Raw genomic sequence first — 57,671 nt, 5'->3', positions numbered from 1 at the left:
ATAGACAGGTGTACGGCGATTAAAACAGTTGATAGAAGGACGAGACTGGTGAACGATGTCATGCGGGGTGCCGCATTGCCTCCCGAGTACTCCCAGCTTTTGGCGGACTTTCCTCGGTTTTCCGCAGATGTCATTCCTCACGACGGTGCTGCGGATTGGCACCTTTCAACCGAAGCTGTAGCTGCCGGAATTGAGGCCGGGAGAAAGCTGTTTCCCATGCCTGAGGTTGCGGGCGATACCCGTTTCCAAGCGCAGTTGTGGTGGTGGTCCATGTGCGGAGCATTGGTGGGGCCATCGCTGGCATGCGTGTTGGTTTCCGATCGAGTTCCAGTGTGGCAGTGGTCTTCTTGGTTCACATTTCTCCGAGATGACTATTGGGTTGGGTTCCAAGCTCAACAGTTTGAAAGCATTTCTGCTGAGGATGCGGATGAGCTGAAGGATTCCGGCGAAGCACTGGCCCATTTCTTGGAGCCGTTGGCTCAGGTTGTTGGAGAAGTCGGGGAAATCAAGCCTGCTCCTCTTTGGGCCGTGGCTGCCGATGCCGTAGCTAATGCCGCAATATCCGCCGGTAATGAGCTGATGGAGCCCTGGCGCGGAGCGCTTATTGGCAAACATGTCGTTGAGGGAATACAGCGAGTACATCGGGTTCCTCTTCCTCGTTTCATGGATTCCTGTGGAGGCGAGGTGCGCCCCTGGGACGAAGCCGCCGCGGAATCGGGAGAAGAACCGGACTTCGATGTAGTTACTCACCTGGAGAGAGCTACTTGCTGCATGATTTATCACAGCCCAGACGCCGATCTGTGTGTCTCGTGTCCGAAACGTTCGCGTGAGGAACGCCATCAACTCTGGGCACGCTACTGAGCGCTCTGTTTTCGAGAATCGACAGCTGGCGGCCTGTCCCTCAACCGGCCGCGTTGGCGGCTTTGATGTAGCACGCGCACTGCCGGCGTGATCTTTCGCAGCAATTGCCGGGGGCGTGAGCCACCCCATGATTGCGCGTTTGTCGCTACGATTGGCTGCGGGTAGAGGCCAATTATCTTTCAAGGGAGGATTCCACCCATGAGCTTTTTCGAGCAGATTGCTGCGGCACTGGACCGCGAGGGCATTGAAAGTCGTGTCAACGATGACACCCTCTTCGTTCCCATTACCTCTGACCTGGAGGTTCAGTTCGTCACCATTGATGAGGACATCCCGGCTGCCGAAGTTTACGTAGCCGCTGCCGATGTGGATGATGAGGACGACGAGTTCGAAGCTGTTCTGGTCTCCGCTGTATTCTCCGTCGAAGACGCCGTCGCAGCAGTCGCTCACCATGTAGCTACTGACCAGGTTGTTGGCCTGCTTCGCACTCTGCTCGATGGCGACGATGACCGCATTGCTGACCTGGAGTTTGAACAGGACCCCGAAGAGGCAACTCTGGTTACCTCCGAAGTTGGTACCTCCTCGTTGGTACAGGTTTTGGTAACTGCCCACAACAACGAGCCCAGCGCACACGTCCGCTTCATCTCCCAGGACGCAAACTTGGACGACATCGTCGATCAGGCCATCGCGGAGTTCTGGGACTCGGACACCGAAACGGTTCTCACCGATGATGACCGTCGCAAGATGTTTGCTGACCTCTACTCTGACATCCAGACCTTGCGCAATGAGGTTCTGACACTGGGCACCTTCAAGGACTTTGACAAGCTGATGGATGTCCTTGCGCTCGTGGTAGACCGCGCAGAGGAATGGGAAGATCAGCTGGCACCCGTCGATGACGGGTATGCAGAGTACATCTACTCTGATCACGTTGCCTCCTTGGACGAGGATGATGACGACGACGAGGACGATGATGACCTCTACGACGATGGCGACTATGACGACGAGGACGACGAGGACGACGAAGAAGGCGACGACAGCGAGTAGCTATACTGCGGCAGCGCTGTGACTAGTGCTAAGCCGCTGATGGGCGAGAAGAAAAGAGCTCGCTAGGACACGGCAGTGGCCGCGCGTCCCTGGTGCCAATCCAACTATAACGGCGCCCGGGGAGTGCGAGGTCAGTGCCGTTTTCGTGTATCTTGCTGCAGTCCTGCGCACGATGGAGAGCCTCGGCTACAGCCCGAGTGCGTCGGCGGTTTTCTTCCCGTGTCCGATTCGAACCGCCAATTCCGCGGAGGACTACCTCCGATGAGGATTCCACCTTGACGGAAACGGAGTACATGAACATGGGCTCATCCTTCAGGATGAAGTATTCCGCGTGCACGTCGGCAAGCTGAGAGACCAGTGCGCGAGGAAGCGCTATCCGTGACGCTCGGACGGTGACCACAGGCCCGTCGGGAAGCGAGAAGGTGTGATCCAGCGCGCCGGGCGAATGCCTACGGCCGATGGTGGGGTGGCAGAGGATTGTGCGGATGAGGGCGAGGTCTTCGAAACATTCTGCACGGTAGGTAGCGGATAGCGGGGGAAGGGCTAGGCGACGGTGAATGGGAAACTCGTTTGTTGTACTCATGGCTCACAAATTATCGAACACCCCGGACTCATTTTTTCGAACGCCTAGAACTCGTGTTCGAAATAAGATTAGTATCAGTGGGCTACCTAAGTGGGGGTAGTCAATTGGCTAGGTGTCTGGTGTTATTGCAGGGACGCGTGGGGTTGTGGAAACGATTCGATAACGACTTTTGTAAAAGCCCAAAAGTCTGAGAAAACACTATTTCCGGGGGTGGGGTGGTGGATTAGTGTGAGTAGTGGCCCTAAAGAAAAACTAAAAATCTGAAAGATTCGTCTCAATGAAGCACGCAAGAAGTCGACTGGCGGTAGCGGCTTTCGCAGCACTTTTGTCCTTGGTGGCCCCGGTCGCTGCACATGCTGTCGTGGTTGGTCCGGGTGACCCGATTCGAACTCCCATGGAGGGAAGTCCGTGGGATGGGTATCGAAATATCAACTCGCCGATGTGTTCGGCGGGTGTTCCGGGGACGGTGACGGACCGCAACGGCGAGAAGCATCGGGTCATGTTGACCGCAGGGCACTGCCTGAATGATGCTCCGGATGTGGGTCTGCCAATCGTCACTGGTGAGGTGTATGTGCCAACCACTGAAGGTGATAAGCGCATTGGTACCGCAGGTGCCCATCGTTGGGAATTGCCGCAGGAAGATGCCGGACTGGAGTCGTTGCCGGCAGGCTTTAATGGCGCGGACTACGGAATAATCAACCTGGATCCGGACGTAGAGACTACCGGCGCAAGTTACTCCATTGATGAAAATGGTCAGAGCTACGGGGAGTCGGTAGTGATGACTGGCATTCAGGACAATGAAGACCTGCCGCGTGGCGAAGTCTCCTTCGATAATCTTGGCAAGCCTATCTGCAAGGACGGTATGCGCACCGGACGGGCCTGTGGATACCAGGTATTCCGAGCTCGAAACGGCATCTGGACGGTTGGTATTGGCGTTAATCACGGTGACTCTGGCGGAAATGCCTACGACCCGACCACAAATGAAGTTATTGGCGTGAATTCGATGACCTTCGGTCCGGTCTCGCGTGTGATGCCCGCAGATATTGCCATTCAGGAGGCCTACGGTATTCCCGACGGTCAAGTAAACGACCACTTCGAGGTATCGGATCCCACGGCTCAGCGCGACTCCACCTATCGCACCCTCAACGAGGATATGGCGGCGGATCAGGAGTATGCCCGGGCGCAGGATTCACAGGATTCACAGGAAGGTTCTGTACCGCAGCTAGTCGATCTCGTGGACCAGCTGCCGCAGTTGCCGAAACTCCCTGAGCTGCCACAATCGCCCCAATTGCCACAATCGTCACACCTGTCTGGGGCGCCTCAGTTGGCAGAAATTCAGCTTCCAAGCTTTGAGAGCTAGCACCAGTCTGAGAATCTGACAAAAATCACCCCCGAACCGTTAAGAGAGCCAGAATCATCCAAGGCGGATGGTTCTGGCTCTTGCATTGCTGTTGAGCAAACTTTTTGATGTCTAATGAGTCTGAAATGAAGACGAATGAACGGTTCCTCGACTGAGAATTTCACCCTAGGTTTCATTTTTGGAGAGCTTTGTAAAGGTGTCCCTAATACACTGAGTGGGACAAGTTTTCTGTACAGAAATGGAGTAGCGCACACTATGGCCAGTTCGAAGAAGGTCGCCACGCTCACGGCTGCACTGTCGGTAGCTGCAGGTGGCTTTGTGCCCGGAATCGCGGTAGCTGAGGCTGCACCGGCAAACTCGGATGTTGTCATCGGCCCGGGTTCGCCGTTGCGGATGCCGTTCCCGAGCAGCAAGAACATCGACGGACGTCATGTTCAGTCTCCGATGTGCTCTCTGGGAGTTCCTGGCACCGTTGTGGATCAGAATGGTGTTTCGCATCGCGTCATCATGACTGCCGGCCACTGTGTTGTGGCGAAGGATACTGAAACCGGCGAAGAGGTCACCGGCCAGTTCTTCATCCCAACCAAGGACGGCGACAAGCTGGTCAACAAGGACTACATGGGCACCGATGTCATGCCGGAAGAGAGCGACTTCGACGAAAACACCACTATGCCGGAGTTCTTCAACGAGCTCTTCAATAGCGGTGACTACGGCATCATTGAGGTTCAGGACGACATTAAGACCACCTCCATGTCCCACTCTGTGGATGAGTTCGGCAACGTCCACGGCGAGCCGGTCCAGATCGTCGGTATCGAGGACAAGCGCACTCTCGACCCGATGGAGATTTCCGTCGACAACTTCGGTGAGCCCGTGTGCACTGACGGTTCCCGTACTGGCCGCGGTTGCGGCTTCCAGGTCTTCCGTGTCCGCAACGGTGTCTGGGCCATCGCTCCGATTGACCACGGCGATTCGGGCGGAAACGCCTACAACCCAGAGACTCGCGAGGCCATCGGCGTTAACTCCATGGGTATTGGCCCGCTGAGCCGCTTCCAGCCGATTGACGTTGCTCTTGAAGAGCAGTACGACATCCCAGACGGCCAGGTTAACGAGCGCTTCAAGGTAGAGACCTCCACTGAACCGCAGTCTGAGTTCCGCACGATTGACGAGGACGTTCAGTACACCAACCAGCACGTCCCGCAGGAAGAGCCGGATTTGGGTCCGATTGGCGAGCTGCTTCCAGAGGGCGTCGAGGTCCCGCCGGAGATTGCCGACATCATCTCGGAGAGCCCAGCTCTCCCGGAGCTGCCCATTCCGGAGCTGTCGGGGTCGACCGCTCAGGCAACACAGGCTGTCAGCAACCTCTCCTCGCAGGCAGGTCTTCCGAGCCTGTTCTAATCAGGTCACTGCAGTCTCGTAGATAGAGCGTTCGCTTTACGACGCTCCGTTTAACCCCCTATTCCGCCATGGTGGCGGAGTAGGGGGTTTAGCTTTTGTTAGTCAATCGGCTTTGCGTGAAGGTACTCGAAGAATGTGTCGGGAACGGGATGTTCAAGGTGAAGCTTCATTGTGACAACATCTAATTCTTTGTCTTTTAGCCCCTTCATTGTCGTTTGTTGTGGATCGCTGGGAGTCACTTCGCCAAGGTAGGTGAATCCTTCATCTGGTAAATCATCCCTACGCACAAACAAATGGATTGGGAACTTGTGTTGGATGATGCTCTGGACCTCTTGGCTCTTGAGGGTCCTATTTGAACGTGTAAACCAGCGCATCGTCGAACGGTCAATGAATTCATCTTCGTAGGCAATGCTCGGAGCAAGCCCCTTGTGTTTACGGTAGTTCACGAAGATAGGGATCGTCTGCGAGTGGGAATCAATCTTGTAGCCATTTAGCGTGCCTGTTTGATCCGACCGAAGCCTCAAAAGACGAGAAACATCCTTTCTGGAATAGCGTTGATTGCGGCGAAGCACACCCGCGAAATAATCATTTTCGCGGGACAGGAAAAGACCAGTTTGAATGATGTCATCCACATGCTCTCGAAAGCTATTTGGATATGTCGAATCCCACTTGTTGTACAAAGTCAAAAATTCCTCAGTCAGACTGTAACGTGAGGTTTCGTCATCGTACCGGACCAATCTAATTTCTTCGTAGGCCCGCTTCGGGTAAAACTCGAGGTTGAGCACTCGTTCGACAACAGAGAGATCCAGCTCGCTGTGAGAAACAGCCCTTGTGTCGAGAAAGTCAGAAAATTCTTCACGTGTGATGGAACCATGCTTAATAAGCTGGTCAAGTAGAAGTAACTCTTGGGGTTGCTTTCCGGAAAGTAGCTCGCGGGACAAAAACTTCAAGTATTCACTCTGCTTATCCGTTGGTCCTGTTGCTGCTTTGTCTACTCGGTGGAGGAGTTCCCAATAATTCTTGGTACGCCTGGTCGAGATCACTGCAGGGTCAACGAGGTTGAACCGAGCAAAATCCATTAGTCGTGGTACACGATTCAGTCGGTACTGGAGAAGTTGAATATCCTTTTTAAATTCAGCAATCGTGTCTACCGAGGCTGTATCGATGGCTTTAAGGATCTTCTCCTTGGCAATTTCATCAAAGCTTACAGTGGAGCCCGATGGGATATTGGAGGGATCAACGACTTTGCTCTTGAGCTTCGACTTATTTCTAGATGAATCGCCGAAAAGAGCCATCGGGATCATGTAATTGTTCTTGTAGTTTCCAATAAAATCAATTACTCGGAGGTGGTCTTTTCCTGGGGCTTTGCGAAGACCACGGCCCAGCTGCTGGGTAAAAATGATGTTTGACTCGGTGCCGCGTAGCATCACTACTTGATTTACTGCCGGAATGTCGATGCCCTCGTTGAAAATATCAACGGTGATGATGTAGTCGAGTTCGCCTGCAGATAACTCCGCAACGACAGCATTTCGTGTCGAGATTGAGTCTTCACCTAGAAGCACCTTCGTCCGTAGCTGCCGGCCAAAGAGCTGCTTTTGGTTGAGCTGCTCCGACAGCGCTTTCGCTTCGTCTTTCCGACTGCAAAACATGAGCCCCTTAACTCTCTCAGGAAACCCGTAGACACGGAGCTTCTCCAGGAGATAGTCGATACGATCTTCAGCGACGAGAGCATCGATGGATGCAGTCTTATCACCGATCGCTCGAACTCCATCATCAAAATCGGTGACACCGAAATAATGGAATGGTGCGAGCATATCGGCTTCAAGAGCGGCTTGCAGTCGGATTTCGTAAGGAACGTTGAAATCAAAGAGGCGAAAGATGTCCCCTGAATCTGGACGCTCGGGAGTTGCGGTCAAGCCGAGGACAAACTCGCTGTTGAAGTATTCAAAAACTGGCTTGTAGGAATTAGCAGCGCCACGATGAACCTCATCGATAATGATGAAGTCAAAGGCATCTGGAGAAAAGGTTTTGTAAGTCGATTGGGAATACAAGGATTGAACTGAGGCAAAAAGGTATCGTGCATCAGTTTCTTTTTTCCCACCAACCAAGAGTCCAAAGTCGGCGTCCGTAAGCTCAGAACCGGAATAAGCAAGTACCTTTCGGAATTCACTCTTAGTCTTTTCCAGAATCTGTTCCCGGTGGGCGACGAACAAGACGCGCTCGGCCTCTGCTTCTTTAACTGCTAGTGCAGCAAGGATCGTCTTCCCCGTGCCGGTAGCGGAAATTATGAGGCCTTTCCGCTCGCCTGACTGCCTCAAGTCAGCGATATTCGACAGCGCTACCTGCTGCATTTGATTGGCGATAACTGGGCCCTCGGGCAGCAACTTTGTGTGCGTGTTTTTCGAAACTGGAGGTACGCGGTTCTGTTCGTACTGATCGACCCATTGATGAGTTAGTGGGATGCAACGGTTACGTTGCATATCAATGGCCGTCTCAATTTGGAACGTGATATCACCATTCTGGTGGCTGGAAAAGTGCAGATTCCACTCTTCGTTTTCCTGGAGCGCCTTTTGCGTCAAATTTGCGCTGCCGACGATGGCTGAAAGCTCAACCTCTTTGTAAAAGAGGTATCCCTTTGGATGAAAACCCCGGTGATGATCCTCGGGGTAGATGTAGACGTTCAGTCCCTCAATTTCGAGTAGTTCTCTGAACATCGATGGTGAATTGAAATCAAGGTAGTTCGACGTGATGATCGTCATTGGGCCAGAAAACTGAAGGAGATCCTCCTTCAGCATGGCAAGAGCGGCCGGAGAAATAAATGCTACTGAAAATATGAAACTCGTAGCGGTGCGTAGCTCCTCGCGGAGCGCATTGTACATAGTGGCCGACTCATCGTTGCGAATGAGTCGGGGATTGTATTTTTTGTCGGCAACGATGTTTTTATCGATGAAGCCGTATCGCAGGTCTCCGACCAGGGAATTCATCATTGTTTTAGCATACTAAATGCACGCTGCGTCGCTTGTATTGATTATTGTTCGTTTACAAGAATGTCGACTGTAGGGATGTCCGCTGGCGCCCAATCAACGGAATAAAGTTCGGCCGGTTCTAACCAACGATATTCAGTGTGCTCCGTTAGCTTGATTTCGGGAGAAGAAACGGAACAAAAGTATGTCGCCAGTGAGATAACGGCGAAGTCATACTCATGGTCGACAGTGAGAATGTGGTTCCCAATCTCAGCTTCAAGTTTTAGCTCTTCTCTTAGTTCACGGGCTAGAGCCTCACGAGGGGACTCACCTTCTTCGATCTTTCCACCGGGAAATTCCCAATAGTTTTCCATCGAGCGACCTGGGCCGCGTTGGGCGGCGAAGATTTTTCCTTCGTAGGTAAGAACCGCACCTACAACTTCGATTCGTTTTTTCATCTCAACTCCGCGTTCTGTCATTGCGCCTCATTCTAGTAATCGTCACTGTTTGCAGATCGGGCTATGGTGAACTCCTGGGCTTTTTATTTTCTCTTTTGCACAGTAGAAAGGACCGTTACCTTGTCAGCTTCCCGTTCGCGCGGCCTGCTTCGTCGTAAAGCAAAGTGCGAATCTCAGCCGGCTATCGCATCGGAGGTGGGAAGCGAATCACAAGGTCTGGGTCCTCAGTCGAGTGAATTAGACCGGACAAAACAGCCGATTCCGCGAGCGATTTGGATTCTGGTCAGCGCCGCGTTCATCATCGCGCTGGGCTTTGGGCTGATCGCTCCAATTCTTCCGCAGTACGCACGCAGCTTCGATGTGGGTGTGTTCGCGGCCAGCTTCGTGGTCAGTTCGTTCTCCATTTTCCGGCTGATCTTCGCGCCGGCATCGGGTTCGCTGGTAGAGAAGCTCGGATACCGACGCACGTACCTAACCGGCATCAGTATCGTCGCGTTCTCGACTTTGCTTGTCGGTGTTGCGCAGACATATTGGCAACTGCTGGCGTTTCGTGCGCTCGGAGGCATCGGTTCGACGATGTTCACGGTCTCGGCAATGGGGCTGATTGTGCGGATTTCACCGCCGGAGATCCGTGGTAAGAGCTCGGCCGCCTACGGCACAGCCTTCCTGTTGGGCAATGTCTTTGGCCCAATTATTGGTGCGGCAATGGGCGCATGGGGCATGCGGGTGCCGTTTTTCATCTACGGTGGCGCGCTGATTGTGGCAACGATTGTGGTCGGCATGTCGCTGAGCGCGGAGCATCTTCGCCACGTAGTGCCAAAGCGCACGACTCCAGTGCTGAAGTTCTCCGAGGCAATCCGGGACTCGGCATATCGAAGCGCACTAGTCGGAGCCTTCGCCAACGGTTGGTCGAACTTCGGCGTGCGCGTCGCGATTGTCCCGCTGTTCGCTGCGGCAACGTTCTCCCATGTCGGCGCCCCAGAACCGGGCAGCGATGGGGCAGTAGCTGCCACTGCCACAGCTGGTTTCGCGCTGACGGCCTTCGCGCTCGGCAATGTTACGGCACTTCAGTTTTCCGGTCGTTTGTCCGACCGCATCGGCCGTCGTCCACTGCTCATCACAGGCCTGTTTATCAACGGCGTATTCACTGGCGCAATCGGATTTAGCAGCGGCGCCATTCCGCTACTGATTCTCTCAGTCCTCGCCGGCTTCGGCGCTGGCATGATCAATCCATCGCAGCAGGCCGTGCTTGCCGACGTCATCGGCGCCAACCGCCAAGGTGGAAAGGTGCTCGCCAATTTCCAAATGGCTCAGGACTTCGGAGCAATCTCCGGCCCGCTGATTGTCGGCGCAATCGTGGATGCCGCAGGGTTCAAGGCCGGATTCCTTGTTTGCGGTGTCATCTCGCTGGTCGCGATGGTGGGCTGGATATTCGGGCGCGAGACTCTACCAGCCCACTCGTCGAACAGCGGAGCAAAAGAAGCCAAAGCGAAAACAGCTTAAACAGAAGCGGATTTGCTAGATTCCTTGCCTTCATCGAGCTTTCGGCAAATAGCCACATAGATAGCGCCAGTAATGTTGTGCACCACCGCGGCCACCGCGCCCGGAAGCGCGGCCTCTGGGGTAAAGAACTTCGCCGCCATACCGGAAGACAGACCCGCGGATTGCGTGCCGACCTCCACGGCCACCGTGTGCTTGCCCGCAGTCGGCATCCCGACCAGCTGGCCTGCAAAGAAGCCGAGCACGTAGCCCAGCACGTTGTGGATGATTACAGCCACAAACACAATGAGGCCAATGTGCGCCAGGCTCTCCGCATTCTTGGCCACGGCACCGAAGACCACGCCGCCGATACCGAGGATGGAAATCCACGGCAGAATCGGCAGGATTTTATTAATAAACGAGTCGGCCACAAAGCGAATGATCAGGCCACCAACCACAGGCAGGAGGACTGTCTGGCAGAGGCTCCACGCCATCCCGAGGCCGTCGACCTCCGTGTGCGCGTCGGCAAGCACGAGCATGAGAAACGGCGTCATAATCGGCGAGACCAGCGTCGACACGCTGGTCATAGCGACGGACAGCGCGACATCACCGCGTGCCAGGTAAGCGATGACGTTCGATGAGGTGCCGCCTGGGACGGAGCCCAGCATCAGCAGACCGACGGCCAGCGCCGGGTTAAGCCCGAGCACTTTCGCCACGGCAATTGCTAGCAGCGGCATGATGACAAACTGCGCAATGACGCCGAAGAGAATCGCCAACGGGCGCTTAGCGACCTGCTTAAAGTCCGGAATGGTCAGGGTGAGGCCCATCGCGAACATGATGATCATCAGGAAATATGTGATGTAGTCCGTCAGCGGAGTAAACGGGGCGGGGAAGAAGAATGCCAGCGCCGAACCCGCCAAAATAAAGCCCGGAAATCCGAGAACCTCAATTATCGCCGAGAGCTTCGACGGTGCCTTATTTTCCTGCTTGCCATTCCCAGAAATCTCCTCGGGAGAATGTGGTTTTAGCGGGGACTGCCGGGGCGAAGACGGCGGCGTTTCTGGTGCGTTGTTATTGCTGGACATTCTCTAGTGACCTTGGGTTTATACGTTGCGAAATTGCAAAAATCCGCCGAACGGTGGGTGTTCCACGGCGGAAAATAGCAGATATGTGTACAAACGTGTAGGGAAAATGTTAACTACCTCACCCCATGCAATTGCAAAATAGGTACCCCGAAGTGGGTGCAATGTGCTCGTTTGACGTCGGCCCCAGCGCCGGGCCTCATCCAAGAAATCGACCACCTAGTGTTGTGGCCTTGCTAACGGGAAATGGTTTTTTGACCGACGGTGGCGTAGTCTGGGCAGTCGGTGTGAAATCCTGACGACAATGTCGCAGAGAATCTGGCAGCGGTATAAATTCGCTGGTGAAACGCTTGAGAGTGCATAGTGCATGATGGGCGCCCCTCCTCGGAAGTAAAAGCTGAATTGGGTTTGGGCGCAATTTTTCGAAGTATGTGCAAGAGAAGCGATGTCATCGCAATTCCGACGTGAGAGCACTGAAAACAAGAACGTAAATTGGGCGGGTCATGTATGTGCGACCCAACTGTGAGTAATCAACTGTTGAATATTGAGTGTGCGGGCGAAAAGGCCCAGGAAGAGCCCCAAATGGCTAATAATGAAATGAATGGCAGCGTCGAGGAAAATCGCGAGGATCAGCGCGAAAACCAGCGCGAGGACGCAATTGTGAAGGCCGAGGATGTAGTGGCCGAGGAAGCACCAGTGGCCGGAGAGAAGGCCGCTGAGGAAAAGACCGAGAAGGTAGAAAAGACTGCCGAGGCCGAAAAGAAGGCCGAAAAGAACAAACACGACAACGACGACGACACCGTCGGCTTCGATGAGCTCGAGCTGCCGGATGACATTGTCAATGCAGTTCGCAAGGTTGGGTTTGAGACTCCTTCCCCAATTCAGGCTGCAACTATCCCGACTCTGATGAGCGGCCGCGACGTCGTCGGCCTGGCTCAGACTGGTACTGGTAAGACCGCGGCGTTCGCGCTGCCGATTCTGGCTCGCATTGATCGCTCCGTCCGCGCACCGCAGGCGCTGGTGCTCGCTCCGACCCGTGAGCTGGCACTGCAGGTTGCGGATTCCTTCCAGTCGTTTGCTGATCACCTGGGCAAGATTCAGGTCCTGCCAATCTACGGTGGTCAGTCCTACGGAGTGCAGCTGTCGGGTCTGCGTCGAGGTGCACAGATCATCGTCGGCACGCCGGGTCGTGTCATTGACCACCTGGAAAAGGGCTCGTTGGACATCTCCGACCTGCGCTTCCTGGTACTGGACGAGGCCGATGAGATGCTGCAGATGGGTTTCCAGGAGGATGTCGAGCGCATTCTTGCCGACACTCCGGATGACAAGCAGGTCGCACTGTTCTCGGCTACCATGCCGGCTTCGATTCGTCGCCTGTCCAAGCAGTACCTGAGGGAGCCGGAAGAGATCACCGTCAAGTCCCAGACTCGCACTGCGGACAATATTCGCCAGCGCTTCCTGATGGTCAGCCACCGCAACAAGCTGGACGCGCTGACCCGCATCCTCGAGGTCGAGGAATTTGAAGCGATGATCATGTTCGTGCGTACCAAGCACGAGACCGAGGAGCTCGCTGAGAAGCTGCGTGCCCGCGGATTCTCCGCTGCCGCCATCAACGGCGATATCCCGCAGACCCTGCGTGAGCGCACGATTGATCAGCTCAAGGACGGCCGCCTGGACATCCTGGTGGCAACCGATGTGGCTGCTCGTGGCCTGGACGTTGACCGCATTTCCCACGTGGTCAACTACGACATTCCGCACGACACCGAGTCCTACGTCCACCGCATTGGTCGTACCGGTCGCGCTGGCCGCTCCGGTGAGGCGCTGCTGTTTGTCACTCCGCGTGAGGGGCGCCTGCTGCGCTCGATTGAGCGTGCGACCAAGTCCCAGCTGCACGAGATGAAGCTGCCGACCGTCGATGAGGTCAACGACTCCCGTAAGCAGAAGTTCGCTGATGATTTGACTGAGGCACTTGCCGATTCGCAGGTTCCGGTCTTCCGCGAGCTCATCGAGGAGTACGCTGAAGAGCACGACACTCCGCTGGTCGATATCGCCGCTGCTATCGCTGCGCAGGCACAGTCGGGCGACTTCCTGATGAAGGAGCCACCGCGTGGCCGTCGTCATGATCGTGACCGTGATCGTTTCGACCGCGACCGCAACCGTGGCCGCGATGGTCGCTCCCGTGGTGAGCGCGGTCAGGGCAAGCGCGCCGACCTGGTCGAATTCGAACGCGAGGGCACCGCAACCTACCGCATCAGCGTCGGTCGTCGCCAGCACGTCCGCCCGGGTGCCATTGTGGGCGCCATCGCCAACGAGGGCGGCCTGTCATCAAAGGACTTCGGACACATCGACATCCGTGGCGACCACACCCTGGTCGAACTGCCGGCCAACCTGCCGCAAGAAGTCATCAACAACCTCTCCGATACCCGCATTTCCGGCCAGCTCATTGGGCTGAAGCTTGACGACGGCACCTCGGTCGACGACAGCGATGACTACCGCGGTGGCCGTGGTGGCTACCGTGGCGATCGTCGTGATGGCGGTCGCGGTCGCGGAGGATACCGTGGTGGTCGTGGCCGCGATGACCGCCGTGGTGGCGGACGTGGCCGGGGTAGCTACCGTGGAAACTTCGATGACGGTGACGGTTTCGGCGGTCGTGGTCGCGGCCGCGGTCGCGGTGGCTACCGTGGTGACCGGGATGACCGCCGCGGTGGTTACCGAGGCGGACGCCGCTAGACCTGTTAGGCAGGCGAGCAGGGGGTCGTCGTCACGCGACCACTGTCCGTGGCGCTGACCTAGAAAATAAAAAAACTGCCGGTGCGCATGTACTTCCCAGCCCTAAAAGTCGGGCCGAAACGTACAGGCGCACCGGCAGTTTTATTGTGTCTGAGCGTGTGCGTAGGCGCGGGGCCTAAGCGCTAGAGCTCAATCCTTAGATGAAGAACATCAGGATGCCGGCGACAACCCACAGCAGGGAGAAGATGCCGGAGAACATGGCCAGCTGGCCCTTCTGCTTGTCCCAGTCGAGCTCGTCAGCCTTCTTGCGACGCTCGATGAACTCCGGATCGTCAACATCCTCGTCTTCATCAGCGATGCCGAGGCCGGCCATCATCAGACGCTGACGCGGAATGATCAGGAAGAACAGCAGTGCCCAGGCGATGATTGCCAGCAGGATTGCGGCGTGCATTGCCCCGGACTTCATGTAGGTCGACACATCGGTGAACATGACACCGAAGCCGAGCAGCGGCACGAGCAGCGACCACATGCCGTAGGTGCGCGAAATGGCGTGCATGGTGCGCGCGGAGCCGACCGTTCCAGCCTCTCCGCCGCGGGCTGCAAGCGCGAGCTTCGGGAACATCGAAATTGCGACAGTCACCGGTCCAAGCAGCAGAATTGCCGCTAGGACGTGAACCATAAGAACTACGTTTTGCACGTATTACCTTTCCACGACTGAATGTAGGCCTCGCGTTCAAGCGAGGAGTGGCCTGGATATTTCCTTATTAAGACCAGTCCTTAACTTAACGTGCTCGCACTATTTTCTCTATTTCGTGCCTTTCCCAGCGCGGATCCCACACGCAGCTGCCAGCGCCGTCCAGTCTGCCGAAGATACGGGCAGGTCCCATTTAATGGCCACCGCTAAGTAACGCTGCGAATAGTCACACGCCTTCGCATCTTCGGGAAGCCATTCCGCCGGGCTGGCATCTCCTTTATCCCTGTTGACCGCACTTCGGGTGGGCGCGAGGTTGGCCTCGATATCGTTGCCAAATCGCCGACGCCGCTCGGCATCCCAGGCGTAGGCTCCGAAATCCCACGCCGCTGCCAACGGATAAATGTGGTCGATATCGACCTCATGCGCACCCACCGGGTCACCCGTGTAAGGGTCGGGGATTTCGCGCAGGGCGCCGTCGTCAAGCGAACATACAGAGCCCCCGAACCACGCCGCCAACACTTTATGGCGTGTATTGCAATCGGCAGAACCTGCCCAGACGTCGAAGCGCTCGCGCTTGTACCCGGTGACGGTGGGGCGGCCTGCGACGACGCGCACAGTGCGCAGTTGTTTGACGACGGCTTCGGCGTCCGGCCCAGCGGGGGAGGATGTGACGAGAACTCGCGTAAGTGCAAAGGATGAGACAAAGGCGGCGGTCAAGACGGCGGCTAGGATGGCAAATAAAAAAGGGCGCATACCTAGTTGGGCGCGAAAAATACTTTTTCGGTTCCTTGTAGGTATGCGCCGGGGCTAGCCTGTGGGGCTAGCGGAGGCCAAGCCTAAATCGAAGTGTTAGACCAGAGCCTGCTTTGCTGCGTGGTCGAACTCTTCCTTGATCTTCTCATTCGGTTCCTTCGTAGCCAGCGTGACGATGATCATCACGACAGTTGCAGCGGCGAAGCCCGGGACGATCTCGTAGAGAGTGTCGCTGAGCGAGCTCATGCCCCATGCGAAGGAGACAACCGCACCAGTGATCATGCCGGCAGCAGCACCTGGCGTGTTCAGGCGCGACCAGTAGAGGGCGGCCAGCAGCACCGGGCCGAATGCCGAGCCGAAGCCGGCCCACGCGAAGCCAACCAGATCCAGAATGGAGCTGTTCGGGTTAGCAGCGATGATTGCGGCGATAATGGCAATCAGCGCAACCGCGACGCGGGAGAGAGCCATGTAGGTCTTCGGACGCAGGGACTTGTTGACCATTGCCTTGAACAAGTCCTCGATTAGCGCGGAGGAAGACACCAGCAGCTGCGAGGAAATGGTGGACATGATTGCTGCCAGAACCGCAGTCAGAATCAGGCCTGCAATCAGCGGGTGGAACAGGATGCGGGTCATGTCCAGGAAGATAGTCTCGTAGGAAGACGCATCAGTGACCGAAGCATCTGGGTTCGTAGCGAAGAAAACAGTCGCGGTCAGAGCCACGAGGACCGAGCCGAGCATGCACAGTGCCTGCCAGCCAACGCCCCAGCGGCGGCCCTCGGTTGCGTCCTTCGCGCTACGCAGAGCCATAAAGCGAACGATAATGTGCGGCTGGCCGAAGTAGCCCAGACCCCAACCGAGCAGACCGATAATCGTGATTAGCGGAATGCCAGCGAACGGATCGAAGAAGGTCTCGACCGGCTGTCCCTCGCTGCCCGGGTAGGGGTCGTTTGCAGCGAAGCTGAAGATGTCCGAGGCGGAGTTGCCATTGTTGATTAGGTAGATGATGCCGACAGTCGGAACCGTCAGCAGCGCGATGAACATAATGATGCCCTGCACCGTGTCTGTGTAAGACACAGCCAGGAAGCCACCGAACAGGGTGTACGCGACAGTGATAGCCGCTACCAACAGCATGCCGACGAGGTAGTTGCCACCGAACGTCGACTCCCAGTAACGGCCACCTGCCACCATGCCCGAGGACACGTAGAAGGTGAAGAACAGCAAAATAATCAGGCCTGCGGCAACGCGCAGCACCTTCGATGTATCGTGCAGACGATTCTCCAGGAACGACGGCACGGTAATCGAGTTACGAGCAATCTTGGTGTAACTACGCAGGCGTGGTGCGGTGAACTTCCAGTTCAGCCATGCTCCTGCGACCAGGCCGATTGCAATCCAGGTCTGGTTCAGACCCGAAAGGTAAATCGCGCCGGGCAGACCCATCAGCAGCCAGCCGGACATGTCCGATGCACCCGCTGACAGTGCCGCGACGAACGGATGTAGGCCGCGGCCGCCAATCATGTATTCGTCATACTCTGCAGTCTTTTTCCATCCGGTCCAACCGATGTAGACCATCAACAGCAGATAAATGACTAGTGCGATGATGAACCATGTGTGTTGGTCCACAGGGCAACTCCTCATTATTTATTAATCGTACAGTCGGACTCGCGCACTACCTAGCGCACCAAAAAGCATTTTCGGCGCACAACTCAATTTCGCTTAATCAAGTCTGCTTGACGACGTTCACAGCGACGCGGCAGCATCGAGCCAAAAAGTGGCCGACGTCCACGGTGGAACCTGCGGTTCGCGATTCAACACAGCTTCAGCTTCCGGACTATCTTCGACAGTCATCGGAGCCTACTGGCACATGCGAACCATGGCAGAACTATTGCACGAGTCACACATTTTTAATTCTTGTGGCCTATACGACGTTTTCATGTGATGCGCTGCATTGCAAGATAAGAAGCGTTGAAAAAGCTTTTAAAAATCGGTTAAGTGCGACAAATTACCTGGGAAAAGGGGTATTTGGGCAGAAGGGGAGTAATTTTTGCAAGATACATAATTCGAACATGCGTGCTAATATTGTGGTGTGGTGGAAAAGCTGATCCGGGGTGCGTGGCAGAATCTTCATTGAACAAATATCTGGTGGCGAAGTCGCCGGGTGATTAGACGGTGATGACTGAGCAGGCGATGACTGAGCAAGCAGTGGGGAGGAAGTAATGGATCAAGTTGCTAAGTCAGCGGTGCCGTTGCTGCTGCACGCGGTCTGGAAGGATGATTCGGGTCTTCACCTATGGGTGGAGCGGCCAGAGGGGCACCGGATTATTGCGGACGTGGATTTGCTGGAAGTCCCGGCGCATCAGCGTCGGCTTTTTGCAGTGCTGGACCAGGGGAGTCGAGCGCAACTGACGCTAAAACTGCGCACACCGAAGGGGCGGGCAGTAGAGAAAGCGGTACCCACATGGGTGTTCCCGCCATGGGCTGCGGTGACGGCACTGGTGCAATTGCAGGAGGAAGTTGCCTCGGCGGCGATGGCACCGGATCTTCGGTTCTTTGTGGATGTTGTACAGGGATTGGATGCTTTCGCACGCTCTGGGCGGGCATTGGTGGCGCTGACATGGGAAGACAATGAGTGGTGGCCGACGTGGCGGATGTCGGAGGGGCTGAGTGAGATTGCTTGGCAGAGTCAGGTCATTTCCCGTACACCACCGGTGTTGATTGATAACGGAGGTGCCACGGTGGCTGAGGACTTCATCAATCGGATGTTTCATTGGGTCACCAACGCGCTCCTGGCCGATCTGGATGAACCGGCAGAACAGCGTCAGAGTTTCGTGCGGTCGTTGTTGCAGTCTCAGTCCCTGGGGCGTGCGACGCCGGGGGTGGCGCAGTCACTGGCAAAGTGGAGACTGTCGGCCGATGGTGAGGATGTTCGTCTGCAGCTAATGGTGCAGGAACCTGTTGGTTTTGAAGGCCAGCTGGAAGACTTGTCGGATGTGGATCTTCCGCAGCTGTTGGAGTTGCAGGATCGAGCGGATGAAGAAGGGGGCTCAGTAACTCGCTTCAATCCTCGTTCAGCTGCGGTGGAACATGAGACTCTATGGCCATTGCGGATGTACTACCGCATCGGCGTCGCAGCTCCGGAGCGCCTGAATCCAGAAATGTGTCGCCGGTCCGTGCTGTCGCTGCTTCGCCCGCAGCTATTGGCTGCACAGGAGGCATTCCCAACGCTCAAATATGCGAAGGCAGCGGGCCACCCGGGCTTGGATCTGCTGCTGACCTCAGAGCAGCTGATAGAGCTTATGACTGATGGCATCTCGCAGCTGGCAAAGGTTGATATCGATGTGATGCTGCCGCCGAACTGGAAGTCAGTGGAGACCACCCTGCAGTTGCACACTGAAGTCGTCCAGTTAGATCCGACGGGGCCTGCTGGGCGCCGTTCGGAACCGAAACTCGGATTTGACCAACTGGTTGATTACGAGTGGAAGCTGGCCGTGGGGGATGCCGTACTGACGGAAGCGGAAATGCGTGAGCTCGCTGCATCGAGTACGGGGCTAGTGCATCTGCGAGACCATTGGGTGCACGCGAACCCAGAGGTAGCTAGGGAAGCCCTGAAGTTTTTGGTGGAGCAGACCAAGGCCGGGGAGGAAACCGGTAAGGGGCAAGCCACCCTGAAAGAGCTGGTCTTCGATGGTGGTTTGGAGTCGCAAGCTCCAGCAGCAGTGCCAGTCGCCCCGAGGGATCCCTCTTGGCTCAAGGCGTTGGTGTCGAAGTACTCAGACGGTTCCACGGCCCTCGCAGAGTCGGTCGAGGTGCCACCGAGTTTTGTCGGTGAGCTGCGGGAGTATCAACAGCGCGGTGTGGAGTGGCTGGCGGATATGTCCAACCGCGGCTTTGGTGTCATTCTCGCGGATGACATGGGGCTCGGTAAGACTGTGCAAATTCTGGCGCTGTTGGAGTATGAGCGCTGCCGTCGGAAAGCAGATGCTACGGCTCAAGAGCACAAGACTTCGCTGCTGGTGGTTCCGACAGGTGTGTTGCGCAATTGGGCAGCAGAAGCGGCAAAGTTCACTCCAGAGCTTAAGGTTGGGCTGCTGCATGGTTCAAACCGCCCTCATGGTGGAGAACTACAAGAATTTATCGGGAAACACGATGTTGTTGTGACGACCTATGGTGTTGCTACCCGAGATGTGAACGAACTCGCCCAAGTGCAGTGGGATCATGTGATTGCTGACGAAGCACAGGCAATTAAGAACCCCAACGCACAGGTATCCAGAGCGCTGCGGAGCCTGGGCTCGCGACACAACATCGCCATGACTGGTACTCCGGTGGAAAATGACTTGGGCGAACTGCGCACCATCATGGATTTCTGTAATCCAGGCATGCTGGGCTCAGCGAATGCATTTCGCAACAAGTTTGCGATTCCCATCGAGCGTGATGGGAATGCGGAAATGCTGCTGCAATTACAGTCGATTACAGCACCTTTTATCCTGCGCCGACTCAAGTCGGATCCAGCTATCGCGCCGGACCTGCCCAAGAAGAATGAGCAGGTGGAGATGGTTCCTCTCACGACGGAGCAGGCTTTCTTGTATCAGGAGGCCGTGAAGGATATCGAGGACAAGCTTAAGCGCTCGAAGCGGAATCGTTCTGGCAGCTTCGGGCGAAAGAGCATCATCCTCGGCGGCATCATGAAGTTGAAGCAGATTTGCAACCACCCAGCGCACTACCAGCACGACGGCTCGGGGCTGCTTAATCATGGGCAGCATCGCTCGGGCAAGGTCGCACGGTTGGAAGAGCTCGTCGATGAGATTGTGCAAAACGGTGAACGCGCGCTTGTGTTCACGCAGTTCGTGGAATTTGGCAAGATGCTTGCCCCTCATTTCAGCAAGCGCTTGGGCGTGGACATTCCGTTTATTCAAGGGGCAATGACTCCGGCACAGCGCGAAAAAGTAGTGGCAGAGTTTAATGCTCCGGACGGTCCACCAATCATTTTGCTGTCGACTCTCGCGGCAGGTGTCGGCATCAACCTAGTTGCCGCCAACCACGTCATTCATATTGACAGGTGGTGGAATCCAGCGGTTGAAAACCAGGCCACGGACCGTTCCTACCGCATCGGTCAGCGTAAAGACGTCCATGTGCACAAGCTGGTCAGTGTTGGAACGCTTGAAGAACGCATCGACGAGCTGATTTTTGAAAAAGCAGAATTGGCGGATGCAGTTGTGCGCGCTGGTGAAATCAAGCTGACGGAGATGGATTTTCACCGTTTGCGGTCACTGTGGCAATTGGACAAGGACAAGATTCAGTCACTGCGTGAATCGATGGACGCAGCGGAGTCAAAGTCCGGTGGGACGGTGACCGGTCGGGTGAACCCGGAGGCCACGGCATTGGATTCCGCAACCTCGGATGACGATTCGATTCCCAACAATGTGACACCGTTTAGAGTCCAGAAGAGGTGGTACTAATGGCCGGTGACGGAGACGTGACATGGGGCGACAATGTCATCTTTGCCGAGTTTGGCAAGGGTCCCTCTGGAAAGCGCGGTCGTAAAAGGACTACGGCGCGAAGCGCACCAGCAACCAGCTCGACGATTGAAAAGCTCCTGGCCACCCAGGACTGGGCTGGTGCATTTACCGGGCAGCAGCGACGTGGAACCTCAGCGCGTGTGGCGGTCGAGCCACGTACTAGCTTTGCCCGGTGGGTGTGGGAGTTCATCATCCGTGGCGCCGATTCGGGTCGTGTTCACAGAGGCGAGAAGTACAGGTTCGACGGCAATGTGCTCGGGCTTCGAATCGCGGATGGTTACATCATCGGGGAAGTGCAGGGCAGCCAGCCGGAACCATTTTCAGTCTTTATTCGGTTCCCACGGCGGGAGCAGAAACAAACTGACGACGTACTGCGGTGGTTGGTGAACAATCCGTCGGCCTTCACAGAGTTTGAGCACGGCGAGTTGCCGTATGAGCAGATGGAAATGCTGTTGTGCGATGGTGAAGAGCACATTTATAGCGAATGCACCTGCCCGGACCCGGCACCTGTGTGTAAGCACACCGTTGCAGTCGCCGCTCAACTTGTCGCTGATATTGACCGTGATCCGCTGTCGCTAATGCAGCTGCGCGATTATCCGCAGCGCGAATTGCAACGCCGGCTTCAGGAACTAACACAGCTGCGAAACCGGACTGCGCCAAAGCGCCTCGGGCTTGGCGGCGCGGTTCGGGAGGATCCCAATAAAATCGCCCAGAAGGCGGATGGCGCTGGTGGAAATGATGGCGGTGACAACGAGCAGAAAAAGGTTGCCGAGCTTTTCGCGGTCGAAGCCGACTACTGGGGCAATGATTTGGAACGAGTCAGTGTTCCTTCGCTCGAGGTTATTGACCCACTAACAGTTACCGACCGTAGTTTGCTGCATGAAGCATTGCAGCCAACCTGCGTAATTTCGAGAGAGACCATTCGTGCAGTCGCCGATTTGGAAGATTGTTGGCAACATCTGCAGGAATCGCTGAGCCTGGGACAAAAGGAGCGCTAGTCATGAAATTCATTCACACCTCAGATTGGCAACTGGGAATGACTCGGTGGTTCCTAGAGCTCGATGGCGGTGAAGCCCAAGCTAGGTTCCACGAAAGTCGCCTCAACGCCATCGACCGCATCGGTGAGTTGGCGACCAGCGAAGGCGCTGAATTCATCGTCGTCGCTGGAGACGTGTTCGATTCCAATACACTGCCGGACAAGGTGTTCTTGCGGGCTCTTGAGCGAATAGCCAAGCTACCCGTGCCGGTGTATCTCCTGCCCGGCAACCATGATGCGCTTGATGCTTCTTCCATTTATCGACGTAGCGCTTTCGAATCTTTGGAAGACCGAGGAGTTTACGTAATTCGCGACAGCGAGCCCATTTCCATCCGTGACGGGGTGGAACTCATCGGTGTGCCAGTACACGGCAAGTATTCGGCAGACGACATCGTGGCGGAAGTAGCCACGGAGCTTGAGCCGGCCGATGGAATCCGAGTGATGGTCGCACACGGCCAAGTAGAAGGCTTTGGTGCTGATGCGGGAGCCACCATTGATCTGACCAGCTTGGAACAGGCTATTGACCGTGGGGCGCTGCACTATGTGGCGCTGGGGGATTCCCACTCCACGAGCCAACTTGACCATGCTGGCAGAGTTTATTTCTCCGGCGCGCACGAAACCACAGCGTATGACGACAAAGAACGGGATTCCGGCAATGCGCTAGTCGTCGACATCGCAGAGGACGACCCCGAAAAGGGCTCAGTTACCGTGGCCTCCCACCGAGTGGGGCAGTGGGCTTTTCATGCCATCGACATGGATATCACTGGCGCGGAAGACCTCGATGAGTTCTTTGCTGAACTGGACGGTATAGAGACGAAGACAGACACAGCGGTGAAGTATTCATTGCGAGGAACCGTGACACTGTCAGAGTCGACTACCTTTGAAAACCGACTTGAGCAGTACCAACAGCTTTTCGCTGCACTTTATCGCCGGGAAAGTGGCTCCGATTTAACGGTGGTTCCGTCCGAAGGGGATATCTCTAATCTCAATCTCACCGGTTATCCGCTCATAGCTGCAGAAAAACTAACGGTCTTGAGTACAGGGCGAACCGAGAGCGGTAGACCCCTATCAGAATCTGAAACCACCGCAGCAGCTGATGCGCTTCGCTTGCTGGCTCGCCTAGCCGGAGAGAAGGAATAGATCATGCGTTTTCACGACATCGAATTACACAATGTACGTGCGATTGATTCACTCTCAATCACAGGGCTCGCCGAGCGCGGCGTGGTAGTGATTTCCGGTGAAAATGAGTCGGGTAAGACGACAATCGCCAAAGCTATTCACGTTGCACTGACGACAAAATGGAAGTCCAGGTCAAGCGAAGCGCTTAGTCTGAACAGTCACTCCAGCCAGGAAAAGCCGCAGGTTAAGCTCCGGCTGGAGCTTGACGGCTACGAATTTACGCTGGACAAGATCTTTGGTGGCACCAAGGACACCGGCACAATCGTCACCGTCCACTCTCCGACAGCCGAGGTTCTCAAAGATGACCAGGCGGAGGAGTGGCTGGCCGCCCGAATGCACAATGCAGATACCAAGAACCTGTGGCAGGTTTTCGTTGCTGAACAGGGGCAAGCACAAAAGACCCTCTCCTTGGGCGGTTATGTACAAGTCACTAGCGCATTGCAGTCGGCATCGGGGCAGCGCGCGGAAACCGCAGAAGAGGTAGGCCTTTTTGAAGCCGTTGAAGCCGAATACGGCAACTATTTCCAAAAAAATGGCAAAGAGCGCAAGCAGGTTACCGACGTAGACAAGGAGCTGGCGGAAGCCCAGCAGGTGCGCGACGAAGCGGCGAAAAAGGTCCGGGAATTCGAAGCGCTCAATGAGGAAGCTGCTCGTAATGAAGAAAGCCAGCAAACGCAGCGGGCATCGTTGCCAGAAGCCCAAAACGAAGTCGAGCACTGGGGCCAGGCACTAGAAGAACTCGAAAAGTTCAGGGTTGCCGTCTCCCAGGCACAGGAGGTCTCTGCAGCGGCGAAGCAGCAGCTGGACTTAGCTAAACAGGCTCAGCAAGAGCGCGAAGCTTTCATTCAGCAGGCACAAGAAGCCAAGGATCAGCATTCTGCTGCAGAGAAGAAAGTTGCTGAATTTAAGGAAGCGTTCGATAAGGAGGTCGCAGCTTTAAAGAAGGCGCAGGAAGATCGCGATGCGGTTGTAAACACGTACCGCGAAGCTCGAAAGGCAGAAGAACTGGCCGCAGCTGAAGTTGCATTGGGAGAGAAGCGCGGTTTGGTTGAAGCTCTGTCGAAGCGAGTGAAGAAACTCGATGCGCTCCGCGCGCAATTGGCAGAGCACAAGGAGATAGTTACTCGGAATTCCGTTACCGAAGAGGTAATGGAAAAACTGTTGACCTGCGAACGCGAAGTTGCAACAGCCGCCGCTGTGCTGGAGGCATCGAGCCCGAGTGTGCAGCTCTCGGCTAGTAGTGCGCAGGAGGTCACGGTCGACGGCGAGAAAGTGGGGCTAGCTCCGGAGGCTGAGACAGTTCAACGCGCGGTTACTAAGCCATTGGCCATCGAAGTCGGCGACGTCACGGTTGCTATACAGCCCGGAGACGGCTCAGATTCGCAGCAGCGCAAGCTAGAAAAAGCAGAGACATCGCTCAAAGAACAGCTTGAGGTTGCAGGCGCTGATTCCGTCGCGGAAGCACAAAAGGCATACACACGACGTCGGGAAGCGGAAAAAGCAAAATTCCAGGTGGAGACATCCATAACTGCGGTGTCCGACGGTGTGGAGTATCACCAGCTCACAGCAGAGTTGGACGATGCGAAGGAAGAAGCACGAGTACACGGCGAGCGGTATCAGGAACTTGCGGGCGAGGAAGCGCCGACGGAGATTGACTTGGTATCGGCAAAGTCCCGGCTGGAAGAAGCTGCAGTGGGGCGTAGGGATGCCGAGTCGGAGCGCGACAGTGCTGATATGCGCTTATCGAAGCTGGAGAAGCGTCCTGCACACGCCAACTATACGAAGGCCAGCAGCGAGCTTGAAGGGGCTCGGTCCGTTCTGAAGGTCCGCGAAGATTCGCTCACGGCGACGCGAGAAAAAGCCTCGGACGCCGAGATCTTTGCTGCGGTGGAAAACCGAGGCAAGGACTATGAGGCGGCAGAAGAGCAACTGGCTGCGGCTCAGAAGGAGCTGGCGCAGCGGGATGCCGACGACGTGGAAGCATCGCTCGCGGGCGCTAAGCAGCGACGGGATGCAGTTGAGAATCGCCTGGCTGAGCTGGAAAAGCGTCGGCAAGAGATTCGGGTGCACTTGGACTATTTCGACAGCGCGAATGAGAAACTGGCAGCAGCTGAGGGAGTAGTGGAGCGAACACAGCGAGATCGGAATTCAATGCGTCGACGTGCAGCTGCCGCCAAGACTCTCATGGAGGTAATGACACAGGCACGCGTGGCATCGCGGAATGCGCTGGCTGACCCCTTGCTGCGCAAGCTCGAAGAGTACGGTGGCGGTGTGTTCGGTGCGGGAACTCAGTTCACGATGAATGAGGACTTGCAGATTGAGTCACGGTCCAATGCCGATGGCAAGTTCGATGTCGATGAGCTATCTGGTGGAGCGCAGGAGCAGCTGGACATTCTGCTGCGCTTGGCCGTTGCCGGTGTCATGGAGGGCGGGCAGGGCGCTCCGGTGATTATTGATGATGCATTAGGTTATTCAGACGAACACCGTTTGCGGCGGATGAATAATGCTCTTGCCAAAGCGGGGCGCGATATGCAGGTATTAGTCCTGACGTGCGATGAAGCCCGCTTTGATCGTGTGACAGGAGCGGAGTTTATGAAAATTCAGGATTTGGTTTCAAGATAGTAGGCTCTGTACATATGCAAGATGTTCCGTGGTTAAGTGATGAAGAGCAGCGGTTATGGCGCTCAATTCTGAACGCTAAACGGGCCGTTGACAGGTCAATCGACCTTCAGCTGCAAGATTCTCTCGATATTTCCACTGCAGATTTTTCGGTTCTGGTTGTTCTCTCCGAGGCTGAAGACAATGTAGTGCGCATGCGCACCCTGTGCGAATCCCTGGAATGGGACCGCAGCCGAATGTCGCATCAAATTACTCGCATGGAGCGACGCGGGCTAGTAACTAAGGAACGCTGCGCCTGCGATAACCGTGGTATTGATGTCACGCTTACTGAACACGGTCGAACCGTGATTGAGAAGGCGGCGCCGAACCATGTGAAGCTTGTGCGCCATGTTTTGTTTGATGTGCTCGGTGAGAATATCGACTATCAGGGGATTTCCGCTGTGCTCGATAAGATTGCAGAGACCGCCAATGCTACGGTCACCGATTCAGTCGACGGAAAAGCAGAGTAGCCAGAAGTTTTTTGTGAGTGTTTTCTCATTTGTCTCCGCTACGAGGCTCTCACCATTAGCCTAGAGCAGTATGAACTCATTTGAATGGCTGAGTGATGATGAACAGCTCTTTTGGCAGTCGATGGTAGCTGCTTTTCGCGAGGTAGAGCGCAATATCGAGCGAAGCCTACGCACTCGAACCGGGCTGACGTTCGCGGACTTTACCCTGCTCATCGCTCTGCATGAGGTAGAGGATGGGATTCTGCATGTTGACAAGATTTGTGATCGACTGAAGTGGAACCATCCCCGCGCGCTGCTGCATACCAACAGGTTGGAAAAGCGCGGATTTATTCACACCGAAGACCACGGCGAAGACCCGGACTCGGATTATGTCGTCGTCTTAACAGGCGTTGGTCGGCACGTGTTTGCCGAGGCGGCGCCGGATTATGTAGACACTGTTCGCCAGGAAGTTATTTCACCACTTGCTAATGAAGACCGCGAAGTGATGCTGAGGTGCTTCCAGTCGGTTCTCGAAAGGAAGTAAGACTTCCACGCCCTGCTAGTAAAACAACCACTAGCAGGGCGCTTTTTTCTCTACGTTTCAAGCTGTAAGGTAAGGCGTGCCTAAAGCAAAGGGGTGACTGTTCACTTCTCTTTGTGCACCCTAAGTACCAAAAATTACGCAGAAATAAACAAGGCAGAAACTGAAACGCATGAGAGTCAATATTTTCGCCAAGGCTAAAACCGCGCCAAAGACCAAAACTCTGGCCGCAATCGGGTGTGCAGCGCTGAGCTTCGTCGCTACAGCATGCGGTGCGGACGCAGAGTCGAACGAGGCTGCCGACAACAAAGGAGAACTCACTGTCACTGATGTCGCAGGTCGCACTGTGACCTTCGACAAGCAGCCAGAACGAGTCGTGCTCGGTGAAGGCCGCGCCATGTTTGTCACCGCGATGCTTGACCAAGAAAACCCGGGTGACCACGTTGTCGCCATGGGCAGCGATTTGCATTCGGGCGCACCGTCGTTTGAAACCAAGCTTTTCGAGACGAACCCCGAGCTGAAAGACATGCCGACCATCGGCAATATCGCCAAGGGCGATGTCACAGTTGAAAACCTCATCTCCCACGACCCAGACGTGGTCGTCATGACCCTTGACCACAAGAAGGCCGCGGAGCAGTCCGGTTTCCTCACCAAGCTCGATCAGGCAGGTCTGAAGTACGTATTCACCGACTTCCGGCAAAAGCCCCTGGAGAATACCGCCAAGTCCGTCGAGCTCCTCGGCCAGATCGTCGATGAGCAGGACAATGCCAAGAAGTTCACCGACTTCTACACAAAGCGCGTCAACGAGATCACCGAACGTGCCGCCAAGCTCGAAGACAAGCCAAAGACCTTCGTCTGGCGAGCAGCCGGTCTCAAGGATTGCTGCTCGACCGTCAACAAGTCCAACCTCGGTGACCTTGTCACAGCAGCCGGCGGTGAGAACCTCGGAGACAGCCTCCTCGACACCGAATCGGGCGACGTGACCGCAGAGAAGGTCCTGTCCGTCCAGCCGGAGAAGATCATCGCCACCGGTGGTTCTTGGGCGCTCGATCCGAAGAAGCCGGAAGTGCTGCCACACGTCGAACTCGGCTACACCGCCACCCCAGAGACCGCACAGCGCACTCTGGAAGGCCTGCTGAAGACTCCGGGTTTTGACACCCTGACCGCGCCGAAGAAGGGTGATCTGTACGCCGCCTTCCACCAGTTCTACGACTCGCCGTACAACGTCTTCGCGCTCGAGCAATTCGCCAAGTGGATTCACCCAGAGGAGTTCGCTGACCTCGACCCGGTCGCTGACTTCGCCAAGTTCCACAAGGACTACCTGCCCTTCGAACTCAGCGGCACCTTCTTCACCGCGCTGGAGCCGACCAAGTAACCCATCTTCCACCATCGAAGAAGGAATCCGATGACTTACACCAATCTGCACGCTCCCGCGTCAGGGCTTGACGACGAACCCCGCGAGTCCACCTCCACCAACGGCAGTGGAGGTCAAGAGTCGCAGCCCGCCACCGAACAGCACGAGTGTCCGTCGTCAAGCACGACCTACGACTCTGCGCGACAGTACCGACGACGCTCGGCACGGAAAATCGCCATCATTGCGGTGCTGGTGGGGCTGGCCGTGTGCGCGTTTGTGGTGGCGACGATTGTGGGGCCGATGGCACTGAGCGTGGGGGACGTCGTCCGTGGCATCGTGAGCCCGAATGATGTGGACGAAACCACTCGTACGGTGCTGTGGAAGCTGCGTCTGCCTGCATCGGTGATGGCAGTGCTGATTGGTGCAGCGCTGTCGCTTGCCGGTGCACAGATGCAGACAATCCTCGATAACCCTCTGGCGGAGCCGTTTACGCTCGGTATCTCGGCTGCAGCGGCGTTCGGTGGGGCGGCATCGATTGTGCTGGGCTGGGTGATTATTCCGCATGCGCAGTTCAACCTGGCGGCCGTGGCCTGGGTATCATCCGTCGTCGCTGTGGCGATTGTGGCGGCGGCGTCGGTATGGCGCGGCTCGGGTAAGGAATCGATGATTCTGCTCGGCATTGGTCTGGTGTTTCTATTCCAAGCGCTGTTGGCGCTGTTGCAATACCGCGCGACTACCGAGGCGCTCCAGCAGATTGTGTTCTGGACGATGGGCTCGCTACAGCGCGCGAACTGGGTGGCCAACGGTATCATTGCGGCGGCGCTGCTAATCGCTATTCCGTTCACTATCCGCTATGCGTGGGCGCTGACGGTGTTGCGGCTTGGCGATGCCCGAGCAAAAGCCGTGGGCATCAATGTGGATAGGCTGCGCATTGCGACGCTGATTGTAGCCTCGCTGCTGGCAGCAACCGCAGTGGCCTTCGCCGGCATCATCGGCTTCATCGGACTGGTCGGCCCACACATTGCACGCATGCTGGTCGGTGAAGAACAGCGCTTCTTTGCCCCGGCATCGATGGCGGCGGGCGCGGCGCTGCTTGCGGCAGCTCATGCGGTATCCATCACGGTGGTGCCGGGTGTGGCAGTGCCGATTGGCATCATTACCGCAATCGTCCGGTGTCCCATTCTTTGTCGGCTTGGTTTTTCTGCGTAAGAGGACGGTGTGGAACTAATGGGCGTATTTCTCGATGTCAATGACGTAGCTGCAGGCTATGGCAAGCGAAAGGTGCTGCGCGGGGCGTCAATACGCACGCTGAAGCCAGGTACGGTGACGGGTTTGCTCGGGCCAAACGCTGCGGGCAAGTCCACACTGATGACCACGCTGGCGGGGATTCGAAAGCCCATGTCCGGGGAGATTGTTCTGACCCGTGACAATGAACGGGTTATCGGTTCCGAACTGCGCGAAGTCGTCGGCTACGTACCGCAGGATCTACCGGCCAGCGCCTCGCTGACCGCATTCGAATCGGTACTGGTCTCCGGGCGGCGCGCCGGGCGTCTGCGGGTACGTGGCTCAGAGATTGAGCACACGGCGGTAGCTCTCCGAAAGGTTGGCATTGAACACCTTGCCGACAGATTCGTCGGCGAGCTCTCCGGCGGTCAGCGGCAGCTCGTCGCCGTCGCGCAGATGTTTGTCCGCGATCCCGAGATCATGCTTCTCGACGAACCCACCTCCGCCCTCGACCTGCGTCACCAGGTGGAACTCCTAAAACTCGTCCGTGCGGAGGTCGCCTCACGGAGCTCCTTGGCACTCGTCGCAATCCACGATCTGAATCTCGCCGCCCGCTACTGCGATGAGCTTGTCATGCTTCACGACGGCCACGTGGTTGCCCAGGGGAGTCCTGTTGACGTTCTCACTCCGGACCTTTTGGCCCGCGTCTATGGAATTCGAGCCCGCGTACTCGATGACGAGGGCGTGCCCGTGGTGTGTCCTATTGAGGAAGACCAGGTTTCTGAAGCCGCGTAGTGGAGATTTGGCTGGGGCGCGGGGCATTTCGCTAATCGCCCCAGCCAAGTGGTAACATCTTTTCTCGTTGCACTTGTTGTACTTGTGCCACACGCCCCCGTAGCTCAGTGGATAGAGCGCCGGTTTCCGGTACCGAAGGTCGGAGGTTCGACTCCTCTCGGGGGCACGTTCTATCCCTCAAGTGATTAGGTTTTTCCTGGTTGCTTGAGGGATTTTTGTTTTAGCGGCCACCTAGCGGAAACGTTTAGTTACCGTTCTTCCAGCGGAACAGCCTGGCGGAGGAATTCGAGTCGCCCATGACAATTCACCTTGGTGCTACTGGCCAGCAATAATCACAATCAGCGTGCGTGGCCCATGGACACCTTCGACTCGGGCAAGCTCGATGTCCGAGGTTGCAGAAGGCCCCGAAATCATGGTGATGGGAGCGGTGGGATTACTCTCGCGTAGACGGGAAATTGCCTCCGGGATGCCGTAGACAACCGTGGAAGCCGGCACAACGCAGATGTGAATATCCGGCACCAAGGTCAGCGCGCGGCGGCCAGAAGTGGCCGAACCGTCCAGAAAAATGGTGCCGGTCTCGGCGCAGGTAACAGCAGAGCTGGTGACAATCGCGTCGAGCTCGTCCAGCTCTTCGGCGGTGAAACCTGTATCGACGCGAATCTCGGTGGTGGCCTTACCCCCACCAGACTCCAACCCCGCAACCCACTCGCGGTCTAGGCCTTCGGGAATACCAATCAATGAAGCCCCGACATCAGCAATTGCCTTCTTCACAGCTTCATTGATTTCAGTTGCCGAGCTCCCACAGCGGCGTACATCGGCTTTGTAATCGGCGATGCGTTCGTCGGCAAGCGAAATGATCTCCTTGGCCGTCAGGTCGGAGGAGCGTTCGTAATCGCGGGGGATGTTGAAATGTGTACCGGGCTCGCCGGTGACGATGCCTGCGTCAGAGGCCAAGTCACGGCCTTCGAAGGCGATCTTCTGAGCATTGCGGATACGCTCGAGGATTTCGCTTTTGGCAATGTTCGCGGATGCTGAGGAATGGGACATCGCTAGGCCTCCTTGCCGGACGTGTCGGGCTGCTTGTTGTCATCCGACAGTCCATTAATCTTCGTCGGAACCTGATTTGCCGATTCACGGGACAGCTGCGCCGAGAAATCCTCCGAACCCCACAGTGAGCGGAACGGCTTCTTCGGCGGAATCGGAGTATCACGCACATCCGACCACCCGCTGAGGAAAAGTGGCAGGGTGTGAATCTCGCCGTTCTTCAACCCGAGTACGCGGGCGAGGGAGGTCATCTTAGCGCTCATGTCCCACAGCTTCTGATTGCCCATGATGAACCCGAGCGTGGCAAAGAGCTTGCCCTCCACCGGCGGGCGGTGCTCCGTGACCTTACGGTGTCGCAGCTCCAGCAGCGCCGCGGGGATATCAATTCGCACCGGGCAGACCTCAAAGCAAGCTCCACACAGCGAGGATGCATAGGGCAGGGAGGCATTCGGATCATCGTAGGAGTCCATGCCGGTGAGCTGCGGGGACAAAATTGCACCAATCGGACCCGGGTAGACCGAACCGTAAGCGTGCCCGCCCACGTGCTCGTACACCGGGCAGATATTCAGGCATGCCGAGCAGCGAATGCACTTCAGCGCTTCACGCCCAATCGGATCGGCAAGGGTGGCCGAGCGCCCATTGTCCAGCAACACAATGTGGAAATTCTTCGGGCCGTCGCCGTCCGTGGTTCCCGTCCACAGGGAGGTGTAGGGATTCATACGCTCGCCTGTCGACGACCGTGGCAGCAGCTGCAAGAATACTTCCAAGTCCTGGAAAGTGGGAAGCAGCTTCTCAATACCCATCACCGAAATCAGTGTTTCCGGCAGCGTGAGACACATGCGGCCATTGCCCTCTGACTCGACGACGGCCACCGTACCGGTTTCGGCCACACCGAAGTTGGCACCGGAAATCGCGACCTTGGCCTCCATAAACTGCTCGCGCAGGAACTTACGGGATGCCTCGGCCAGATCGGCCGGATTGGCTTTCAAATCCGGGTCGACTCCGGGGATTCCATTGAGGAAGATCTCGCGGATATCCTCGCGATTGCGATGGATAGCAGGAACCAGGATGTGGCTCGGCATGTCGTCGGCAAGCTGAACGATGAGTTCCGCCAGGTCGGTTTCGCGGGCGGTGATGCCGGCGTCGGCAAGCGCTTCGTTCAAGCCGATTTCCTGTGTGGCCATCGACTTAATCTTGACGACCTTTTCTTCGCCGGTCTCTTTCACCAAGTCCGTGATGATGCGGTTTGCCTCGGCGGCATCGCGCGCCCAGTGGACGTGACCACCGGCGTTCGTAACCGACTCTTCGAACTGCTCCAACAGCTCCGGCAGACGCGCCATAACATCGCGCTTGATGTGGCTGCCCGCGAGCCGCAGCTGCTCCCAGTCATTCTTCTCGGCTACGACATGCGCGCGCTTCTGACGAATCGAACGCGTGGCATGACCGACATTTTCGCGCATGCGAGTGTTCTTGAGCTCCTCGTGCGCTGCGGCCGTGAACCCGCGCGTACCGCGCAGATGCCCGACGTTGTGCGGCGCGCGGGGAGGAAGGGCTGGCATGCCGACGTTAATTGCGACCATTACTGTTCACCTCGCAGGGAAGCTTCTTGGCGGTTGTGCACATCAAACGGGGTCTCCTTGGTGGAGGCCAGAATCTCGGCCATATGGATGGCGTGCACGCCAGAGTCCTGGCGACGCAGCGCGCCACCGATATTGAGCAAGCAGGAAGCATCGCCAGCGGTGACGAACTCCGCTTCCGTAGTGCGGATATTGGCTGTCTTGTCGGCAACCATTGCAGCGGAAGTCTCCGCATTTTTCACCGCGAAGGTGCCGCCGAAACCGCAGCACTCCGCCGCGCCGGGCAGCTCGCGCAGATCGATTCCATCGACTGCGCTGAGCAGTCGCCACGGACGGTCACCCACCTTGAGCACCCGCAAGCTGTGGCAGGTGGAGTGGTAGGTCACTGAGTGGGGGAAGTAAGCACCGACGTCAGTCACACCAGCGACATCGGTGATGAACTCGGAGAGATCCAGCGTCTTGTTCGCGCAGGCCTGTGCCGCGTGGACTTGGGCACGGGTACCGTAGCGGCCCGCAATCATCGGATGCTGGTGGCGAACGGCGCCGGCGCAGGAACCGGACGGGGCGACAACGTAATCAATCGAGGAATCTGCAAAAGCATCAGCGTAGGTGTCCAGCTGAGGAAGGACTTCCTTCTGGTACCCGGTGTTGACGTGCATTTGGCCGCAGCAGGTTTGTTGTGGTGGAAAGACCACATCGCATCCTAGGCGCGTGAGAACTCTGGCGGTCGCACTCACTGCATCTGGAAACATCATGTCCCCGATGCAGGTCGCGAAAAGTGCTACTTTCACGGTCGCTCCAAAATGGGTTGAGGGGTAAGGCAATAATTTCCTACCTGAATGCTACGCCTAGACCCGGATTAAATCTGTTCTCAACCTGAATTCGGCTGGATCGTGAAAGCGGTGTAGGACAGCCGGAGGCGGTGGCCTGCAGATACCCCTCAAATCAATCTTTTGGTGGCTGATGTTTCCACGACCGCGATTGACCTAATAGGATAGGCAATCGTGAATCCTGCTGATCTTGCTGTACTAGTCCGAAAAGTCACCGTCGAGGTTTTGACTGCCCACGATGCCGATGTCTCTATCGTGCCGGAAAACCCGACCGTCGAGCGTCCGCGTAACCCTGAGCACGGCGACTACGCAACCAATATCGCCATGCAGCTGGGCAAGCGCGTCGGCATGGTGCCGCGTGACTTGGCAACTGAAATTGCCACAGCGCTCGGCGCTTCTGAGGGCATCGATGAAGCAACCATCGCAGGCCCGGGCTTTATTAACATCCGCCTGGCCTCCGATGCCCAGGGCAAGATCGTCGAGGACGTCCTGGCAGCGGGGGAGAAGTGGGGTCATGCCGACTTCAACTCCAACCTCGACGTGAACCTGGAGTTCGTCTCCGCAAATCCGACCGGGCCGATCCACCTGGGCGGTACTCGCTGGGCAGCAGTCGGTGACGCTCTCGGTCGTGTCCTGTCCGCCACCGGTGCCAAGGTCACCCGCGAGTACTACTTCAATGACCACGGTCGCCAGATTGACCGCTTCTCCGACTCCTTGGTTGCCGCCGCTCGCAACGAGCCGACTCCGGAAGATGGCTACGGCGGAGAGTACATCCGGGACATCGCCGCTGCTGTGCTGGAGAAGATCCCGCAGGCACTCGAGGGCTCTGAGGAAGAGGTCCAGGAGCACTTCCGCGCCATCGGCGTGGACATGATGTTCGAGCACATCAAGAAGTCTCTGCACGAGTTCGGCACCGATTTCGACGTTTACTTCCACGAAAACTCGCTGTTCGAGTCCGGTCAGGTGGAAGCAGCTGTCAATTCCCTGAAGGAAAACGGCAAGCTCTACGAAGCTGACGGCGCATGGTGGCTGAAGTCCACCGATTACGGTGACGACAAGGACCGCGTGGTCATCAAGTCCGACGGCGACGCAGCCTACATCGCAGGTGACATCGCCTACGTTAAGAACAAGTTCGACCGCGGCCACAACCTGTGCATTTACATGCTGGGTGCCGATCACCACGGCTACATCGCACGTCTGCGTGCCGCCGCTGCAGCGCTCGGCTACAACGCCGATGGCGTCGAGGTGCTCATCGGTCAGATGGTCAACTTGCTTCGCGACGGCAAGGCTGTCCGGATGTCCAAGCGTGCGGGCACAGTGGTCACCTTGGACGACCTGGTTGAGGCAATCGGCGTCGATGCTGCTCGCTACTCGCTAATCCGTTCCTCCGTGGACTCCAGCCTGGATATTGACCTGGGGCTGTGGGCTTCGCAGTCCAGCGACAACCCGGTCTACTACGTCCAGTACGGTCACGCTCGTCTGTGCTCAATCGGTCGCCGTGCCGAAGAGGCCGGTGTGACCAGCGAAGGCGCTGACTTCTCCCTGCTGGTAGAGGACCGCGAAGGTGAGCTCATCCGCACTATCGGTGAGTTCCCGGCCATCATCAAGTCTGCTGCTGACCTGCGGGAACCACACCGCATTGCCCGTTACGCTGAGCAGCTTGCCGGTGTCTTCCACCGCTTCTACGACACCTGCCAGATCCTGCCAAAGGCAGACGAAGAGGTATCCGAGCTACACCGTGCTCGTCTCGGCCTGGCTGAGGCTACCCGCCAGACGCTGGCCAATGCTCTGCAGCTGCTCGGTGTTACTGCACCTGAGCGCATGTAGTCGAACGCGCCCGTAAAACTACACCCCGTTGCTCCGCCCGGGTAACGGAGAAAGAGAGCTGTTTCGTGCCTATCGACGGCAATGGTTTCGAACTGGGTGGCTACACCCGACCCGACTCCACCCAATTTAATGAACTACCAGCGCATGTCTGGCCAACTACCGCCCGTCGTCGGGGCGCTGACGAAGAGAATCCCGGCTCGGTGGAAATTGGTGGCGTGAGCCTGGTCGACATTGCCAAGGAGTTTGGCACTCCGGTTTTTGTCGTCGATGAGCAGGACTTCCGCTCTCGCTGCCGCTCGATGGCCAAGGCCTTCCGCGGCGCGGAGAATGTCCACTACGCATCCAAGGCTTTCCTGTCGAAGACCATTGCCCGCTGGGTAATGGAGGAGGGGCTGCATCTCGATGTCGCCTCGGGCAACGAGATGGCTATCGCTCTGGCGGCGGGTTTCCCAGCCAAGGACATGACCTTCCACGGCAACAACAAGTCCACCGCTGAGCTGCGTGATGCTATCTCCGCTGGCGTGGGCAAGATTGTGCTTGACTCCCGTTCGGAGCTGCGTCGCCTGTCCCAGGTGGCGGCTGAAGCAGGCGTGGTGCAGGACGTGCTCGTTCGCGTGAAGCCCGGTGTGGAAGCGCACACCCACGAGTTCATTGCTACTGCGCATGAAGATCAGAAGTTCGGCTTTTCCCTCGCGTCCGGTTCGGCGCTGGAAGCTGCCAACCTCGTAGAAGAGGACGACAATCTGCGCCTGGTTGGTCTGCACTGCCACATCGGCTCCCAGATTGTCGATTCCGACGGTTTCATTCTCGCCGCCGAGCGCGTGTTCTCACTGGTGGAAAAGCTGGTCGAACGCCACGGCACTGAAATCTCGGAACACTTCAACACCCTCGACCTCGGTGGCGGTTTCGGAATCGCCTACACCGCAGGCGAGCAGCCCCTCGACGTTGCTCCGCTTGCCGACGAGATCCTCACTGCCGTAGACAAGCTTGCGCAGCGTATCGGCATTGCGACTCCGACAGTGGCTGTTGAACCAGGTCGTGCCATCGTTGGCCCGTCCATGGTCACGGTGTACGAAGTGGGCACTTTGAAGGATGTGACCATCGATGACGGCATGACCCGTCGTTACGTATCGGTCGATGGCGGCATGAGCGACAATATTCGTCCGGCGCTTTACGGCTCGAACTATGATGGTCGCGTTGTTAATCGCGAGGTGTCCGGTTCCAGGATTCCCACCCGCGTCGTCGGAAAGCACTGTGAATCGGGAGACATTCTGATTAACGATGCGAACTACCCGAACGACATTGTCGAGGGTGATCTGTTCGCGCTCGCTGCTACTGGGGCATACTGTTACGCAATGGCCAGCCGCTACAACATGCTGACGCGACCACCAGTAGTGTCGGTATGCGATGGTCAAGTGACCCAAATATTAAGACGAGAAACCGTACAAGACTTACTAAGCCTGGAGTGTGAAACGCCACGATGACTGCCGCAACGAATAATCCTGGAAAGGGCGAGGGCCACAAAGTTGGTGTCGCTATTTTAGGTCTTGGCACAGTCGGTACTGAGGTTTACCGCCTGCTCAACGAGAAGGCTGAGGACTTCGAGCGCCGCATCGGCGGACCGGTCGAGGTCGTTGGTATTGCTGTGAGCGACAAGACCAAGCCGCGTCCGAATGTGGATCAGGATCTTCTTACCGACGATGCTTTTTCGCTGGTTCAGCGCGATGACGTTGACCTGGTAGTCGAGGTCATCGGCGGCATTGATTACCCACGTCGCGTTGTGCTGGAGGCACTGCGTGCCGGCAAGTCGGTCGTGACCGCCAACAAGGCACTCGTCGCCGCTCACGGCGAGGAGCTCTCTGAGGCTGCCGATTCCTCGGGTGTCGACCTTTTCTTCGAGGCAGCTGTGGCTGCAGCTATCCCGGTCGTCGGGCCGCTGCGCCGTTCGCTGGCCGGTGACACTGTCAATAAGGTCATGGGTATTGTCAACGGCACTACCAACTTCATCCTTGATGCGATGGACTCCACTGGTGCGGACTACGACGAGATGCTGGCAGAGGCCACCCGCCTGGGTTACGCCGAGGCCGACCCGACTGCAGACGTCGAGGGCCACGATGCCGCTTCCAAGGCAGCTATTCTGGCCAGCCTGGCATTCCACACCCGCGTGACTGCTGATGATGTTCACTGCGAGGGTATTACCGAGATCACCGCTGACGACATCGCAGCCGCCAAGAGCGCAGACTGCACCATTAAGCTGCTGGCTACCTGTGAGCGGGTTACGGACGAAAATGGCAAGGAGTCCATTTCCGCCCGCGTGTACCCAGCGCTGATTCCACGTCGTCACCCGCTGGCAACTGTGCGTGAGTCTTTCAACGCTGTCTTCATTGAGGCCGAGGCCGCTGGTCGCCTGATGTTCTACGGCAACGGCGCTGGTGGTAATCCGACCGCCTCCGCAGTGCTCGGTGACCTCGTTGCAGCTGCTCGCAACATTGTCCACGGTGGTCGCGCACCGGGAGATTCCACCTACGCTAACCTGCCGATTCTCGACTTCGGTGACGTTCGCACCCGCTACCACATCGACCTGCACGTCGACGATCGCGTCGGAGTGCTTGCCGATGTCGCTCGTACCTTCTCTGATCACAACATCTCCCTGCGCACCGTCCGCCAGGAAGAGGGCGCCAACGGCGCTCGCCTGGTCATCGTGACCCACAAGGCACTGGAGAAGGATTTGGAAGCAACGGTCGATGAATTGCGCGCCAACGACGCGGTTTTGGCCGTCAACAACGTCATTCGTATCGAAGGAATGGATATCTAAATGGCACAGGAGCTTTTCCCGGGTCAGAAGGTCACCGTCACGGTTGCAGGTTCGTCAGCGAACTTGGGCCCGGGCTTCGACACCCTGGGGTTGGCAGTTGCGCTCTACGACATCGTCGAGGTCGAGGTCATCGAGTCCGGTGTCGTCGTTGAAATTCACGGCGAGGGCGAAGTCGACCTGCCGCGCAACGAATCTAATCTGGTTTTGCGCGCGATTCGCGCGGGCCTTCGCGCCGCAGGAGTCGAGGCACCGGGGCTGAAGGTTATTTGCCACAACACCATTCCGCAGTCGCGCGGTCTAGGCTCTTCCGCAGCCGCCGCCGTTGCTGGTGTCGCTGCCGCTAACGGTCTGGCGGGCTTCCCGCTTACCGATGACCAGGTAATCCAAGAATCCTCGGTATTCGAAGGCCACCCGGATAACGCTGGCGCATCCGTTCTCGGCGGGGCAGTGGTCAGCTGGACTGACAAGCCTGTCGATGGTCGCACCGCACCTCAGTACCGAGCAGTGAGCATTCCGGTGCATGAGTCCATTCAGGCGACCGCACTCGTACCGGCATTCCACGCCTCCACGAATGCAGTCCGTCAGGTGCTGCCGAGCGATGTTTCGCATGTCGACGCTCGTTTCAATGTCTCCCGTACTGCGGTTATGACCGCAGCGCTGCAGTCCCACCCGGAACTGCTGTGGGAGGGAACGCGAGATCGCCTGCACCAGCCGTACCGCTCCGACGTGCTGCCGGTGACCGCAGAGTGGGTCAACCGCCTGCGCAACCGTGGCTACGCGGCATTCCTCTCGGGTGCTGGTCCGACCTGTATGGTTCTGGGAACTACTGCAGTAGATGAGAAGATCTTGGACGATGCCCGCGAGGCTGGCATCAAGGTCATGGAGCTGGGAATCGGTGAGCCGGTTAAGGTCGTGGTCGACGGCTAAGCCGCAGCTGCGGCCAGGTGCCGGGCCAGTGGCTTAGCCTGCTACCTACTTTTCGCCCGGCCCCTTCAGTTTCACGATGCTGTACTGACCTGCGCTCAAGTGCGAGCGCAGGTCTTTCTTGTCGAACTTGCCCACTGAGGTCTTATCGATTGAGTCCACGAAGGCCCAGTACTCCGGCAGCATCCACTTTGGCAGCTTTGGCCGCAGTTCATCGCGGAGCATTTCAGCGGTCTCCTTGCTCTGTTCAACTTCCGGCATCAGCACCGTAATGGCCAGTGGGCGCTCACCCCACTTTTTATCTGGCATGCCGATAATCGCGCACTCGAGTACCTGTGGGCTTTCCATTACGAAGTTTTCCAGCTGAGCGGAGTAGATCCACTCACCACCGGAACGAATGACATCGCGAGCACGGTCATGAATAGTCAGGTAGCCGTCGTGAGTAATCGAGCCGACATCGCCAGTGCGGAGCCACCCGTCCTCGGTGAACTGTTCGCTAGCCTCGTCGACCTCCGCACCGCGGAAGAAGTGCGCGGTGCCTCCATCTTGAGCCTCCGGAGAGCTGTAGTAGCCTCCGGTGACCGTGTTGCCGCGCACCTGCAGCTCACCCTGGTTGCGGTCATGCAGGTCGAGCACGCGGTCGTTGTCATCAACAATGCGGAACTGCATGATGTCCGGGAAACGTCCTTGGCTGACACGGTAGCGTTCGCGGGCCTCACCGGAGGCGCCGTACGGAGGTCGTGCCACGGTACCGATAGGCGAAGTCTCGGTCATGCCCCAGAAGTGGATGACGTCGACACCGTAGCGCTCTTCCCAGAGCCGAATCAGTGCAGGCGGGACAGGGGAACCGCCCGAGAAAATCTCCTGCAGGCTCATGCGCTTCGGAGGATTGCTGAGGTAGTGCGCCATGAGGTTAATCCACAGCGTCGGCACGCCCTGAGCTACGCGCGGCATTGAGGTTTCGATGATTTCTGCCAGACGTGGTGCGGACAGGTCCGCGCCGGGGAAGATTAGCGACGCCCCGCACATGAAGGAGGCCAGCGGCACGCCCCAGGACAGGACGTGATAAATGGGCACACAGCAAAGCCACGGGTTTCCATGCGAAATGGCAAAGGAGTCAGTGGTGCGCATATTCAGGCTGTGCAAGTACAGCGAACGGTGGCTGTAGACGACACCTTTAGGTGCGCCCTCGGTGCCCGTCGAATAGCACATGGCTGCACCGGAGTTTTCGTCGAGCTCAGGCCAGTCGAAGCGGCTGGGGCGTCCGTCGATGAGTGATTCGTAGGAGTACCACGGGATGCCAGCCGGCAGTTGCTCAGCCACATCCGACAAATCACCGATACCGATAATGATGACAGCGCGGACGCGCGGGCAGTGCGGAAGAACCTCGGCGAGCAGTTCGATCTCGGTCGGGTCCGCGATGATGACCTGGTCATCGGCGTGATTGATAATGTGCACAATCTGATCCGGCATGAGCTGCTTGTTCAGCGGCTGGAATACCGCGCCCATGGAGGCGACGCCGAGGAAGACCTCGAAGTGTTCGGCGCAGTTGTACATCAGGGTAGCGATGCGCTGATCCCCGTCGATGCCGAGCTCATCGCGAAGTGCATGTGCCAGCGCACTAGCGCGTGCGGCGATGGCGGCAAAAGTGGTGGTCTCGGGGCCGTCACTGTTCCAGGAGGTCACCGGAGTCCGACCGTGAATGGTGCGACCGTATTCCACAATCTGAGCGATATTGAGAGGAATATGAGGCATCGTACTGCGCATGAGCTCTACAGTACCGACTCACAGCCCCGCGACCTAGCGAAACGCAGGTGAGAACTAGTGTTGCTACCTGACTATTTGGTGACTATCCTTGGGCAATAGGTCGTTTTCAATACGCGGCTAGATACGTACTTCTTCATGTACTCCGCATGCCGTTGACCTTCGCAGTTGTTCACACAACGCGATGGCGCAACGTGACATTGAAAACACATAAATCAGTAGTGCGACTACATAGTCTTGCGGTGCTGTGGACCTAAAGTTTCCTAACCATCTTCAGCCCGGACGCTCGGGTTTGAGATGCGGAAATAATGTAGGCAAGATGCCTCGGTTTAGTTTCAACGTCGAGGTCTTTTGCCTGGCTTTTTCGATAGTTTCCCGTCAGCTGCGGCTACTTTTCCGCACGTGGTAAAGGTTCGACGACGGAGCACACGCGGTGGCGGGCAGTAAGAGCGAAAAAGTGTCAATGACATAGCCCCCTGTAGAGAGTGACTGCAGGGAAGGTCGATGAAAGGACATCCGTGACCGATACGGACACCACTGCCACGGCAGGCGGCCCAGAGAATCTTGCGGCCCTCCGAATGGCAGAACTGCGTGAAATCGCTTCCAGCAAGGGCATTCGCGGCATCTCCGCCATGCGCAAGCATGAGCTGATTGAGGCCATTAAGAATGGTGCCCCGGCTGCTGGTTCCGCTCCAGCTCGGAAATCTCGCGCGAAGAAGGCTGCGGCTGGGGCTGCGGATACCGGCTCCAAGGCGAAGGATGCCAAGGAATCGCCGTCGGAAAGCGCGGATAAGGGTTCCAGTAAGAGCGCCGACAAGAGCGACAAGGGCAACGACAAGCGAGACGACGCCAACGCGGATGGTCGCGAGGAGATGTCCCGTTCTCAGCAGCGTCGAAATCGTCGTAACCGTGCTCGTCAGCGCGAGCAGGAGAATCAGGACGATCGCAGCAACGATAGCCGCGACGATTCCGATAACGGCAACGACCGCGGTGATCGCAACGACAATCGCAACGATCGTAATGATCGTAATGACCGCGGTGATCGCAACGACCGTAATAACCGCAACGATCGCAACAACCACGATCGAGACAACGACGATGAAGGCCGCGGCAACCGCAACAACCGCCGCGGTCGCAACAACAATCGCAATAACGACCGCAATAACCATGACGATGACGGTCGTGGCAACCGTAACCGCCGCAACCGTCGCAATCGCCGCGACCGTCGCGGACGCGATAACAACGGTGGGGGACACGGCGGTCAGGACGAGATCCGCGAGGATGACGTTCTCCAGCCGGTGGCTGGCATCGTCGATGTGCTAGATAACAAGACCGCATTCGTGCGCACGTCCGGATACCTGCCGGGCTCTAACGATGTGCTGGTGTCCGCGCAAATGGTTCGTAAATACGGTCTGCGCAAGGGCGACGCCGTCACTGGTCAGGTCCGCATGCCGCGTGAGAATGGCTCGGGCCAGGTCACTCATGGCAACGGCCGTAATCGCCGCAAGTACAACCCGCTGGTCAAGGTCGAAACTGTAAACGGCATCGATCCGGAGCAGGCAAAGCAGCGGCCGAACTTCGCTAAGCTCACCCCGCTGTACCCGAACCGTCGCCTGCGTCTGGAGACCGAGCAGAAGATCCTCACCACTCGCGTCATCGACCTGATTATGCCGATTGGTAAGGGTCAGCGTGCGCTCATCGTTTCGCCGCCGAAGGCCGGTAAGACCACGATCCTGCAGAACATCGCGAACGCTATCGCGACGAACAACCCCGAGTGCTACATGATGGTCGTGCTTGTCGACGAGCGCCCGGAGGAAGTCACCGACATGCAGCGCAGTGTCCGTGGCGAGGTTATTGCTTCTACCTTCGACCGCCCGCCGTCAGATCACACGGCAGTGGCCGAGTTGGCTATTGAGCGTGCAAAGCGTCTGGTGGAACAGGGGCAGGACGTCGTCGTACTGCTGGACTCCATTACCCGCCTTGGCCGTGCGTACAACAACTCTTCGCCGGCATCGGGACGAATCCTCTCCGGTGGTGTGGACTCCAACGCTCTGTACCCACCGAAGCGCTTCTTGGGTGCTGCCCGAAACATCGAGGAAGGCGGCAGCCTCACCATCATCGCCACCGCGATGGTGGAGACCGGCTCCGCAGGCGATACCGTCATCTTCGAGGAGTTCAAGGGCACCGGTAACGCCGAGCTGAAGCTCGACCGTAAAATCTCCGAGCGCCGCGTGTTCCCGGCAGTGGATGTCAACCCGTCGGGTACTCGTAAGGATGAGCTGCTGCTCAGCACGGAGGAGGCTCGCATTATGCACAAGCTGCGCCGCATCCTCTCCGCGCTGGAGTCGCAGGCTGCTATTGACCTGTTGATTAAGCAGCTGAAGAAGACCCGGAACAATAAGGAATTCCTGATGCAGGTGGCTTCTTCTGCACCAATGGCCGCCGACGTTGATGTGGACGACATGCTTTAGCTGGGGTTAGCCACGCGGAGTGGTGCCACAGTGCCAGCGGTGCGACAGCGCCACTCCGACCGAAACCACAGCACCTACTAGCATTTCACCCATCACAATCTGAAGGAATATTCAATGGCTAATCAGGTTTCCGCAGTTGACGACATCCTCTCCGAATACCACGGCCTTGAGGCGCAGCTGGCAGACCCCGAGCTGCACAACGACCCGAAGGCTGCCCGTAAGGGCGGCAAGCGCTTCAATGAGTTGCAGCCGGTCATTCAGACTCACAAGAAGTTGACTGAGGTCCAGGATGACCTGGAGGCAGCTCGCGAGATGGCATACGAGGACTCCGAATTCGCAGCTGAGGCTGAGCGTCTCGCTGTCGAGGCAGAGGAGCTCGAGGAAAAGCTCGCCGACCTGCTGGCTCCGCGCGATCCGCACGACAGCGATGACATCGTTATGGAGCTCAAGTCCGGTGCCGGCGGTGAGGAGGCAGCGCTCTTCGCAGGTGAGCTCGCTCGTATGTACCAGCGCTATGCAGAAAAGCACGGCTTTACCACCGAGATTCTCGGGCTGTCCGAGTCTGATCTCGGCGGCGTGAAGGACATGACTATGTCCATCCGAGCTAAGACTCCGTCCCGTGACGGTGCGTGGAGCGTGTTCAAGTTTGAAGGTGGCGTTCACCGCGTGCAGCGCGTGCCGGTTACCGAATCTCAGGGCCGTATTCAGACGTCCGCCGCTGGTGTGCTGGTCTACCCGGAGCCCGACGAGGTCGAAGACATTCAGATTGATGAAAAGGATCTGCGTGTCGACGTCTACCGTTCCTCCGGTAAGGGCGGTCAGGGTGTTAACACGACTGACTCCGCCGTTCGCCTGACGCACCTGCCGACTGGTCTCGTTGTTACCTGTCAGAAGGAACGTTCTCAGATTCAGAACAAGGCCCGCGCTATGCAGGTCCTTGCTGCTCGACTGCAGCAGATGAAGGAAGAGGAGATCGCCGAGGCTGCCTCTGACCAGCGTAAGTCTCAGGTGCGCAACATGGATCGCTCCGAGCGCATCCGCACTTACAACTTCCCGGAGAACCGCGTTTCCGATCACCGCATCGGTTACAAGGCTCACAACCTGGACTCGGTGCTGGGCGGCGACATGGATGACCTGCTCAAGGCCCTCCACGACGCGGAGCGCGCTGAGCGTCTTGAAGCCGAGTAGCCCCACGCCCGCAGAAAATAGCTCGCCGACGTTACCGGATTCCGTCCGTACTCTCGGCGAGCTGTTTCGCTATGCGCGTCGCACGCTTGACGACGCGGCGCTGGCTTCTCCGGATGCCGACGCGCGGGCGCTGTTTGCAGCTGCTATCAATGCGGGACCGGCAGACATCATCTTCCGCGGAGACGAACCGTACACCGATGAGGACGGTCGCAAGTATCTGGCCGAGGTACTGGCCCGCAGAGTGGCTCGTGAGCCACTGCAGCACATCCTCGGTACGGCGCCGATGATGAGCCTGGAACTACAGGTTGGGCCCGGTGTTTTTGTGCCCCGGCCGGAGACGGAACTGCTTGCGCAGTGGGCAATCGATCGAGCCCGTGAACTGGTCGCAAGTGGCGTCGTCAAGCCGAAAATCGTTGACTTGTGTACTGGATCTGGTGCGTTGGCGTTGGCGATCGCCGATGCCGTACCCGAAGCGGACGTGGTGGCTGTGGAGCTCTCTGAGCGGGCACGGGCGTGGGCTGCGAAGAATATCGAGACGTACGGCGATGGGCGTGTGCGTCTGATTGCTGGCGATGTCACGGATGTTCAGCTGATTGATGATGGCGCTGAGCTCGCAGAATGGGTAGGCGAGACCGACATTGTTGTGTCCAACCCTCCATATGTGCCCGAAGACACCGAAGTTGACCCCGAAGTGAGAGCTGATCCGCACTCTGCGGTCTTCGGCGGCGACGATGGGCTAGATGTCATTCGACCTATGATGAACCTAGTGGATGCGCTGGTGCGGCCGGGTGGAGTCATCGGCATCGAGCACGATGACTCTTCAGGAGACGATGTCAGTTCACTGCTAAAGGACACCTGGGATTACGCTGATGTAGAGGTCCACCGTGACTTTGCGGGCCGTGACCGTTTTACGGTGGGACGCAAAAATTGATCTTAAAAGCAAACTTTGAAGCAGGAGCACAAATCTGATGAGCAGGATTATGGACTGCAGCACAGATGAAAAGCGCGAACGCGCAATTGCAGCAGCAGTAGATGCAGTGAAGGCAGGACGGCTGGTCGTTATGCCTACCGATACCGTCTACGGCCTTGGCTGCGATGCCTTTGATAACCAGGCCGTTGCCTCCTTGCTGCGTGCCAAGCACCGCGGCCCGGATATGCCGGTACCGGTGCTCGTGGGTTCCTGGAACACGATTGAGGGGCTCGTCCGCGAATACTCGCCAGCTGCTCGCACGCTGGTGGAGGCTTTCTGGCCGGGCGGACTGTCGCTGGTTGTGAACCAGGCGCCGAGCTTGCCGTGGAACCTTGGTGATACTGCGGGTACGGTCATGCTGCGCATGCCGCTGCACCCAATTGCTATCGAGATTCTGCGCCGCACCGGTCCGATGGCCGTGTCCAGTGCGAACATCTCTGGCCAGGCACCGGCCACCAATGCCGTGCGCGCCAAGCAGATGCTCGGTGGGGAAGCAGCGGTCTACGTCGACGGCGGTGAAGCCACGATTGGCACCCCATCGACGATTGTCGATATCTCGACTCCAGTGCCGCGGATTCTGCGCGAAGGCGCTGTGTCAGCAGCGGCGGTTGCCGAGGTTTTGAGTACTACGCCCGAGCGACTGCTGGGTCAGTAGTCTTGTCTACCTAAGGCTTTTCCTGTTTAGTATCTGCAGCGATTGTGTGGGTGAGTAGTACCTAGTGGCGGACATGAGCTTATTGGCAGCCCAGTCGGGTGGGGCAGGTGTGCCCATCCGCGAGCTCGCCATGCTCGTTTTAGTTTCCGCTGCTGTCAGTTATTTGCTCACTGGAGTGGTGCGTTATGTGCTGGTCCGTTCGGGCTGGTTGGATGCTCCCCGCACGCGCGATGTCCACGATATTCCGAAGCCCAGACTCGGAGGCGTGGCGATGTACTCCGGCGTGGTCGCAGCTATCGCCCTTGCCTCCGTGATGCCGGCCCTCAACCGTGGTTTTCCACCTATGACTCCAGATATGAGGGCAGTCGTGGCGGCCGCGTCGCTCCTGCTAATCGTCGGTATTTGGGATGACCTCTTTGACTTAGATGCCCTCACCAAGCTGGTGGGGCAGGTCGCGGCGGCACTTTTGATGTCATTTATGGGCGTCAACTGGTATCTGCTCTATATCCCGTTCAGTGGCGGCGCCACGCTCATTCTCGATCCAATCATGTCCACAGTCTTGACTGTCCTATTTACTGTGGCATTGATTAACGCCTTCAACTTTGTTGACGGCATCGATGGTCTCGCAGCTGGACTCGGCATGATCGCCGCAGCTGCAATCCTTGTCTATTCGATGGTCATGCTTCACGACCAAGGCGGAACCGTGTCTGCCTATCCACCCGCGATGATTTCCGCGTGCCTCCTCGGCGCTTGCCTGGGCTTCTTGCCGCACAACTTCGAGCCCGCACGCATTTTCATGGGCGATTCCGGTGCCATGATGATCGGCTTGCTGCTCGCAGCGGCATCGGTGTCGGCGTCGGGACGCATCGCGCCCTCCATGTACGGCACCGCTGACGTCATCGCTCTAATCTCGCCGGTTGTGGTCGTCATCGCAGCAATTAGCGTGCCAATGCTCGACTTGCTGCTTGCTGTCGTTCGCCGCGTCAGCCAGGGCAAGTCACCCTTCTCACCCGACAAAATGCATATTCACCACCGCCTCCTGTCGATGGGACACAGTCATCGCCGCGTGGTGCTAGTGCTTTACCTATGGGTGTCGGTCGTCGCGTACGCCGCCGTTGCCACCACCATTTTCCCCTTTGAATTTGTCGCTCTCACCTTCGGGATCCTGCTTATCATCGCGGTTGTCTTCACCCTCCGCCGTCGCAATGCGCTTGCCGACGACCGTTCAACGGGAGCGCGTCCCAGAAGTGGAAGTGGGGTCCGGCAGGTTATAAGACGTCGACGTGGACGCAGAAGGTACAATCTTCGACCGTGACTGAAAAAACAACTCCGGAGCCCGAGTCTAAATACGACGATTCGCGGCGACCGCTGCTGGCTGCTGCTCGCTCGGGCGCAATCGCGCTCGCTGTGATTACCGTGCTTTCGCTGCTGGTCTGGGGTGGCAAAAACGGTATGCCCGGTGTCTGGGGCGTACTCCTTGGTGCGGGCATTAGCGGAAGCTTCGTATTGCTTACCGTTCTAGGCATCCTCTTTACTGCTCGAACTTCGCCGTCCGTCACGCTTGCCGTTGTACTGGGTGGCTGGTTGTTGAAGATTGTCGTATTGATCGGTGTCCTGGTTGTTATTAGAAATCTTGAGTTTTATGACAACATGACTTTCTTCGTCACTGTTGTACTCACGCTGATGGTGACGCTGGGTGCAGAAGTGTGGGGAATGTCGCAATCTAACCTCACTTATGTGCAACCAATGAAGGACGAATAGCTCGTTAATAACTTGTTGACCTGCTGATAGGCTGCAATGCGCCTCTAAAACCGCAGGTAATAAGCATATTGTCCAGTTTGTGCAGAAGATGCCACAAATAGAGGCCGAAACCCACAGCGGGGGTCGGCCTCTTTGTTGGTTTCGGGGTCGGAAACGCGGGGGTGTACCGGGTGGGGAAAATGAGTCAGAACTGTTATCCTGAGTTTCGGGTAAGACGGCCTGTAGCGAAATAACTATCATTTCCACAGGTACGGTCCCCGTGAGCGCCGTGCTGATGAGCGAATGGAATCCGCGGCGCGACACGTTAAATGACGTCCTTCGCACCGCTTGACAATAGTTCTAGCGGCCCAATCACGGGAGAGAACGCTGAGCGTTACAACACTTGCCGAGATGCGGGGTGAGTTTCACTCACCCAACTTGCAGGAGGAGTATTTCCCGGGTGAACAATTTGGCGACTTCATTTTAGGTGGCAGTGGCGACTGGTACGCCATGGACCGCCTGATGATTGTTCGTCTTTTGATGGCCGTGATCGTCGCCGTGTTCTTCGTCGTCGCAATGCGTCGTCCGAAGCTCGTGCCGACTGGTCTGCAGAACGTTGCGGAGTTGATGCTGGACTTCGTCCGCATCCACATCGCGGAGGAGATTCTGGGTAAGAAGGAGGGGCGTCGTTTCCTTCCGGTTCTGGCCACCATCTTCTTCCTTGTTATCTCGATGAATATTGCGGCTATTATTCCTGGCCTCAATATTTCGCCGAACGCCCGAATCGGTATGCCACTGGTTCTGGCCCTGTTCGCATACGTTGCCTTCATTTACGCGGGCTCGAAGAAGATGGGCTTCTTCAAGTTTGTGAAGTCGGCAGTCGTTATTCCGAACTTGCCACCGGCGCTCCACCTCATCGTGGTGCCGATCGAGATTTTCTCCAACTTCGTTCTCCGCCCAGTTACGCTGACCATCCGTCTGATGGCCAACATGCTGGCGGGCCACATGGTTCTAGTCCTGCTTTTCGGTGCCACGAACTTCTTCTTCTGGCAGCTGAATGGTTGGACCGCCCTGTCCGGGTTGACCCTTATCGCTGCGGTAGCATTCACGCTGTTCGAGATGCTGGTGATTTTCCTGCAGGCATACATCTTTGCCCTGCTGAGCGCCGTCTACATCGAACTGTCGCTGCACGCAGACGAGCACTAACCCATAACTAATGAGGCCGCAACTTCGGCAACAAGGCCTCGCAAATTTAATAGCAAGACCCACTTGACCCACAAAAGCCCCGGGCCTACTTAGAACAATCTTTAATCCGGGGCCATCCTTTAAGAAAGGGAACGGTTCATAATGAACGACGTCATCCTCTCCGCCCAGGACGCTGTCCAGGCTGTCGACACCAACGCTGGCCTGAAGACCATCGGTTACGGTCTGTCCACCCTGGGCCCGGGCCTCGGTATCGGCATCGTCGCCGGCAAGACCGTTGAGGGTATGGCACGCCAGCCTGAGATGGCCGGCCAGCTGCGTACTACCATGTTCCTGGGTATCGCCTTCACTGAGGCTCTCGCCCTGATCGGCCTGGTCGCAGGCTTCGTTTTCTAAGTCCGGACCTTCAAGCGGAGAACACGTAAACCATGACAGATTTCACCTTTTTGCTAGCAGCGGGTGACCTCCCGATGGGAGAGTCCGTTGACCCGCTGCTGCCAAAGACCTATGACATCGTCTGGTCCGTTGTCCCGCTGGTAGTTATCCTGGTTCTCTTCTGGAAGCTCGTTCTTCCGAAGTTCCAGGAGGTCCTGACCGAGCGGGAGGACCGGATTGAGGGCGGCATTGAACGCGCTGAGGCTGCACAGGCCGAGGCGAAGGCCGCTCTGGAAAAGTACAACAGTCAGCTCGCAGAGGCCCGTACTGAAGCAGCAAAGATTCGCGACGAAGCCCGTGCACAGGGTCAGCGCATCATTGCAGACGCTACGACCAAGGCTAATGACGAGAGCGCACGAATCATCGAGTCCGGTGAGAAGCAGCTCGCTGCCCAGCGTGAGCAGGTAGTCGCAGAGCTGCGCAAGGAAATGGGCCAGAACTCCATCAATCTCGCTGAGCGCCTTCTGGGCGAGCAGCTTTCCGACGACGTTCGTAACTCGTCGACGATTGACAACTTCTTGTCCAACCTTGACACCGTGGCCCCGGCCGGAAAGTAGGCGACATGCACGCAGCAAGCCGCGAATCCCTGGCAGCCCTTAGCCAGCGACTGGACGCCGCTATCAGTGGCGACAATGTCGCTGTTGCTCAGGCTGCTCAGACTGGTTCCGAGCTTTTCGACATCGTCGAGGTCCTGGACTCCGACCGCGGCCTGCGTGTCGCTGTCGCCGACACCTCGGCGACTGCGGAACAGCGTTCCGGCCTTGTCCGGAGCCTGTTCGCGGGCAAGGTATCTGAGACGACTCTTAACCTCGTCGTGGATGCTGCCGCGCAGGTATGGTCCACCCCGCGTGAAATGCGTGAGGGTTTGGTAGAGCTGGGCCGTCGAGCCCTCCTTCGCTCTGCCGAAGGCCAGGGACAGCTTGAGACTGTTGAGTCTGAGCTGTTCCAACTGGGACACATCCTGGCTGAGCAGTCGCAGCTTGAACAGCTGCTGGCCGACAAGGCCGCAACCCCCGAAGCCAAGCGTGGGCTCCTCGCCTCTGTGCTGTACGGCAAGGTCACTTCCGTGACCGAAACCCTCGCACTGCAGGCTGTTGGCCGCCCATCCAAGCGCCCCGCGGACGACATTGACTCCCTGTCCCGGCTAGCCGCCGGCCTGCGGAACCACGTCGTCGCTCGCGTGACCAGTGCCACGGCCGTCTCTGACGAGCAAGAGCGAGCACTGGCGGACAAGCTCGGCCGAGTCTACGGCAAGGCGATGTCCATCCACACCGTGATCGATAAGTCGATTCTCGGTGGACTGGTCATCCGGGTTGGCGACGAGGTCATCGACGGTAGCCTTTCAACAAAGCTTGAGAAGCTGCGCGTCGGCCTCGGCTGACGGATGGTTTAGACGATTAATCACTGGAAGAATATTACCGAGAGCAGGAAGAACATGGCGGAGCTGACGATCTCCTCCGACGAGATCCGTAGCGCGATTGCGAACTACACCTCGAGCTACTCCCCGGAGGCCTCCCGCGAGGAGGTTGGCGTTGTTATCAGTGCAGCTGATGGTATCGCCCAGGTTTCGGGAATGCCGTCGGTCATGACGAATGAGCTTCTGGAGTTCCCGGGCGGCGTTATTGGCGTCGCTCAGAACCTCGACACCGACAAGGTCGGCGTTGTGGTGCTGGGTAACTTCGAGTCGCTTAAAGAGGGTGACGAGGTAAAGCGGACGGGTGACGTCCTTTCGATTCCGGTCGGGGACAAGTTCCTCGGTCGCGTAATTAACCCCCTGGGCCAGCCGATTGACGGCCTGGGCGACATTGAGGCTGAAGAGGACCGCGTCCTCGAGCTGCAGGCACCGACCGTGCTGCAGCGTCAGCCGGTTGAAGAGCCGATGGCTACTGGTATTAAGGCCATCGACGCAATGACCCCAATTGGTCGTGGTCAGCGTCAGCTGATCATTGGTGACCGTAAGACCGGTAAGACCGCGGTCTGCCTGGACACCATTTTGAACCAGAAGGCTAACTGGGAGTCCGGTGACCCGAGCAAGCAGGTGCGATGCATCTACGTTGCTATCGGTCAGAAGGGCTCCACCATTGCTGGTGTGCGCCAGACCCTCGAGGAGCAGGGCGCACTCGAGTACACCACCATCGTTGCTGCCCCGGCGTCGGATGCCGCAGGCTTCAAGTGGCTTGCACCATTCGCAGGCGCCGCACTGGGGCAGCACTGGATGTACCAGGGCAAGCACGTCCTGGTCATTTACGATGATCTGACTAAGCAGGCAGAGGCATACCGTGCCATCTCGCTGCTGCTGCGTCGCCCGCCGGGACGCGAAGCTTACCCGGGTGACGTCTTCTACCTCCACTCCCGTCTGCTGGAGCGTGCTGCGAAGCTCTCCGACGACATGGGTGCAGGCTCGCTGACCGCACTGCCGATCATCGAGACCAAGGCAAACGACGTGTCGGCCTTCATTCCGACCAACGTCATTTCCATTACCGACGGCCAGGTCTTCCTCGAGTCCGACCTGTTCAACCAGGGTGTCCGCCCGGCTATTAACGTCGGTGTGTCGGTTTCCCGTGTTGGTGGTGCCGCACAGACCAAGGGCATGAAGAAGGTTTCCGGTAACCTGCGTCTGGACCTCGCGTCCTACCGCGACCTGGAAGCATTCGCAATGTTCGCATCCGACCTGGACGATGCCTCCAAGCGTCAGCTGGAGCGCGGTCAGCGTCTGGTTGAGCTGCTGAAGCAGAAGGAAAACCACCCGCAGCCGGTCGAGTACCAGATGACCTCCATCTACCTCGCTGGCGAGGGCGAATTCGACGATGTCCCGGTTGAGGACGTCCGTCGCTTCGAGGCCGAGCTGCTTGAGCACCTGCAGGACACTCAGCCTGCAGTCTTCGAGCAGATTGACGGCGGCGTCGCCTTCTCTGACGAGTCCAAGGCTGCTCTGAAGTCCGCTACCGCTAACTTCAAGAAGTCCTTCCAGACTTCTGAGGGCGCACCGCTGGCTTCCGAGGCTCCGGTCGAGGCACTCGACGAGGGCGAGCTCAAGAAGCAGCAGATTACGGTCTCCCGCAAGACTGCCCAGAACTAGGCAGGTTGAGCTACTCAATGACCGTTTTCGCAATTGAAGGGAGGGAATAGGACATGGCGAATCTTCGTGAACTTCGAGCCCGAATCAAGTCGGTGAACTCGACCAAGAAGATCACCAAGGCCCAGGAGCTTATCGCAACCTCGCGCATTACTAAGGCGCAGCGTCGCGTAGCAGACTCCCAGCCGTACGCCGACGAAATCGAGAAGGTCATCGGACGTCTCGCATCGGCTTCGTCGTTGGATCACCCGATGCTCGTAAAGCGTGAGGGTAACCAGCGTGTTGCAGTCCTGGTTGTCACCAGTGACCGCGGCATGTGTGGCGGCTACAACCACAACGTCCTGAAGAAGGCTGCAGAACTGCGTACCGCTCTGGAAGAGCAGGGGCATGAGGTCGTTCTCTACGTGACTGGCCGTAAGGGCACCGACTACTACGACTTCCGTGGTGTCGAGCTCGCCGGTACGTGGGAGGGCTTCTCCCAGGATCCGGACTACGCCGCAACCCACGACGTGCGTCGTCACCTCATTGATGGTTTCAACGCTACGGCCGAGGGCACTGCCAAGTACCGCGAAGGCCTGCGTGGCACCAACGGCGAAGCCGTTCAGGGCTTCGACCAGGTCCACGTTGTCTACACGGAATTCGTGTCCATGCTTTCTCAGATCCCGCGTGCACACCAGATGCTCCCGATTGAGCCTGTGTACGAGGATGTCGAGATTGCTCAGGGCGAGGACATGCTGTCCGATGGATCAGATGACCTTAAGCCGGACTACGAATTCGAGCCTGATGCAGACACCCTGTTGGCAGAGCTTCTGCCGCAGTACGTGTCCCGCACCCTGTTCGCAGTGATGCTCGAGGCCGCTGCCTCTGAGTCCGCTGCCCGTCGTAACGCTATGAAGTCCGCGACGGACAACGCTACCGAGCTGGTCAAGGACCTCTCGCGTGTTGCTAACCAGGCACGTCAGGCACAGATTACCCAGGAAATCACAGAAATCGTCGGTGGCGCCGGTGCGCTCGACGACAGCGGAGAAAGTGACTAGATATGAGCACAGCTCTAAGTGAGCAGAACACCACCACGGCTGTGGGCCGTGTTGTGCGTGTCATCGGTGCCGTCGTCGACGTGGAGTTCCCGCGTAACGAACTGCCGGCACTTTACAACGCGCTGACCGTGGAAGTTACCCTTCCTTCGGTCGCCAAGACCATTGTCCTCGAGACTGCACAGCACCTCGGTGACAACATGGTTCGTACCATTGCTATGGCTCCGACCGACGGCCTGGTCCGCGGTGCAGAGGTCAAGGACACCGGAAAGCCGATTTCGGTTCCGGTTGGTGACGTCGTCAAGGGTCACGTCTTTAACGCAATGGGCGACTGCCTGGATGAGCCGGGCCTGGGTCGCGATGGTGAGCAGTGGGGCATCCACCGTGAGCCGCCGGCCTTCGACCAGCTCGAGGGCAAGACCGAGATTCTGGAAACCGGTATTAAGGTCATCGACCTGCTGACCCCGTACGTTAAGGGCGGCAAGATTGGTCTGTTCGGTGGTGCCGGTGTCGGTAAGACCGTTCTGATCCAGGAGATGATTACTCGTATTGCACGCGAGTTCTCCGGTACTTCGGTCTTCGCCGGTGTTGGTGAGCGTACCCGTGAGGGCACCGACCTCTTCCTGGAAATGGAAGAGATGGGCGTTTTCCAGGACACCGCCCTCGTCTTCGGCCAGATGGACGAGCCGCCGGGAGTCCGTATGCGTGTCGCGCTGTCGGGTCTGACCATGGCAGAGTACTTCCGCGATGTTCAGCACCAGGACGTGCTGCTCTTCATTGACAACATCTTCCGTTTCACCCAGGCCGGTTCTGAGGTTTCGACCCTGCTGGGTCGTATGCCTTCCGCCGTGGGTTACCAGCCGACCCTGGCTGACGAGATGGGTGTTTTGCAGGAGCGCATTACGTCCACCAAGGGCCGTTCGATTACCTCTCTGCAGGCCGTCTACGTGCCTGCCGATGACTACACCGACCCGGCTCCGGCAACGACCTTCGCCCACCTCGATGCAACCACCGAGCTCGACCGCTCGATCGCATCGAAGGGTATTTACCCGGCAGTGAACCCGCTGACCTCGACTTCTCGTATCCTCGAGCCGTCGATCGTCGGTGAGGAGCACTACCGAGTTGCTCAGCAGGTTATTAACATCCTGCAGAAGAACAAGGAACTCCAGGACATCATCGCCATCCTCGGTATGGACGAGCTGTCCGAGGAGGACAAGGTGACCGTGCAGCGTGCACGTCGTATCCAGCGATTCTTGGGTCAGAACTTCTTCGTTGCTGAGAAGTTCACGGGTCTGCCTGGTTCGTACGTCCCGCTGAAGGACACCATCGTTGCCTTCGACCGCATCTGCAAGGGCGACTTCGACAACTACCCGGAGATGGCCTTCGACGGCCTGGGTGGCCTCGACGATGTCGAGAAGAAGTACGCTGAAATGCAGAAGAAGTAAGGGGCATCCTCATGGCTGAAATCACCGCTGAACTGGTTGCCGTTGAGCGACCGCTCTGGAAGGGCAAGGCCACTTTGGTCTCTGCCCAGACCACCGAGGGTGAGATCGGCGTGCTGCCCGGACACCAGCCGTTGCTTGGCCAGCTGGTCAACAACGGTACGGTGACCATCAAGACCGCAGACGGCAAGGTTCTTGTCGCTTCGGTACAGGGTGGGTTCATTTCCGTGTCTACCTCGAAGGTTTCGATCCTCGCGGATAAGGCAGTCTGGGCTGACGAGGTTAACCTCTCCGAGGCCGAGTCCAACCTGACTTCGGATGACCCTGCAGTAAAGGCTCAGGCTGAGTCGGAGGTCCGCGCGGCTCGTCGCGCTTCCACCAACTAGTCTGTTCGCCTGAACATCCGGTCGCACGACCGTATTCTTCCTGCTTCTTTAAACGGGGCGGGGAGCTCGCAAGAGAAATCTTGCCAGCTTCCCGCCCCGTTTTTCTTAGTTATTTTTCATGTCAGTGCAACAATCGGGTAGGGTTTGTAAAAAGCCTCTAATGCGCTTTTGAACCAAGGTTCGTCGTCTATTCACCCGGATGCGAGGCTGGCAGATAGTGTTTTCAAGCGTAACCATGATGTCAATCATGTTCATGATTATCGGTGCGATGTTGATCGTCGGCGGGGTCCTTGCCCTGTGGCGTTTCGCCAGCCTGCATGCAAAAGGTACTCCTGTTATTGCTCGTCGCCTTCCTGCAGGTGATGGCAGTCATTGGCGCCATGGTGTCATTGTTTATTCCGAGTCGACGTTGAAGATGTACAAGCTACGTTCGCTGCGTCCTGGCTGTGATGCCGAATTTGCCCGTCACGATGTCACTATTGTGGATCGCCGAGATCCGACTGACATCGAGGCGGGTTTTTTCGCGCCCGGGCTTCGGGTAGTCAGGATTAAAACGGGGAAAAATACCGAATGGGAGTTTGCCGTGGACTCGTCCTCGGATACTGCGCTGGTGGCGTGGGTGGAGTCGAAGCCGTCGTCACGCCAGACTCGTGAGTTTCCTACAGACATTGAGCGCCGTTTCCGTTCGGCTTATAACCGCGGCCGAGGAAGTCAGTATTAGCCTCGGACGACAGGCTATTGCTAAGGCTCTAGTGGGTATTGTTTTCTCCCGCGCGGCAGTCACGTTAGGGTAGGGGAATGCGCCTTGTGATTGCTGAATGCACCGTTGACTATGTCGGTCGCTTGAATGCCCATCTGCCTCATGCCCCGCGCTTGCTGTTGGTGAAAGCTGACGGTTCTGTTTCTGTGCATGCCGACGACCGTGCATATAAGCCTCTAAACTGGATGACACCGCCGTGCACGCTGACGGAGAAGGATATTCTCGACGAGTCGGGGGAAGACACTGGTGAAAAGCTCTGGGTCGTTGAGAATAAGAAGGGCGAGCAACTTCGTATCACTATCGGCAAGGTGCTGGCTGATAGCACGTACGAACTGGGAGAGGACCCTGGCCTGGAGAAGGACGGGGTAGAAGCGCATCTACAGGAACTCCTTGCAGATCAGTTCACAACGTTTGGCGAGGGCTACACCCTGATTAGGCGCGAATACCCAACCCCGATCGGACCGGTGGATCTGCTTGGCCGCGATGAAAACGGCGCCACCGTTGCAGTCGAGGTTAAGCGTCGGGGCGGTATCGATGGTGTTGAGCAGCTAACCCGTTACTTGGAGATGCTGAACCGCGATGAGCTGCTGGCACCGGTGGAAGGGATTTTTGCTGCCCAGGAGATTAAGCCACAGGCCAAGACTCTGGCAGAGGATCGTGGGATTCGCTGTGTGACCGTGGATTACGACGCCCTGCGTGGCCTGGAGTCCAATGAATTGCGGTTGTTCTAGCCATGCCTAGGCGAAACCACAAGCGGCGCGGTAATCAACGAGGCAACCAACGCGGCGGGCGTAATAACCACGGCCAGAATCGCGGCAGCCTGCCCGCATTTGGCAGTTCTTTCCAAAACACCCGCACTGAATCTGGGCCTGCCGGTTGGCAGGACGTGGACTTTGCGGTGCGTAACATCAGCGCTGGACAGTCGAAAAAGGTTTATCGCTGTCCAGGGTGCGACCAGGAAATCATGCCCGGGACCTCGCACATCGTAGCTTGGCCGCAGGATTATGGTGCAGGCGCCGATGACCGGCGTCATTGGCACACTAACTGCTGGCGCAACAGAGCTCACCGCACTATCACGCGCCGCTGGGGATAGATCTACTTAGCCGGCTCAACGAGCTCCAGCAGGACGCCACCGGCATCCTTCGGGTGGATGAAGTTGATGCGCGAACCTGCGGTACCGATCTTCGGCTCCGGGTACAGCACCCGGGTGCCCTGCTCCTTCAGGTGCGCCATCAGCGCCTCCAGATCAGTGACGCGAACTGCGTACTGCTGGATTCCTGGACCCTTCTTGTCCAGGTACTTTGCAATCGTGGACTGGTCGTTCAGTGGCGCGAGAATCTGAACCAGAGTGCCACCTTCAACCTTGTCGGCCGGGCCGACCA

General features: G+C 57.5%; 46 protein-coding genes, 1 tRNA gene and 1 pseudogene (1 of these 48 running past the window's edge). 36 read left to right on the top strand and 12 right to left on the bottom strand.

Translation table 11 applies throughout. The features are described 5' to 3' along the window. Window positions 1-48 precede the first annotated feature (48 nt). Together HMPREF3135_RS02980 and HMPREF3135_RS02975 are read left to right on the top strand one after the other, a co-directional pair. Complete coding sequence (locus HMPREF3135_RS02980) at window positions 49-861, top strand: (2Fe-2S)-binding protein (RefSeq protein ID WP_038628390.1); 813 nt, start codon at window positions 49-51, stop codon at window positions 859-861. Window positions 862-1,059: 198 nt separating this feature from the next. Beyond that, the gene (locus HMPREF3135_RS02975; RefSeq protein ID WP_070437933.1) at window positions 1,060-1,902 is read left to right on the top strand and encodes a hypothetical protein; all 843 of its coding nucleotides are present in this window, start codon (window positions 1,060-1,062) and stop codon (window positions 1,900-1,902) included. Window positions 1,903-1,930: 28 nt separating this feature from the next. On the opposite strand, the gene HMPREF3135_RS02970 is transcribed toward HMPREF3135_RS02975, so the two are convergent. Further along, on the bottom strand, window positions 1,931-2,485 hold the full coding sequence (locus HMPREF3135_RS02970) for a hypothetical protein (RefSeq protein ID WP_070437929.1): 555 nt from the start codon (window positions 2,483-2,485) through the stop codon (window positions 1,931-1,933). Between the two features lie 277 nt (window positions 2,486-2,762). Here HMPREF3135_RS02970 and HMPREF3135_RS02965 point away from each other — a divergent pair, with 277 nt between their 5' ends. Both HMPREF3135_RS02965 and HMPREF3135_RS02960 read left to right on the top strand, forming a co-directional pair. Further along, window positions 2,763-3,845: a trypsin-like serine protease gene (locus tag HMPREF3135_RS02965; protein WP_246818297.1), complete on the top strand. Its 1,083-nt coding sequence runs from the start codon at window positions 2,763-2,765 to the stop codon at window positions 3,843-3,845. 255 nt (window positions 3,846-4,100) lie between these two features. Then, window positions 4,101-5,240 carry a trypsin-like serine protease gene (locus HMPREF3135_RS02960; RefSeq protein WP_224786573.1) on the top strand — a complete coding sequence of 380 codons (1,140 nt, stop codon included), beginning with the start codon at window positions 4,101-4,103 and terminating at the stop codon, window positions 5,238-5,240. A 98-nt stretch (window positions 5,241-5,338) separates the two neighbouring features. On the opposite strand, the gene HMPREF3135_RS02955 is transcribed toward HMPREF3135_RS02960, so the two are convergent. Further along, on the bottom strand, window positions 5,339-8,227 hold the full coding sequence (locus HMPREF3135_RS02955) for a DUF3427 domain-containing protein (RefSeq protein WP_070437927.1): 2,889 nt from the start codon (window positions 8,225-8,227) through the stop codon (window positions 5,339-5,341). A 41-nt stretch (window positions 8,228-8,268) separates the two neighbouring features. Beyond that, window positions 8,269-8,661 (bottom strand): (deoxy)nucleoside triphosphate pyrophosphohydrolase, encoded by a 393-nt coding sequence (locus HMPREF3135_RS02950; protein ID WP_038629499.1) that lies wholly within the window; start codon window positions 8,659-8,661, stop codon window positions 8,269-8,271. Between the two features lie 120 nt (window positions 8,662-8,781). Here HMPREF3135_RS02950 and HMPREF3135_RS02945 point away from each other — a divergent pair, with 120 nt between their 5' ends. Continuing rightward, complete coding sequence (locus tag HMPREF3135_RS02945; protein ID WP_070437924.1) at window positions 8,782-10,164, top strand: MFS transporter; 1,383 nt, start codon at window positions 8,782-8,784, stop codon at window positions 10,162-10,164. On the opposite strand, the gene HMPREF3135_RS02940 is transcribed toward HMPREF3135_RS02945, so the two are convergent. Continuing rightward, window positions 10,161-11,225 (bottom strand): bile acid:sodium symporter family protein, encoded by a 1,065-nt coding sequence (locus HMPREF3135_RS02940; protein WP_141739570.1) that lies wholly within the window; start codon window positions 11,223-11,225, stop codon window positions 10,161-10,163. The genes HMPREF3135_RS02945 and HMPREF3135_RS02940 overlap by 4 nt on opposite strands. Window positions 11,226-11,804: 579 nt before the next feature. Between HMPREF3135_RS02940 and HMPREF3135_RS02935 the strand changes: the two genes are divergently transcribed. Further along, complete coding sequence (locus HMPREF3135_RS02935) at window positions 11,805-13,952, top strand: DEAD/DEAH box helicase (protein WP_083280596.1); 2,148 nt, start codon at window positions 11,805-11,807, stop codon at window positions 13,950-13,952. Window positions 13,953-14,148: 196 nt separating this feature from the next. Here HMPREF3135_RS02935 and HMPREF3135_RS02930 read toward each other — a convergent pair whose 3' ends face one another. The 3 genes from HMPREF3135_RS02930 to putP all read right to left on the bottom strand — a co-directional run bounded on the left by HMPREF3135_RS02930 (window position 14,149) and on the right by putP (window position 17,019). Continuing rightward, on the bottom strand, window positions 14,149-14,649 hold the full coding sequence (locus HMPREF3135_RS02930) for a hypothetical protein (RefSeq protein WP_049180815.1): 501 nt from the start codon (window positions 14,647-14,649) through the stop codon (window positions 14,149-14,151). Window positions 14,650-14,757: 108 nt separating this feature from the next. Beyond that, window positions 14,758-15,399 carry an HNH endonuclease family protein gene (locus tag HMPREF3135_RS02925; protein ID WP_038628412.1) on the bottom strand — a complete coding sequence of 214 codons (642 nt, stop codon included), beginning with the start codon at window positions 15,397-15,399 and terminating at the stop codon, window positions 14,758-14,760. A 96-nt stretch (window positions 15,400-15,495) separates the two neighbouring features. Continuing rightward, window positions 15,496-17,019, bottom strand: coding sequence for a sodium/proline symporter PutP (putP, locus tag HMPREF3135_RS02920; RefSeq protein ID WP_083280595.1), 1,524 nt, complete (start codon window positions 17,017-17,019; stop codon window positions 15,496-15,498). 593 nt (window positions 17,020-17,612) lie between these two features. Between putP and HMPREF3135_RS02915 the strand changes: the two genes are divergently transcribed. From HMPREF3135_RS02915 to HMPREF3135_RS02870, 10 genes and pseudogenes are all read left to right on the top strand, one after another. Beyond that, window positions 17,613-20,852: a DEAD/DEAH box helicase gene (locus tag HMPREF3135_RS02915; protein ID WP_070437914.1), complete on the top strand. Its 3,240-nt coding sequence runs from the start codon at window positions 17,613-17,615 to the stop codon at window positions 20,850-20,852. After that, window positions 20,852-21,910 (top strand): hypothetical protein, encoded by a 1,059-nt coding sequence (locus HMPREF3135_RS02910; protein ID WP_070437910.1) that lies wholly within the window; start codon window positions 20,852-20,854, stop codon window positions 21,908-21,910. Before HMPREF3135_RS02915 ends, HMPREF3135_RS02910 begins: the two co-directional genes overlap by 1 nt. Before the next feature lie 2 nt (window positions 21,911-21,912). Further along, complete coding sequence (locus HMPREF3135_RS02905; RefSeq protein WP_070437906.1) at window positions 21,913-23,088, top strand: metallophosphoesterase family protein; 1,176 nt, start codon at window positions 21,913-21,915, stop codon at window positions 23,086-23,088. A 3-nt stretch (window positions 23,089-23,091) separates the two neighbouring features. Continuing rightward, complete coding sequence (locus tag HMPREF3135_RS02900; protein WP_070437903.1) at window positions 23,092-25,749, top strand: ATP-binding protein; 2,658 nt, start codon at window positions 23,092-23,094, stop codon at window positions 25,747-25,749. Window positions 25,750-25,763: 14 nt separating this feature from the next. Further along, window positions 25,764-26,255 carry a MarR family winged helix-turn-helix transcriptional regulator gene (locus HMPREF3135_RS02895; RefSeq protein WP_070437900.1) on the top strand — a complete coding sequence of 164 codons (492 nt, stop codon included), beginning with the start codon at window positions 25,764-25,766 and terminating at the stop codon, window positions 26,253-26,255. 70 nt (window positions 26,256-26,325) lie between these two features. Continuing rightward, window positions 26,326-26,778, top strand: a complete 453-nt coding sequence (locus HMPREF3135_RS02890; protein ID WP_070437896.1) for a MarR family winged helix-turn-helix transcriptional regulator — start codon at window positions 26,326-26,328, stop codon at window positions 26,776-26,778. Window positions 26,779-26,947: 169 nt separating this feature from the next. Further along, the gene (locus HMPREF3135_RS02885) at window positions 26,948-28,150 is read left to right on the top strand and encodes an ABC transporter substrate-binding protein (RefSeq protein WP_070429338.1); all 1,203 of its coding nucleotides are present in this window, start codon (window positions 26,948-26,950) and stop codon (window positions 28,148-28,150) included. A gap of 30 nt (window positions 28,151-28,180) precedes the next feature. Then, window positions 28,181-29,357: pseudogene (locus HMPREF3135_RS02880) on the top strand (FecCD family ABC transporter permease). Continuing rightward, window positions 29,357-30,148, top strand: a complete 792-nt coding sequence (locus tag HMPREF3135_RS02875; RefSeq protein WP_038628441.1) for an ABC transporter ATP-binding protein — start codon at window positions 29,357-29,359, stop codon at window positions 30,146-30,148. Before HMPREF3135_RS02880 ends, HMPREF3135_RS02875 begins: the two are co-directional and overlap by 1 nt. 93 nt (window positions 30,149-30,241) lie before the next feature. Continuing rightward, a tRNA-Arg gene (locus tag HMPREF3135_RS02870) sits at window positions 30,242-30,314 on the top strand. 149 nt (window positions 30,315-30,463) lie between these two features. Here the strand turns inward: HMPREF3135_RS02870 and HMPREF3135_RS02865 are convergent. From HMPREF3135_RS02865 to HMPREF3135_RS02855, 3 genes are read right to left on the bottom strand one after another with little or no spacing between them, the layout of a single operon-like run. Then, complete coding sequence (locus HMPREF3135_RS02865; RefSeq protein ID WP_049180811.1) at window positions 30,464-31,195, bottom strand: LutC/YkgG family protein; 732 nt, start codon at window positions 31,193-31,195, stop codon at window positions 30,464-30,466. 2 nt (window positions 31,196-31,197) lie between these two features. Continuing rightward, window positions 31,198-32,772, bottom strand: a complete 1,575-nt coding sequence (locus HMPREF3135_RS02860; protein WP_070437893.1) for a LutB/LldF family L-lactate oxidation iron-sulfur protein — start codon at window positions 32,770-32,772, stop codon at window positions 31,198-31,200. Next, the gene (locus tag HMPREF3135_RS02855; RefSeq protein WP_049194105.1) at window positions 32,772-33,560 is read right to left on the bottom strand and encodes a (Fe-S)-binding protein; all 789 of its coding nucleotides are present in this window, start codon (window positions 33,558-33,560) and stop codon (window positions 32,772-32,774) included. Before HMPREF3135_RS02855 ends, HMPREF3135_RS02860 begins: the two co-directional genes overlap by 1 nt. Window positions 33,561-33,773: 213 nt before the next feature. Between HMPREF3135_RS02855 and argS the strand changes: the two genes are divergently transcribed. The 4 genes from argS to thrB all read left to right on the top strand — a co-directional run bounded on the left by argS (window position 33,774) and on the right by thrB (window position 39,168). After that, window positions 33,774-35,426, top strand: coding sequence for an arginine--tRNA ligase (gene argS / locus HMPREF3135_RS02850; RefSeq protein ID WP_049194104.1), 1,653 nt, complete (start codon window positions 33,774-33,776; stop codon window positions 35,424-35,426). A gap of 65 nt (window positions 35,427-35,491) precedes the next feature. Further along, on the top strand, window positions 35,492-36,910 hold the full coding sequence (gene lysA, locus HMPREF3135_RS02845; protein WP_049194100.1) for a diaminopimelate decarboxylase: 1,419 nt from the start codon (window positions 35,492-35,494) through the stop codon (window positions 36,908-36,910). Next, window positions 36,907-38,241, top strand: coding sequence for a homoserine dehydrogenase (locus tag HMPREF3135_RS02840; protein WP_016422448.1), 1,335 nt, complete (start codon window positions 36,907-36,909; stop codon window positions 38,239-38,241). Before lysA ends, HMPREF3135_RS02840 begins: the two co-directional genes overlap by 4 nt. Continuing rightward, window positions 38,242-39,168, top strand: a complete 927-nt coding sequence (gene thrB / locus HMPREF3135_RS02835; protein WP_049190091.1) for a homoserine kinase — start codon at window positions 38,242-38,244, stop codon at window positions 39,166-39,168. A 45-nt stretch (window positions 39,169-39,213) separates the two neighbouring features. On the opposite strand, the gene HMPREF3135_RS02830 is transcribed toward thrB, so the two are convergent. After that, entirely contained in the window at window positions 39,214-40,932 is a 1,719-nt protein-coding gene (locus HMPREF3135_RS02830) for a long-chain fatty-acid--CoA ligase (RefSeq protein ID WP_049194099.1), read from the bottom strand. A 515-nt stretch (window positions 40,933-41,447) separates the two neighbouring features. Here HMPREF3135_RS02830 and rho point away from each other — a divergent pair. The 16 genes from rho to nucS all read left to right on the top strand — a co-directional run bounded on the left by rho (window position 41,448) and on the right by nucS (window position 57,020). Beyond that, the gene (gene rho, locus HMPREF3135_RS02825; RefSeq protein ID WP_049172046.1) at window positions 41,448-43,400 is read left to right on the top strand and encodes a transcription termination factor Rho; all 1,953 of its coding nucleotides are present in this window, start codon (window positions 41,448-41,450) and stop codon (window positions 43,398-43,400) included. Between the two features lie 114 nt (window positions 43,401-43,514). Beyond that, the gene (gene prfA, locus HMPREF3135_RS02820; RefSeq protein WP_070437890.1) at window positions 43,515-44,588 is read left to right on the top strand and encodes a peptide chain release factor 1; all 1,074 of its coding nucleotides are present in this window, start codon (window positions 43,515-43,517) and stop codon (window positions 44,586-44,588) included. Further along, window positions 44,575-45,519 (top strand): peptide chain release factor N(5)-glutamine methyltransferase, encoded by a 945-nt coding sequence (prmC, locus tag HMPREF3135_RS02815; RefSeq protein WP_070437883.1) that lies wholly within the window; start codon window positions 44,575-44,577, stop codon window positions 45,517-45,519. Before prfA ends, prmC begins: the two co-directional genes overlap by 14 nt. Window positions 45,520-45,556: 37 nt before the next feature. Beyond that, entirely contained in the window at window positions 45,557-46,213 is a 657-nt protein-coding gene (locus HMPREF3135_RS02810) for an L-threonylcarbamoyladenylate synthase (RefSeq protein WP_070437880.1), read from the top strand. 82 nt (window positions 46,214-46,295) lie between these two features. Further along, complete coding sequence (locus HMPREF3135_RS02805; RefSeq protein ID WP_224783720.1) at window positions 46,296-47,528, top strand: glycosyltransferase family 4 protein; 1,233 nt, start codon at window positions 46,296-46,298, stop codon at window positions 47,526-47,528. Beyond that, window positions 47,525-47,974, top strand: coding sequence for a Cg1360 family ATP-synthase-associated protein (locus HMPREF3135_RS02800; protein WP_005509564.1), 450 nt, complete (start codon window positions 47,525-47,527; stop codon window positions 47,972-47,974). The genes HMPREF3135_RS02805 and HMPREF3135_RS02800 overlap by 4 nt, the downstream gene beginning before the upstream one ends. Window positions 47,975-48,364: 390 nt before the next feature. Then, on the top strand, window positions 48,365-49,159 hold the full coding sequence (gene atpB, locus HMPREF3135_RS02795) for a F0F1 ATP synthase subunit A (RefSeq protein WP_070429332.1): 795 nt from the start codon (window positions 48,365-48,367) through the stop codon (window positions 49,157-49,159). A gap of 141 nt (window positions 49,160-49,300) precedes the next feature. Then, complete coding sequence (locus tag HMPREF3135_RS02790) at window positions 49,301-49,552, top strand: ATP synthase F0 subunit C (RefSeq protein ID WP_016422456.1); 252 nt, start codon at window positions 49,301-49,303, stop codon at window positions 49,550-49,552. Window positions 49,553-49,584: 32 nt separating this feature from the next. Next, window positions 49,585-50,148, top strand: coding sequence for a F0F1 ATP synthase subunit B (locus tag HMPREF3135_RS02785; RefSeq protein ID WP_038628467.1), 564 nt, complete (start codon window positions 49,585-49,587; stop codon window positions 50,146-50,148). A gap of 5 nt (window positions 50,149-50,153) precedes the next feature. Then, entirely contained in the window at window positions 50,154-50,972 is an 819-nt protein-coding gene (locus HMPREF3135_RS02780; protein WP_070429330.1) for a F0F1 ATP synthase subunit delta, read from the top strand. A gap of 54 nt (window positions 50,973-51,026) precedes the next feature. Then, window positions 51,027-52,670 (top strand): F0F1 ATP synthase subunit alpha, encoded by a 1,644-nt coding sequence (gene atpA / locus HMPREF3135_RS02775; protein WP_005509387.1) that lies wholly within the window; start codon window positions 51,027-51,029, stop codon window positions 52,668-52,670. A gap of 53 nt (window positions 52,671-52,723) precedes the next feature. Further along, window positions 52,724-53,704, top strand: coding sequence for a F0F1 ATP synthase subunit gamma (locus HMPREF3135_RS02770; RefSeq protein WP_005509705.1), 981 nt, complete (start codon window positions 52,724-52,726; stop codon window positions 53,702-53,704). A gap of 2 nt (window positions 53,705-53,706) precedes the next feature. Beyond that, on the top strand, window positions 53,707-55,146 hold the full coding sequence (atpD, locus tag HMPREF3135_RS02765; RefSeq protein ID WP_070437876.1) for a F0F1 ATP synthase subunit beta: 1,440 nt from the start codon (window positions 53,707-53,709) through the stop codon (window positions 55,144-55,146). Window positions 55,147-55,157: 11 nt separating this feature from the next. Further along, window positions 55,158-55,529 carry a F0F1 ATP synthase subunit epsilon gene (locus HMPREF3135_RS02760; protein ID WP_049172054.1) on the top strand — a complete coding sequence of 124 codons (372 nt, stop codon included), beginning with the start codon at window positions 55,158-55,160 and terminating at the stop codon, window positions 55,527-55,529. Between the two features lie 217 nt (window positions 55,530-55,746). Continuing rightward, window positions 55,747-56,250, top strand: coding sequence for a DUF2550 domain-containing protein (locus HMPREF3135_RS02755; protein ID WP_016422460.1), 504 nt, complete (start codon window positions 55,747-55,749; stop codon window positions 56,248-56,250). Window positions 56,251-56,327: 77 nt separating this feature from the next. Then, window positions 56,328-57,020, top strand: coding sequence for an endonuclease NucS (gene nucS / locus HMPREF3135_RS02750; RefSeq protein ID WP_005509457.1), 693 nt, complete (start codon window positions 56,328-56,330; stop codon window positions 57,018-57,020). A gap of 364 nt (window positions 57,021-57,384) precedes the next feature. On the opposite strand, the gene mce is transcribed toward nucS, so the two are convergent. Beyond that, window positions 57,385-57,671, bottom strand: the 3' portion of a protein-coding gene (mce, locus tag HMPREF3135_RS02745) for a methylmalonyl-CoA epimerase (RefSeq protein WP_005509354.1). It continues 166 nt past the right edge of the window; the window shows 287 of its 453 coding nt (coding positions 167-453); its start codon lies off the right edge, out of view; its stop codon occupies window positions 57,385-57,387.

Origin of the sequence: Corynebacterium sp. HMSC14H10, from assembly GCF_001807105.1 — a bacterium.
Classification (GTDB): Bacteria; Actinomycetota; Actinomycetes; order Mycobacteriales; family Mycobacteriaceae; genus Corynebacterium; species Corynebacterium jeikeium_D.
The sequence above is the reverse complement of the archived record's forward strand: the minus strand, read 5'-3'. Positions and strand labels throughout refer to the sequence as shown.

Coding starts and splice junctions, on each gene's coding strand:
- HMPREF3135_RS02975 (WP_070437933.1), top strand. CDS start 1,060: ATGAGCTTTTTCGAGCAGATTGCTGCGGCACTGGACCGCGAGGGCATT.
- HMPREF3135_RS02970 (WP_070437929.1), bottom strand. CDS start 2,485: ATGAGTACAACAAACGAGTTTCCCATTCACCGTCGCCTAGCCCTTCCC.
- HMPREF3135_RS02965 (WP_246818297.1), top strand. CDS start 2,763: ATGAAGCACGCAAGAAGTCGACTGGCGGTAGCGGCTTTCGCAGCACTT.
- HMPREF3135_RS02960 (WP_224786573.1), top strand. CDS start 4,101: ATGGCCAGTTCGAAGAAGGTCGCCACGCTCACGGCTGCACTGTCGGTA.
- HMPREF3135_RS02955 (WP_070437927.1), bottom strand. CDS start 8,227: ATGATGAATTCCCTGGTCGGAGACCTGCGATACGGCTTCATCGATAAA.
- HMPREF3135_RS02950 (WP_038629499.1), bottom strand. CDS start 8,661: ATGAAAAAACGAATCGAAGTTGTAGGTGCGGTTCTTACCTACGAAGGA.
- HMPREF3135_RS02940 (WP_141739570.1), bottom strand. CDS start 11,225: ATGTCCAGCAATAACAACGCACCAGAAACGCCGCCGTCTTCGCCCCGG.
- HMPREF3135_RS02935 (WP_083280596.1), top strand. CDS start 11,805: ATGGCTAATAATGAAATGAATGGCAGCGTCGAGGAAAATCGCGAGGAT.
- HMPREF3135_RS02925 (WP_038628412.1), bottom strand. CDS start 15,399: ATGCGCCCTTTTTTATTTGCCATCCTAGCCGCCGTCTTGACCGCCGCC.
- HMPREF3135_RS02915 (WP_070437914.1), top strand. CDS start 17,613: ATGGATCAAGTTGCTAAGTCAGCGGTGCCGTTGCTGCTGCACGCGGTC.
- HMPREF3135_RS02910 (WP_070437910.1), top strand. CDS start 20,852: ATGGCCGGTGACGGAGACGTGACATGGGGCGACAATGTCATCTTTGCC.
- HMPREF3135_RS02905 (WP_070437906.1), top strand. CDS start 21,913: ATGAAATTCATTCACACCTCAGATTGGCAACTGGGAATGACTCGGTGG.
- HMPREF3135_RS02900 (WP_070437903.1), top strand. CDS start 23,092: ATGCGTTTTCACGACATCGAATTACACAATGTACGTGCGATTGATTCA.
- HMPREF3135_RS02895 (WP_070437900.1), top strand. CDS start 25,764: ATGCAAGATGTTCCGTGGTTAAGTGATGAAGAGCAGCGGTTATGGCGC.
- HMPREF3135_RS02890 (WP_070437896.1), top strand. CDS start 26,326: ATGAACTCATTTGAATGGCTGAGTGATGATGAACAGCTCTTTTGGCAG.
- HMPREF3135_RS02885 (WP_070429338.1), top strand. CDS start 26,948: ATGAGAGTCAATATTTTCGCCAAGGCTAAAACCGCGCCAAAGACCAAA.
- HMPREF3135_RS02875 (WP_038628441.1), top strand. CDS start 29,357: ATGGGCGTATTTCTCGATGTCAATGACGTAGCTGCAGGCTATGGCAAG.
- HMPREF3135_RS02865 (WP_049180811.1), bottom strand. CDS start 31,195: ATGTCCCATTCCTCAGCATCCGCGAACATTGCCAAAAGCGAAATCCTC.
- HMPREF3135_RS02860 (WP_070437893.1), bottom strand. CDS start 32,772: ATGGTCGCAATTAACGTCGGCATGCCAGCCCTTCCTCCCCGCGCGCCG.
- HMPREF3135_RS02840 (WP_016422448.1), top strand. CDS start 36,907: ATGACTGCCGCAACGAATAATCCTGGAAAGGGCGAGGGCCACAAAGTT.
- thrB (WP_049190091.1), top strand. CDS start 38,242: ATGGCACAGGAGCTTTTCCCGGGTCAGAAGGTCACCGTCACGGTTGCA.
- HMPREF3135_RS02830 (WP_049194099.1), bottom strand. CDS start 40,932: ATGCGCAGTACGATGCCTCATATTCCTCTCAATATCGCTCAGATTGTG.
- prfA (WP_070437890.1), top strand. CDS start 43,515: ATGGCTAATCAGGTTTCCGCAGTTGACGACATCCTCTCCGAATACCAC.
- HMPREF3135_RS02810 (WP_070437880.1), top strand. CDS start 45,557: ATGAGCAGGATTATGGACTGCAGCACAGATGAAAAGCGCGAACGCGCA.
- atpB (WP_070429332.1), top strand. CDS start 48,365: ATGCGGGGTGAGTTTCACTCACCCAACTTGCAGGAGGAGTATTTCCCG.
- HMPREF3135_RS02790 (WP_016422456.1), top strand. CDS start 49,301: ATGAACGACGTCATCCTCTCCGCCCAGGACGCTGTCCAGGCTGTCGAC.
- HMPREF3135_RS02785 (WP_038628467.1), top strand. CDS start 49,585: ATGACAGATTTCACCTTTTTGCTAGCAGCGGGTGACCTCCCGATGGGA.
- HMPREF3135_RS02780 (WP_070429330.1), top strand. CDS start 50,154: ATGCACGCAGCAAGCCGCGAATCCCTGGCAGCCCTTAGCCAGCGACTG.
- atpA (WP_005509387.1), top strand. CDS start 51,027: ATGGCGGAGCTGACGATCTCCTCCGACGAGATCCGTAGCGCGATTGCG.
- HMPREF3135_RS02770 (WP_005509705.1), top strand. CDS start 52,724: ATGGCGAATCTTCGTGAACTTCGAGCCCGAATCAAGTCGGTGAACTCG.
- atpD (WP_070437876.1), top strand. CDS start 53,707: ATGAGCACAGCTCTAAGTGAGCAGAACACCACCACGGCTGTGGGCCGT.
- HMPREF3135_RS02760 (WP_049172054.1), top strand. CDS start 55,158: ATGGCTGAAATCACCGCTGAACTGGTTGCCGTTGAGCGACCGCTCTGG.
- nucS (WP_005509457.1), top strand. CDS start 56,328: ATGCGCCTTGTGATTGCTGAATGCACCGTTGACTATGTCGGTCGCTTG.